This window comes from Aurantiacibacter sp. KMU-128 (assembly GCF_056933515.1).
Map to the genome: position 1 here is coordinate 272,302 of NZ_JBXORT010000001.1, position 57,291 is coordinate 329,592.

A 57,291-nucleotide genomic window follows, 5' to 3' on the forward strand; every position below is an offset into this window, starting at 1 on the left:
TTCCAGCGCCCAGTCGGTCGAATGCGCCACCCGCATATTCGGCTCGATCCGCGCGGCGGCCTGTCCCAGCAGCGTGGCGGCAAGGCGGATGCGCTCGCTCCCGCGATTGCGCCCATCGACCGCTTCGGCAGTCCATGCCGCTTTCAGCGTTGCACTGGTGATACTGGCTCCGCGCGGCGTGGCGAAATGGGTGACCGCGGTCAGTAGCGGGTCCTGTTCGCGCTCGATTGCGGTGAGCCGGTCGAACAGCAAGCCCTCGCGCAAACCCCATGCCGAAATGACTAGCGATTCCGGCGAAAGTTCGCGCAGCATCACCAGCAGCATTGCCGCCGCATCGGGCAGACCCGCCGCGCGGTTGCTGGAGACCTCGGAAATCCCGGTCAGCTCTTCGGGATCGGATTTGGCGAGGCGGTTGGCGATTTTCTCCGCCTCGGCAGGCGTCATACAATAGGCCTGCGGATCGGTCAGCGGATATTTGGCCTTGTGCATGGCATAGCTTGCCATTGCCCGCCATGTGCCGCCGACCAGATAAAGCGGGCCAGATTGCCCTTTCGCCCATCCCGCCTTGGCCAGTTCCGCGCGCACTGCCGCCCGAAAGCTCTTGGTGCCTTTCTCGCGCAAGGCGGGCAGGCGCAGAGTGCCGAGCGGCAGGCTGATCGCGTCATGGCACCCGCCATTCTCCACCGCGACGAGTTCCAGACTGCCTCCGCCCAGATCGGCGACAACGCCTTTCGCGCCGGGAAAACCGCCTAGCACGCCATTGGCGGCGGCGAGCGCCTCTTCCTCGCCCGTCAGCACGCGCGGTGAAAGGCCCAGAGCACGCACTTTCTCGATAAAGGCAGGCCCGTTGCCCGCATCGCGCGAGGCGGCGGTGGCAACGCTGGCAACGTCGCTGACGCCCAGATTGTCGAGGATAGCGGCGAAGCGGCGCAGTCCGGCAAGCGCCATATCCTCCGCCTCCTGCGGGATCATCCCCGTTGCCGCGAGATCGCGGCCCAGCCGCGCGGTGACTTTCTCGTTCAGCCAGACATTGGGCGCACGCTTGGGGCCCGAATAGACCACGAGGCGCACAGTGTTGGAGCCGATATCGATCACCGCCCGGTCGGGCGTTTCGATGGCCTGCGCTGATCGACGGGTGCGCGCTGCGCTCACGGCGCGGACTTGCGCAAGGTCAGCTTGGGCACACCGCTTTCCTTCAGCGCCTCTCCGCGCCCGCTGAGCGATGGGTTGGTCATGAAATATTCGTGGCAGTTAAACCCGCCCTGCTCAAGCCCGTCATCGGGCGCGACACGCTGGTAATCCCCCGTTTCACCGTCGAGCAGCCAGCTTTGCTGGGTGTCGATCAGATTGGCGAGCAGCACCTGGTCGAGCACCTGGTCGTGCACCGTATCGGTCTGGATCGGCACCAGCGTTTCCACCCGGCGGTGGAGATTGCGCTCCATCATGTCGGCGCTGGAAATATAGACCTTGGCGGTGTTGCTCGGCATCGGCTCGCCATTGCCGAAGGCGTAGATGCGGCTGTGTTCCAGAAAACGCCCGATCACCGATTTGACGGTGATATTGTCGGAGAGGCCGGGGACGCCCGGACGCAGGCAGCAAATGCCGCGCACCACCAGCATGATTTCGACCCCCGCCTGGCTCGCTTCGTACAGCTTGTCGATCACGCCCTGTTCGGTGATCGAGTTCATCTTGGCCCAGATCGCCGCAGGCTTGCCTTCGCGCGCCAAGGCAATCTCGTGGTCGATATCGGCAATGATCCGCTCGTAAAGCGAGAGCGGGCTGATCGCGAGGCGCTCCATCGATTGCGGTTCGACATAGCCGGTGACGAAATTGAACAGCTTCGCCGCATCGCGGCCCAGTGCGGGGTCAGCGGTGAAATAGCTGAGATCGGTGTAAACCTTGGCGGTGACGGGGTGATAATTGCCGGTGCCGAAATGGCAGTAGGTACGCGCGCGCCCTTCTTCCTGCCGCACCACCATGGAGACCTTGGCGTGGGTCTTCATATCGATGAAGCCGTAGATCACCTGCACCCCGGCGCGTTCCAGCTCACCCGCCCATTTGAGGTTCTGCTCTTCATCGAAGCGGGCCTTGAGCTCGACCACGGCGGTGACCGATTTGCCTGCCTCGGCCGCTTCGATCAGCGCGTTGATAACGGTCGGCTGGTTGCCTGCGCGGTAAAGCGCCTGCTTGATCGAGATGACTTTGGGGTCGGCCGCCGCCTGCCGCAGGAAATCGACCACCACTTCGAAGCTTTCATAAGGGTGGTGAATGATGATGTCCTTCGCGCTGATAGCGGCAAAGGCATCGCCGTCATGCTCCAGAATGCGTTCGGGATAGCGCGGGCTGTAGGACGTGAATTTGAGATCGTGCCGGTCTTCATCGACCACTTCGGACAGGCCCGAAATGCCGATCATGCCACCTGTTTTGGTAACGAAGGCCTGTTCCAGCTCCAGCTTGTCGCGCAGCAATTCCTCGGCTTCGGGATCGAAACTGTCGTCGATTTCGAGCATTATGACCTGCCCGCGCCGCCGCCGCTGGATCGCGCTGCGGAACAAGCGGACAAGGTCTTCGGCTTCTTCCTCGATCTCGATATCGCTGTCGCGCAGCACGCGGAACACGCCGTCGCCCTTGATGGTAAAGCCGGGGAAGAGCAGCTTGGCGTAGCGGCAGACGAGGCGTTCGACCGGCACATAGATCGCTTCATCGCCCAGCACCTCTTCGGGGATGCGGACAAAGCGCGGCAAGGCGCCAGGGATCAGCACCATCTCGACCAGCTGGCTGCTGTCCGAATTGCGCGTAAGGTTGAACAGCGCGCCAATCCCGCCATTGGCGACAAAGGGGAAGGGGTGCGCGGGATCGAGCGCCTGCGGGGTCAGCACCGGCATGATGTGATTAACGAAATGATCGCGCAGCCAGCGATGCGCGTCCTCCTCCAACCGGTCTTCTCCGGCAAGGTGGATGCCTTCTTCCTCCAGCTGCGGCTGCAACTGCGCGAGCGCGTCCTGTTGCTTGGCTTCCAGCTCGCGCACCTTGGCGTTGATCGCGGCGAGCTGCTGCTTGGGCGTGCGCCCGTCAATGCTGGTCTCGGTCACACCGCTGCGCACCTGGCCAGCCAGACCGGCGACGCGGATCATCATGAACTCGTCAAGATTGCTGCCCGAAATCGACAGGAAACGCAGCCTTTCGAGCAGCGGGTAACTGGTGTTGTTCGCCTCTTCCAGTACGCGATCGTTGAAGGCGAGCCACGACAGTTCGCGGTTGAAATAGCGTTCCTCGGCGGAAAGCTCGGCGGGGTCGCTGCCATCATTGGCGGCGGGAGAATTCTGGGTCGGGTTGCTGGCCATGCCTGTCCCTTACCCCCGGCCTTGCGGCGCGTGCAAGAAAGAGCACGCGGCAGTCACAATCAGCCCCAGCTCTCGGCCAGATCGCGTGTGTGGGCAATCGCGCTGATCCCGCGCTTGCCTTCGCTGCGGTCGAGCTGGACAATCACATCGATGACGCTGGCGGCATAGGCGATGGTGTCTGTACGGCTGAGGCCGATACCGGTCTGCATCACCATCAGGCTCAGCTGTTCGAGCGCACCGCGCAAGCTGTTGGCATGGATGGTCGAGAAACTGCCCGGGTGGCCGGTATTGATCGCGCGCAGGAAGCTGACGCTCTCCGCCCCGCGCAATTCACCCAGCACAATGCGGTCAGGCCGCAGGCGCAGCGCGGATTGCAGCAGTTCGTTGGCGGTTACTTTCGCTTCGCCCAACTCACCCTTCACCGCAACGAGGCCGACGCTGTTCAAACCGGGGAACTTTAGTTCCGGCGTATCCTCCACCAGCACTACCCGCTCTTCACGCGGAATCTCGCCGAGCATGGCGTTGAGGAAAGTCGTCTTGCCGGTGCTGGTGCCGCCCGAAATCAGGATCGTCTTGCGCGCCTTGATCGCTTCGCGGAGGAAGGCAATCGGATGCGCCTGCGGATCGGGCAGGACAGGCTCGGCGCGCGGGGTGAGGGGCCCCGCGTCATAGGCGTCGAGCGGCAGATCAAGCCGCCGGTGGCGGCGGATCGACATCGCCCAATGCTTGCGCGTGGCGGGCGGGCCGCAGAACTGGATACGCGCACCATCAGGCAAGGTTGCGCCGAGCAGCGGGTGCTCGCGGTTGATGCCCTGGTGGCTGATTCGGGCGACCTGCTCGGCCAATCGTTGCACCAGCTTGTCGGTGATGTCGGCGCGCTCGATACGGGTCATGCCGCCCGCAACCGCTGCATCTTCGATCCACACTTCGCCGGGGCCGTTGACGAGGATTTCGGTCACCGTGTCGCGCTCTAGCCATTCGCGAAACGGCGCGAGATAGGCGTCGAGATAGACTGAGCCGCCGCTCGCCACCTGCGGTTCTTCCGAGGCGGGGTCGTCAGGCAAAGCGGGGCTATTCGTGTCCATTAAGCAGCCCAGCCTCAGCGCACCGCCGGAGCCGTGCCGAAATCGAGATCGCGCGCAGTATACACGCGTATCGGCTCGCCCATACCTACGCGGATCGTCGGCGGACGCTGGCCGTCCTGCTGCAACGCGGTGCTCGCCGCGCTCTGCCCGCCGCCGAGCACGACGGACGCGCCGCCACCTGCAAGGTTGGTCAGCCCGCCGATCACCGACAGCAACATGGCCGAGCCGAAACGGCTGAAGAAATGCGTATCGACTTCGCCTTCCAGTCCTGCCGTCCCGTCAAACGCGGTGCCGGGGCTTTGCAGCGCGACCGAGACGCCATCGGGCCGGATTACGCGCTGCCAGATGACATAGGCGCGGCGCTGACCGGCTTGCAGGCCGCTTTGATACTGGCCGACAAGTCGACTCGAACGCGGGATCAGCACGCGGCTGCCATCATGGCTGCGCACATCCTGGCTCACCACCGCGCGGACATAGCCGGGGACATCGGTGTTGATCGCGGTTTCGAGGATTGCAGGGATCATCGTCCCCTGCGTGACCGTGGTCGACGGATTGAAATCGACCGAGGCGCTCGCCGTCCCGCCTCCAACCCCGCCGACGCGAGCGGCAAAATCATTTGCCCCGCCCGAGCCGGGGATCGTCGCGTTGGGCTGCGATGCGCCTGCCGCTTCGGCCTGCGCGGCGACCGCGGCGGCGGAGGAGGGCGCGGTGCCGCCATCGAAAACGAGTGTTGGCGAATTATAATTGGGCGGCGGCGAAACCGGCCCGGCGATCACCATTGCATCGGGTGCGCGCGCCAGTTCGACCGGCTGTGCCATCGCCCCGCCGACCGGCTGGGAAACGGCGGCTACGGTGGCATTGGCGCTGGGCAAGCCGTCGGTGGGCGTGGTGCCGGGAGCGACCGCCATATTGGGCGCAGTGTCGGGCTGGGCGACCTGCTGGTCTTGCGCCTCCTCGCTCGCCGGACCATCACTTGTCGATAGGACTCCCCATGCGCCAGCTCCGACCAGCGCTACAAAGGCTATCCCTGCCAGTAGCCCGAATGTATCGGCCCGCGCATTGCGATTGGCGACGGCCGGATAGGCGGTGCGGCTGGCGAGATCGATGCTCTCTTCGCTCGCGCTGTCACGCGGATCGCCTTCGATGGCGGCGGTTTCGCCGGGAAGCTGATTCGACTGTTTCATCGTCTGATCCCTTCCTCTCAGTCGCGTTCCGCCGGAGCAGCCGTGCCATCGGCCAGATAACCGCCACTATCGCCCTGATTGACAAGCAGCGCCTCATTCTCGCCCGAGCGCAGGATGATCTCGGCAGGCACCAGATCGAGCACGATCGTATCGCCGCGCACCGCGTAATTGACGGGGCCTTCATTGCCCTCGTGGTCGGTCAGCAGGATTGCGGGCATCGCGCGGTCGCCCGGCCAGGTGAGGAAGGTCGCTACGCCATTGTCATAGACTTCGCTCGGCATCAGGCTGGCATCACCGCGGCGCGTCCAGCTGAAATTGAGCATGGCGGGATCGAGCACGGCATATTCGTCATTCGCGGCGGCCATTTCCAGCGCATTGGGCGCGCCTGCACCCATCAGCGAATCGGGGCCATCGTCCTCTGCGGGCGGCAGCAGTTCCTCGGGATAAATAAAGGTCAGGAAATACACCGGCGTGCGCGTATCGGGCACCGCGACCAGATCGAACAGATAGGTGAAGCGGTTGGTGATGACCGTCATGTTGGTCGCGGCGCGCGGAAGCAGCGGTTTGACGAACAGCAGATTGGCGCGGCGATTGGGTGTAACCTGCCACGCGGCGCTGTCTCCGATGGCCACGTTCTCGATCGTCTCGCCTTCGCCAAAGCGGATGGTGCTCTGCACATTCACGCGGCCTTCGACGCGCACGACGCTGTAGGGATCATACAGCCGCTCGACGAGGCGCGGGTCTTGCGCCGCGGCGGGGGTTGCGAGCGTGGTCAGCGCCAGCACTGCCATAAGGATGGCGTGGCGGATCATGTCATTTTCTCCGTTGAACGGATGGGAGCGGATTTGAAGCGGCTGCCAATGCCGCGCGCCCGCGATGGCAGGCCGCTGCCGGGCGAGGAGGTTTGCGCGGTGGCGGGACCGCCGATGATGCGCGTTTCGCGCGTGGTCGTGCTGCTGCTTCCCGCAGCGCCTGGATCATTTGCAGCGGTGGGAACGGCTGCTGCCGCGACCCGCACATCGCGCGCCACGGCAGGGGCCAGCTGCCGTGCGCGCTCGCCTGCATTGGTGGTTGCCAGAGCCGGGTTCACCGCAGGAATGGCGATAGTCGAAGCGGGGGCAGGTGCGGGAGCCCAAGGGCGTTCATCCGCACCGCGAACAAGGCCGAACACGCTCCACCCGCTGACCATGGTGGTAAGCACTTTCAGCACCATGAACATCAGCGCCAGATGCACCGCGCCGATCATGAAGAACGCCATGGCAGGCCGCACGTCGATTTCGCCCGGCGTGCTGGCGAGGCTCGACAAGACCGGCACTGCCAGTTCGAGCATCAGCGAACCGCCAAGCACCGCAAAAAGCGGGGTGAAGGCCATCAGCACCACGGCTTTGAGCCAGCCGGTGAAAATGCCGCGCGTCCCGTCAAACAGCGCGCAAAGGATGAAAATCGGTCCGAGGCCCATCAGGATGGCAAGCGCGATCTTGCTCGTCGCCAGCACGCCCACCGTACCCAGCAGCAGCATCGTCCCGCCCGACCAGAGCAGGCCCGGTGGCGAGAAGACGCTGGTATTCGCATCCATCGCATCCCCGCCCGATGCCTCCATCAGCGCGAGCATCACCGCGTCGAGCTTGTCGGCGAAAATGGTGGTGGCTGATCCATCGGTGCCCATCAGCCCGCTGGCGATGGAATCGGGGCCGAGCACGAAGAGGTTGTAGAACACCCACTGGAATAACAGCCAGCTGGTCGCAAAGGTCACCACGAAAACCAGCGTCACCATGCGCGGGGTCAGCGAAGCAACGCCGATCCGCGTGCGCCCGGTAATGAGAGCGAAGCCCAGCAGCGCCACAAAGATCACCAGCACGGCGGTAAAGGTCGGCCCGAGGAAGCCGCCCTCGGCAAAGAGGTTGTTGAACGCCGCCTCGCTCATCGCATTGGCGGCACAGTCCACGCCGCGCAAGCTCGCGCCGATCCCTGCGCCGACGGCTTCCATCTGGCGTTGGCAGTCCGCCGTCATGACGCCCAATGCGCTCATTCGGCGGCCTCGCGATTGTCTTCCGGCTCGACACCGTCAGGGCCGGGCCATGCATGGCCGGTGAGCGCGGGATACCACTTGGCGGGCGCATCGCCGACGCTGGCGCGCAGATCATCGAGCCGCCTCACGCTGCTTTCGCGGCCCGAGAGGATCGTCAGCACTTCGGGCGCGCTCGACAGGTCGAGCCGCACGACAACGCTCGCATCGGGCTGGCGGACGAGGAAACAGCGGCTATGCGCGGGCAGCGATTTGATCAGCGCCAGCTCGTGCTCGGTCAGACCGAAACCGTCGCAATAATCCTCGTAGCGCGCACGGGCATTGGGCATGAAGACCATGGTGGCGGTCTGCTCGACCAGCGCGGTACTGATCTTGCTATCCAGCGCATCGCGCGCCGACTGCGTGGCAAAGCCGACCAGCGCATTGCGTTTGCGCAACGTCTTCAGCCAATCGCGGATGCGCGCGGCGAAGACTTCGTCATCCAGCGCTTTCCACCCTTCATCGATCAGGATCATCGCCGGATCGCCGTCCAGCCGCTCGTCAATGCGGTGGAAGAGATACATCATGGTCGGCGTGCGCAGCTTGGGATTTTCGAGCAGCGCGGTCATGTCGAAACCCATCACGCGGGTGGTGAGATCGAGATTGTCCGTCGCATTGTCGAACAACCAGCCATGCTCGCCGCCCTGACCTTCGTCCGAGCCGATCCATGCCGAAAGACGGTCAGCCAGATCGCCCGGCTGCGGGCGGCGGCTGCCGGAGACCAGTTCCTTGAAATGCCGCAAGCGGCGCAGCGAGGGCGCATTGGCATAGGCTGCATCCACTGCCGTCGCGATGGTGGAGGCTTCTTCCGGCCCTTCGGCTTGCAACAGGACAGAGAGCCAGTCGCGCAGGAAAGCGCGGTTGGTCGGGCTATCGGGCAGGGCAAGCGGGTTGAAACCGGTCGGCTGGCCCGAGGCTATCCGGTCGTAATTCCCGCCAATGCCGCGAATGAACAGTTCGGCACCTCTATCCTTGTCGAACAGCACGGTGCGGGGAGCGAATTTCTGCGCCTGCGCGGCGAGGAAATTCATCACCACGGTCTTGCCGGACCCGCTCGGTCCGATGACCGAGAAATTGCCCAGATCGCCATTGTGGAAATTGAAGAAGAACGGGGTGGAGCTGGTCGTCTGCAGCAGCGTTACCGCGTCACCCCAGTGATTGCCCTGCGCCTGCCCCAGCGCGAAACCGTGCAGGCTGCCAAAGCTCGCCATATTCGCCGTCGAAATCAGCGAGCGGCGCACCAGATATTGCTCGTTCCCCGGGAACTGGCCCCAGAAGGCGGGCTCCAGATTGGTGTCCTCGCGCACCGCAATCGCACCCGTATCGCCAAGCGCCGCCGCAACCGCAGCGGTCGCATCGTCGAGCCGTTCGAGCGAGCGTTCGCGCACCAGCACCGACAAATGGTGATCGCCAAAGCCGACGCTGCCAGCGCCCAGCTCGTCACGCGCGGCCATCATGTCCGCCCGTTCGGCCTGCGCTTCCTCGTCGGCGCTGCGCAGGCGGCGGATGGCGAGATCGATCCGTTCGCGCGCGCTCTGGCGTTCCTGCGGCGCGAAGGTCTCGGTAACGATCATTTCATAGGGCAGGCGCAGCATCGGATCGATTAGGCCGGGATGCGTCGCTTCGGGATAGTCCTTCAGGCTGAGGATGGAGGAAAAATCCACCCCGCCGCTGCCGCGCAATTCCATCGCGTCGAGCCCGAAACTTGCACGGCGATAGGGCAGCATATCGCCGATATCGGTCTCGTCAGAAGGGCGGCGCACCGGGCGCATCTCGCCATTGTAGAGCGCGGAGAGCAATTCCAGCGTTTCGTTGAACAGCTCCCCATTCGCGCCGCGATAATCGCCCAGCGGCTGCGCGCCATATTCGGCCAGGCTGGCCGCCAGCGCCTGCACCGCGCCGCGCAGGGAGCGCAGATCGCGCGGATCGATCTCGTCCGCCTCGCGCGCCTTGCCCTTGAACCATTTGCCCACCCGCTCGACGAGGCCCGCCTTGCCGCGCGCGGGACGGCGCACCAAAGTCACGAACTGGTCGTTTACGAAGAGCGAGCCGGAGGAAAGCTTCTCGCGCCAGCGCCGGTCGATATGCGCCGAGAGCGGATCTTCGAAAGTGGCATCCAGCTCCACGCTCACCCTACGGCGGATGACGTGGTGATACATGACAAAGCGCGCATCAAGGTTCGAGCGCAACATCACCTCGCGCGTTTGCGCATGGGCGTTGAGCGCGTCGGTCTCCTCGGTTTCGAACAGTAGACCGGGCACTTGCAGCGCCGCCATCAAAGAGCCGTCGCGCAGCAGTAGCACGCCATCGTCGATCAGCCGCGCATAGGGCAGGCGGTCACCAGCCTGCGCTTCCTTCGCGCTCCAGGCCGCGGCTCCCAGCCACTTGTTGCTCATGCTGCGTGCTCCAGATTCTTCACGGCGCGTAGGAATTGCAGCCCCAGCGCGAATAATTGCGCACGCGGGGGCATTGCGAAACCTTGGTGACCCACAGGTCGATAATCCGCGGCTCCCGCAGCGAAGCGAAATAGCCGATCACGTGCATCACCAGCGCCACAGGGACGAACCACCAGCTTTTCAGGATGAGAAAGGCAATGGTCGACACCATCATATTAATGACGAAGAAATTCATCGTCACGCCGGCAAACATTTGCGGGCGGGTCAGCGCGCGGTGTACGGGATGGCGGATCAGCGGCATGGCCAGTTGCGCCTTATCCTGCCGCGCTCTGGATGCCGCCGACAATCGACGCGGCGCCGAAAATGATGAACACGCCGATGATGACCGTCGCGCCGAAACGCCAGTTCACACGGCCCGTCAGCATCATGAAGCCGACAGCGGCCACTGCCATGACCGCGACGGTGGTCGCGATCTGGCCGAGCAGCACGCCCTGCATCCAACTGAAGGCGTTGTTGATCGGCTGCGAACCCGCAGGATCCTGCGCCATCGCGGCACTCGGCAGCAGAAGGGTGAAAAGCGCCGCCAGTCGGGCGAGAGAAGCGCGGATGGGTTGAAGCATGATTATCGTGTTTCCCGGGAATGATAAGCGAGGCGGCCCATAATGGAGGCCACATAGTTTTGTGTTTCACGGATGCGCGGAACGCCGCCTGAACGGATGACCCGCTCCGGCCCTGCATTATACGCTGCCAGCGCCAGTTCAAGATTGCCGTTGAAGCGGTCAAGCTGCTGGCGAAGATAACGCGCCCCGCCTTCGAGATTGGCGAAGGGATCATCGGGGTCGACTCCGAGGTCGCGCGCCGTGCCGGGCATAAGTTGGGCAAGCCCGCGCGCACCGGCGGGCGACACCGCATCGGCGCGCCAGCGGCTTTCCTGCCACACCAGCGCCTCGATCAAAGCGGGGCTGAGATTGTAGCGCGCCGCCAGCATGGTCACGTGGTCGACATAGGCAGGTGGGATAAGCGTAAGAACATTGCCGGCATAGACGGTAGGCGCGCTGCTATTTGTGACCGGCGAGCCGGTGGATGAAGCGCTTGCAACGAAACTGGGTGCAACAGCCGAACCCGCGAGCCCGCCAGTGACCCACGCCGCTTCGCCGTCCGCGCCAATTTCCATGACCTGTGCGATGGCCTGCGCTGGAAGCGCATAGGCACAGCACAATATCATCATGGCAATTGCGCGGCGATTGCGCGGAATCATGCAAATACCCTCCGAAGCGAGGCCTTTGCTTACACGAAATGACACGGCTGTGACAAACCCGCGCGGTTAACGCCCGCAGCGAAAAAATAGACCCGGTCGCGGAAGGAACACGCGGACCGGGTCAAGGCGACTTCACTTCCAGCAGTGAAGTAGCTTTTTAGGAGGCTTAGCGCGCTGCCAGTCGGTAATCTTCAAGTGTTCCCAACGCCATGGCGGCGACCCGGCGGGAATCGACCCAGCGGCCATCTGCCAGTTCCATATCGTAGCGCGTGCTGCTCTCCAGCGCCGCAGTGTAATATTGGCGCGCTTGCTCGGCATTGCCGAGCTGCTGGTGAACGCTGCCGAGATTGATCAGCGTGGCCGGATCTTCCGGATCGGCGGCTTGGGCTTCTTCGAGGACGGCAAGCGCGCTTTCAAGATTGCCGTTGGCGATTTGCTCGTAAGCGACGTTCAGGACTTCGGGATCGGCATCAGCGACCGGCGGCAGCATGGCCGTCTGGGCCAGCATGAGCGGCGCAAGTGCGAATGTTGCAAGCATGGCTCTCTCCTTGTTCTGGCATCTTTGTGCGCCTCACCAACCCGCAATGCAACAAAACTGTAACATTGTCATAAATTTGAAATACCGCGACGGCTTCCAGGCAGCCTTCATGGCAAGTGGATAAGTAAAATACCGCCTTTTCATTGACTTGTAGGAATTGTCCGGCGATTCCCCAAACCGTCACAGTATCGCAAATAAACCGTCACACCGCAGGCCTATTGCCCCGGTCGCGACACCCATTCCGTTGCTTTGCGATTCAAACGATCCTCATGAGGGGCTGTAAGCTGTGACCAAACTATCCCGTTCACTCATCATTGGTAGCTCGATACTGGCGCTCGCAGCGTGCGGCCCGGAAGAAATTGCTTCGCCCGGCACCGGCGGCAATGTCATCATCAACAATCCGCCGGCAACGCCGACCCCGACGCCGACCCCTACGCCGACATCGGCGCTTGTGACACCGGCTGGCGGTTGCCCGACCATCGCCGATGCGCAGGGCCTGACCGACGAAGGCACGATCACCGGCCCCGAAGGCACGTGGCGTGTGTGCACTCTGCCGAGCCGCCTCAACGTGTCTTCGACTTTGCCGCGCTTTGACGGCCTGCTGTACCGGATTGCGGGCGAAACCAATGTCGGCACTGACGGTGGCCCGGCTGCCGATGCGTCGGACGGTCTTTCGGACACCAATGTGACGCTCACCATCGAGCCTGGCGTGATCCTCTACAGCTCGGGTTCGGGCTTCCTGAACGTAACCCGCGGCAACCGCATCAACGCGGTTGGCACGCCGCAGATGCCGATCATTTTCACCAGCCGTGACAACGTGGTGGGCTTCAACGCCAACAATCCCAACGCTTCAGGCCAGTGGGGCGGCGTGGTCCTTTCGGGCCGCGCTCCGGTCACCGATTGTATCGCGCCGGGTGCAACGCCGGGTACGGTCAACTGCGAACGCCAGGTGGAAGGCGCGGTGAACCCCGCGCTGTTCGGCGGCGCATCGCCGGGCGACAGCTCGGGCTCGATGCGTTATGTGCAAATCCGTTTCTCGGGCTTCGTGCTCTCGGGCAACAGCGAACTGCAGGCGCTGACCACGGGCGGCACCGGCCGCAGCACCGTGCTGAACCACATCCAGTCGGTCAACTCGTCGGATGACGGCGTCGAATTCTTCGGCGGCATCGTCAATATCTCGAACCTGATCGTAGCGGGTGCGGAAGACGACTCGCTCGACACCGACACCGGCGTGAAGGCGAATATGCAGTTCGTCATCGCCGCGCAGCGTCCCGGCGTCGGCGACACGATCATCGAAGCGGATAGCGATAACGGCCTGTACCAGCAGACCCCGCGCCAGAACACGACGATCGCTAACGCGACCTTTATCCAGCGCAACAACCGTGACCAAGCCATCCGTATCCGTGGCGGCACCGATTACGGGCTTTACAACACGCTGATGATCGATGCTTCCTCGGCCGGAACGCCGTGTATTCGCATCGACCAGACCGAAACCATCGCTGCCACAAATCCGGGCGGTGACGAGGTGGGTGCCCCCCGCTTCAACTCGGTCGCGCTCGATTGCGCCACTGATTTCCGCGCGGGCAGCAACGGCGTCTCGCTTGCCGATACAGAGGGCGTTTTCAACGCCGGCACCGGCAACAATGCCAGCTTCACCAACACCATCGTCAACGGTTACCTGAACGGTGCGAACGAGACCGGCTTCACCCCGATCTTCGATGTGACGACGCTGAACAATAACGGCTTCAGCTTTGTGGCCACCAACTTCATCGGCGCGGTCAGCCCGACCGATGATTGGACCCAGCGTTGGACCTGCAACTCGGCTGCCGTGAGCTTTGGCACCAACAACACCGGCGACTGCACCAGCATCCCGGTCTTCTAAGTGGCTTTGGAGGGGGCTTCGGGTCTGACAACGCGTCTGCCCGAGGTCCCCTTCGCCGCATTTGCAAGCGGAACCTTGGCGTCCGCTTATGACGTTCTGGATCGTATGCGAGGGATTCCCCGATGATGACCACTGGCAAGAAGCTGGCGGCTTTGCTCCTCTTCACCACCGCGCTCACCGTGCCCGGTGCGGCATTTGCGCAGGCTACTCCCGAAGAGGAAGCGGCGGAAACTCCGGCCTCGCAAGACCCCGAAGACGAGGAAAGCGAGCAACCGGACATCTCGATCCCCGGCGGCAATACGATTATCGTGACTGGACGCATCAACCGCGATCCGGTGCAAAACTCCAGCCAGGTTGTCGACGTCGTGTCGAGCGAGCAAATCGCGCGACAGGGCGAGGGCGATATCGCCGGTGCTTTGGGCCGCGTGACCGGCCTTTCGGTGCAAGGGCAGGGCTTTGTATATGTCCGCGGTCTGGGTGACCGCTATTCGCTGGCGTTGCTCAACGGTCTGCCGCTGCCCTCGCCCGAGCCGCTGAGCCGCGTGGTGCCGCTGGATATTTTCCCGACCAACGTCATCGCCTCCTCGCTGGTGCAGAAAACCTATTCTCCCAACTTCCCCGGCGAATTTGGCGGCGGTGTGATCAATCTGACCACCCGCGCCATTCCCGATGAAAGCTTCATCACGCTGAGCGGCGGGCTTAGCGCCGACACCGAAACGACATTCCATAACGGTCTTGCTTATTACGGTTCGGACTTCGACTGGTTCGGCTTCGACGACGGCACCCGCGATGTGCCGCCGGCGCTGCAAACCTATTTCAACAGTGGTCTTCGGATGAGCGACATCCCGCTCGACCCTGCCCAGAATATCGACGGTGCGCCCGTTACCCAGCAGGACATCGCGCAACAGCTGGGAGATCCCAATCTGGTGCTGCTGCAGACGATCGGCGACATTCCGGCCAACTGGTCGACCGGCCTGACCGCAGGCACCGCGATCGATGTCGGCAGCGACGGGCAGTTCGGGATCATTTTCACCGGCTCGGTTTCGAACCGCTGGCGCACGCGCGACATCACATCGCAAACAATCCTCGCCGATTTCTCGCTGGATACCGATTTCAACGATCTCGTGACCGATAACCGTTCGTTGGTGAACGCCATGCTCGGCTTCGGGCTGGAGATTGGCGATCACCAGTTCCGCTTCACCAATCTGTTCATCCGCGACACGCAGAAGCTCGCGCGGCTTTCGCAGGGTGAGGATTTCCAGGACGATGACAGCGTCCAGCAGCAGCAGACGGCGTGGTACGAACGCCAGCTGATCGACACCCAGCTGGTGGCGGAGCTCGAGTTTGGCGATCTCGGCGTCGATCTGCGCGGCGGTTATGCCCGTACCGACCGTGAGGCGCCTTACGAATACACCTTCACCTATGTCCGTTCGAACGACCAGAGCGAGCTGGGCGACACCTTCATCAACGTTCTCGACCGCCAGACGGGCGATGCGTCGGTGGTGTTTTCCGACTTGCAAGAAGAGCTGTGGTCGGGCGGCATCGACCTGAGCTATCCGCTGTTGGACAGTCTCGCCGTGACGGTGGGCTACGCTTACAGCGACACAATCCGCTTCTCCGAACGGCGCGAGTTCCTGTTCAATGCTCCCACCAGTTTCCCCGATGCAGTCGGCGCGCTGCGCCCCGATCTGCTGCTGGGCGATGCCATCATCGACTTCTTCGATATCGGCCTGATCGAATCGACCCAATCCGATCCGGCCTTCGATGCCGGCCTTGAAGTCCATGGCGGCTACGGCAAGATCAACTGGGAACCGGTGTTCGGCCTCAGCGTGGACGCCGGTGTGCGTTACGAGCGGGCGACGCAATTCGTCCGCCCGGCCGAAGTGTTTTCCACCCCGTCGGTCTCGACCGCTTCGACCTCGCTTGAAAACGAATACTGGCTGCCCGCCGCCACAATTACTTTCGAACCGATCGAGGACTTGCAGCTGCGCGCCAACGCTTCGCGCACGATTGCCCGCCCACAGTTCCGCGAGCTGATCTTTCAGACCTTCTACGATCCGGAAACCAACCGCCAGTTCAACGGCAACCCGCTGCTGGTGGATAGCGAGCTGACCAATTACGAAGTCCGCGGCGAATATTATCTGGGCGGCGGTGACCGCATCTCGGTCGCGGCGTTCTACAAGGATATCCAGGACCCGATCGAAGCTTTCTCAAGCTTCTCCGACAACAACCAGCTGACGAGCTTCGCCAACGCCCCGTCGGCCACACTGTATGGTGTGGAAGCCGATGTCGCCTACACGATCAGCCTGATGGATTGGGGCGGGTGGTTCGAAAGCAAGGATCTCTCGATCTTTGCCAACTACACTTGGACCAATTCCGAAATCGCGGTTGATGCGGCCGATACCACGCTGCTGTTTCCCAGCGGCATCACCCCGGCGACCAACCTGTTTGTCGATGGCGTCCCGCTGACCGGCCAGTCCGATCACCTCGCCAACTTCCAAGTCAGCCTCGAAGACATCGATACGCTGCAGCAGTTCACGGTGTTGCTCAACTATGCGAGCGAGCGTGTGACCAGTCGCGGCACTTCGGGCCTCCCGGATATCGTGGAAGATCCGGGCTTGCGGGTCGATCTGGTCTTCCGTCAGGGCATCGACCTGTTCGGCGCGGAAGCGGAGTTCAAATTTGAAGCGCGCAATATCTTCGGGCGTGGGAACGAGGAGTTCCAGACCAACGGTATCGACCGTTTCGAGATCAACACGTTTGACGTTGGCACCACCATCGCCGGTTCGCTCTCGCTCACCTTCTGATAGAAGCGGCAAAACAATTTGGCCTCCGGCAGCGATGCCGGGGGCCCTTCCTTATCCGCTCGAAGGCCGGGGTGGGGAGTTCCGGCAGCCGGACATACCGGTTACGATAGGGATCCCGGACTGTTCGCAGCAGTGTCCATCGTGCTCAAGGCGCGTCGAAAACGTAGCCCTTGCCGTGGACGGTGCGCAGCATATGGTCGGCGCCCGCTTGCCGCAGGCCATGCCGCAGCCGTTTGATCCACACATCCACTGTGCGTGTATAGGCAGGGTCACCGGCCTTGCCGAGCGCGTTGATCAGTTCCTCGCGGGAGAAGATTCTGTCGGGGTTCTCCGCCAGATAGCGCAGCACCCGAAACTCGTTAGGACGCAGCGGGATCGCTTCGCCCTGCCAGCGTGCCTGCTCGCTGCCAAGATTGATGACCAGATCGCCGCATTCGATCAGCCGGTCTTCCAAGGGCGCGGACGCGCCGACCTGAAGGGCTAGCACACGATCAAGCATGGCCTGCCGGGAAAGCGGAGCAATCGCATAGTCATCCGCCCCCGCTTTCAACACACGGCGCCGGTCTTCTACGTCGTCCGCTTCCAGAATAACGGTAATATGCGCATCGCCAAGGCGCGGATCGCTGCGCAAGCGGCGCACCATTTCCAGCCCCGAGCAATCATCCAGCACCCAGTCGACAAAGATCCACGCCGGCCCTTCCACCAACTGGCGCGGCCCCGCCGAAGTCAGCAGGGAAAACGCGAACACCGTATCGCCATGCGCAAAATCCGCAAACTGAGCGGAGTCGCTGTTTGTGGTAAGAATACTGACGCGCTTCATGCTTCGGCCAATCCCCTGAGCTGACCGGAGTGCTGGAGGGATTTCTTGACCGCATTATGACAGTTCGAGCGGGTTTTTCAGTTAGGCGGCTTTTGCCGGACAATACTTCTGCAAGAAGTCGCCATGGCCCGGCATATGCTGGACGAGGAAGCGGATCGACTTTTCGATTTCGTCGAGCTCTGCCTTGGTTTCGGCCTGATCAAGCGTTGCCGCCATCGCATTGTGGCCCTGCATCTGGATGCCCTGTCCCATCATCACCGCCGCCCAGCTGGTTTCGGTGAACAGCTCGTCATCCTCGCGGAAAATCTGTCCGTTCATTTTGAACAGCTCGATCTTCTCGGTGAGGCTGTCAGGCACGCTCATCGTGCGGCAGTAATTCCAGAAATCGGAATCGTCGCGGCGGGTGGCGTTGTAATGGAGGATGAGGAAATCGCGGATTTTCTCGTATTCCTTCATCGTCAGCCGGTTGAAGCTCGCCTGCTGCGCCTCGTTCACGCCGTCGAGCGAGAGCAGCGCGATGAGCTTGTTGATGCCGGTATTAATGAGATGGATCGAGGTCGATTCGAGCGGCTCCATAAAACCTGCCGCCAAGCCAAGCGCCACGACATTCTTGTTCCAGAACTTCTTCCGCCGCCCGGTCACAAAACGCAAATGGTTGGGCTCTGCTGTTGGCTTGCCCGCAATGTTGGCGATCAGGATATCGGTCGCCTCGTCCGCACCCATATAGGCATCGCAATAGACATGGCCATTGCCGTTGCGGTGCTGCAAGGGGACTTGCCACTGCCAGCCCGCCTTATGCGCGGTCGCTTTGGTGAAAGGCGGTGGCGGCGAGCCGTCATCGCGGTTGCAGGGCAGGGCGACCGCGCGGTTGCAAGGCAGCCAGTGCGTCCACTCCTCATATCCGGTTTCGAGCGCCTGCTCGATCAGTAGACCCCGGAAACCCGTGCAATCGACGAAGAAATCGGCGGCGATGGTCGGGCCGTTCTCCAGCGCGATCGACTTAACGAAGCCTGTCTCAGCATCGAGCTGCACATCGCTGACCTTGCCTTCCTGCCGCACCACGCCGCGTGCCTCTGCATATTTGCGCAGGAAGGCTGCATAGGCAGTGGCGTTGATATGATAGGCGTAGTTGATCGGCGGCAGATCATCGCGCTGCATAGCGTCGGTTTTGGCGAACTTGCCGAAATAGGCCGCCATGGTTTCGGCATTGAAGACCTGGATCGGCCGGTTGTCGCCGCGCGATTTCGCGTGGTGCCAGATATGGTGAAAGCTCAGCCCACCCATCTGGTAGCCGTAATTGCCAAAGGGGTGGATGTAGCTTTCGCCGACATTGCCCCAATTAACGAACTGGATGCCCAGCTTGAAGCTGCCTTGCACAGCGGCGAGCATTTCCGCTTCGTCAATTTCAAGAAGCGTCTGGAAGTCGACAAAGGGCGGGATGGTGGCTTCGCCGACACCGACCGTGCCGATTTCTTCGCTTTCCACCAACGTTATCGCCAATTCGCGGTTCTTGCGCAGCCGGGACATTGCTGCTGCTGCCATCCAGCCTGCGGTTCCCCCACCCACGATCACGATATGATTGATTGCCATGTTGTGTTCTCAAGTCCTCTCGCCGCCGGACGATAACGCTGCGCCGCGCATTGCGAAAGGGCCATGCGCCCTGTGCAATGGTCTGTGTCGGGATCAATGTTGGCAAAAATGTTACACCAAGGCCGCGCAGATGTGAACGTTCATTTTTTGGACTTGTGAACGCTAACATTATTGGTATGCAAAGAGCGATCCCGAATGTCGGGACAGTTTTTGGTGCCGGTGCACGCAATCCGCAAGGCTGCATCGAAGGGGAGATTAGATGCGCAAATCCATGAATACGCCCGCAAACCGGGCTCGTACGCTCGCAACCGTGTCCAGCCTCGCGCTGTGCGCTGCGGTTTCCAATGGTGCCTTCGCGCAGGACGCCGATCCTGAAGCGCAGGTCGATCCGGAAGACGAAAACGTTATCGTCGTGTCGGGTTTCCGTGCCTCGCTGGAAAGCGCCCAGGACTTTAAAGAAAACGCAGACACGGTGGTTGATGTCATCACCGCAGAAGACATTGGCGCCTTGGCTGACCGCTCGGTCGCCGAAGCGCTGCAGCGCGTTCCCGGTGTGAATATCAGCCGCTTCGAACAGCGCGACGACCCGGACCGTTTCTCGGTCGAAGGCTCGAACGTCATCATCCGCGGCCTCCCCTATGTTCTGTCGAACCTGAACGGTCGCGACATCTTCTCCGCCAATGGCGGTCGTGTGCTTTCGTTCAACGATGTATCGCCCGAGCTGCTGGGCCGCGTCGAGATTTACAAGAACGTCTCGGCCGACATGATCGAAGGCAACATCTCCGGTTTGGTCAACCTTGTGACCCGCCGCCCGCTCGACAACCCCGGCTTCCATGTCGCGGGCACGATCGAAGCCAATTATGGCGATATGGCGCAGGAATGGTCGCCCGGTTTCTCGGGCCTGATTTCTAACACCTTCGACACCGGTATCGGTACGTTCGGCCTGCAGCTGGGCTACGCGCAGCAGGAACTGGTCACCCGCACCGATGCCTCGCAGCTGACCGACCCGTGCTACCGTGCTGATACGTTCGACAGCGGCTGTCTGCGCGTCGTGAACGTTGGGTCGGGCGGCTATTTCGGCAACCCGAATTTCGATGAAACCAACTTCCCGCCCGCGGGCACCGTCGTCGTGCCGAAGGGTGCTGGTGTGCGCACCACCACGCTGACTCGTGACCGCCGCGCCTATTCGGCAACCGGCCAGTTCGAAAGCAATGACGGCGCCTTTGTTGTCACGCTCGAATATCTGCGTGCGGAAGTCGAAGGTTCGTTGGCTGAATTTGCCGCGCTGGCTCTGGTCAATGATGACGGTCTTTTCCCGGTTCCGGCGGCAGGTTCGACCTGGACGTTTGACGGCCCCGTCTTCCAGACCGGTGTGCTGACCCAGCTGCAGCCTTTCAACGGCAACCAGGCTGGCGGCATTCCGACCGAGCTGCTGCGCTTCAACCGTGAAGACGAAGCGGTGACCGAAGACTTCAGCTTCGATGTCGATATGGAGCTGACTGATCGCCTGACCCTCAATTTCGAAGGCCAGTATATCAGCTCGAACCGCAGCGAAGATGGCTTCATCTCTGCGATGCAGACCTACTCCGATGTGCAGATCGACAATACCGGAGATACGCCGCAGGTCACCTTCCTGGAGCCTGGTACCGGCGCTTCGAACGCGTCCTACTTCAACGATCCGTCGCGCACCTTTTACTGGTTCCTGCTGGACAACCAGGTGCGCAACGAAGGCGATCTGTACAGCCTGCGCGCCGATCTGGAATATGACGTTTCGGACAACGGGTTCTTCCGTACCGCTCGCTTTGGCGCCCGTTGGTCGGAGCGCAACCGCGTCACCCGTACCGCCAACTTCTCCAACTGGGGCAACCTTGGTGCACCGTGGACGGGCCGTGGCGGCAACTGGAACTGCGGCGACTTCCAGGCCTTTGGCTGCGGTGGTGCCTATGTGCGCGACTTCCCGAATTCGGCAGAAATCCGCAATCCGTTCGGCGACAACTTCCAGCGCGGCGCTGCGCCGACGCCGCTGGGTGATGGTTCGGCCTTCTTCTTCGGTTCGGACAATGTGCTCGACGATTACCTGCGCGGCGAAGTGCGCACGCAGGCAAATGCGATCACGGCCTTCACCCTGACTCCGAACGCCTGGTTCCCGATCAGCGCGCGCGGCGGCGCAGTAGACGGGCCGTTCCTGCCGGGTGAAATCTCCGATGTCGATGAAACGACCCGGGCAGCCTATGCCCGCCTGGATTTCGGCACGGACTTCGCCAATGGTTGGGAACTGTCGGGCAATATCGGCATCCGCTACGTCGAAACGCTGATCGGTTCGGAAGGTGAAATCAACTTCCCCTTCGGCAACTTCTTCGACACCGACCAGAACGGCACCGTTACGCAAGCTGAAATCGCTGCTGCTTGCGCCAACGTGCAGCCGGGCCAGCAAGCTCCGGGTTATTGCTCGCTCAGCGCAGGACGTCAGGCCGAATTCGCTGCGGCCTTCACGGGCGAAGTGATCGACGATAGCGATGACATCGTGTTCGACAACTGGCTGCCCAGCTTCAACGTGAAGCTGGACTTCGGTGGCGGTTTCCTCGCACGCTTCGCCTATTCGACCGGCATTTCGCGGCCAGACCTGTCCGATTTCCGCACCGGCGGTGCGATCTTCGACAACAGCCGTTCGCTGGAGTTGGCCGGCCCCGATGCTTTGGCCAACGGCCCGCTGTTCGCCATCTTCACCGGCAACCGCCTGCTGCGTCCGATCGAATCGGACAATTTCGACCTCAGCTTCGAATATTACTTCGACGATGTTGGCTCGATCACGGCAGCGGTGTTCCAGAAGGACTTCCGTAACCTGTTCGGCTTTGGCCCCACGGTGCGACCCTTCACCAGCCCGTCGGGCGTCACGGTGGATGTGGAAGTCAACGGCCCGGTCAACTTCGGCACCGCGCAACTGCGCGGGGTGGAAGTTGCCTATCAGGACGTGTGGGAATTCCTCCCCGGACCGCTGCAGCATCTGGGCGGACAGTTCACCTACACCTACATCGACTCCAACGACTTCTCGTCGGACGGCGATGTGTTCGGTCAGCTTCCGCAGCCCGGCATTTCGGAGCACACGGTCAACGCGACCTTGTTCTACGAAGTCGGCGGCTTCTCGGCGCGTGCAGCGTATAACTGGCGTTCCGAGTTCCTGCAGACGCCGCGCGACGTGATCTTCCCGTTCTCGCCGATCTGGGGTGAAGCAACGGGGCAGCTCGACGGTTCCATCTTCTATGACATCACCGACAACATCACGATCGGTGTGCAGGGTGTTAACCTGCTTGACGAAGTGACGCAGACGAGCTCGGTCATCGACTTTGACGGAACGCGGATCATCCGCTCCGCCTATCGCAACGACCGCCGCTTTACCGGTCTGGTGCGTTTCAGCTTCTAACCGGAGCGAGGCGCATACCCTCCACAAGAGGGGGCAGATGGGCTCCGGTGTCTTGCACGCCGGAGCCCATTTTGGTTTCATGCAATCGCCGCGCACACATTGCGGTGAAAGGGTCCTCGGTGGCAGCGAAAATTAGACATTATGCGGCTATAGCTCTTGGAGCAGGCGCGTTGGTGCTTTCGGGATGCGGCGGCGACAGTCCTGCTGGCAGCGGTGGCGCCATCGTTTCTGCACCTTCACCCACCCCGTCTCCAACGGGCGGCGCGTGGCAATTGGTATGGTCGGACGAGTTTGACGGCCCCGCCATCGATACCACGCGCTGGAACCTCATCAATGATTGCTGGGGCGGCGGCAACGAAGAGCGCCAGTGCTACACCCCGCGTCCCGAGAACGTGTCGGTGGAGAACGGCCTGCTGGTGCTAACGGCGCGTTCGGAGCAATGGACGGGGCCCGCTTGGCCAGCCAGTTTCGGCCCGAGCGGCACCGATCCGGGCGAGCAGCGCACCAAGCCGTACACGTCGGGCAAAATCACCTCGCAGGGCCATTTCGCACGTACCTATGGCCGCTTCGAAATCCGCGCGCGTTTTCCGCAGGGGCAGGGCGTGTGGCCCGCCTTTTGGATGATGCCCGAACGCAGCGAATATGGCGGCTGGGCAGCCTCGGGCGAGATCGACATTCTGGAAATCATCAATCCCGGAGTGGTTTGCGACAGCTGCGAAGCGGGCGGCGAAAATTCGATTTACGGCACGCTGCATTTTGGCGGCAATTGGCCCAATAACGACCAGTATAGCCAAGGCCACTCATTCCCCGACCTGCTAGACGGAGAATTCCACACCTACGGGGTGATCTGGGAAGAGGGGCGCTTCAGCTGGACGGTAGACGGTGAAGTCTACGCCACCGCAGACGCAAGCGATTGGTACACCACCGCGACAACGGCACGGAACGCTCCGTTTGACAGGGATTTCCACATCATCCTGAATCTGGCTATTGGTGGGCGCTGGCCGGAAGGCAATGCACTTGGCGGCGTGTCGGACGAAGGGTTTCCCAAGCGCATGGAAGTCGATTGGGTGCGTGTTTGGGAATGTGATGCCAGTCCGTCCACCGGTCGGGGCTGCACCGGGGGTTAAGGCGCGTGGCACGAAGGAAGCAATCGGTAACGATCAAGCACGTGGCGGCCGATGCCGGCGTCTCGCTGCAAACGGTCAGCCGTGTGATCAACAACGAGGCCAATGTCCGCCCCGAAATGAAAGAGCGGGTGCAAGCGTCTATCGACAGGCTGGGCTATGTCCCTTCAATCGCCGCACAGCGGATGAGCGGGTCGCGCTCTTACATTATTCTCGCGCTCAATGACCGTGAACGGACCATCGCCGACTGGCAGGCGCGCGAGGGCAGCGACTGGGTTGACCAGATGCTGATGGGCGGGATGCTCAAATGTGCCGAATATGGCTATCGCCTGATCTTCGAACTGGTTGATACGCATGACGATAATGTGCAACGCGAATTGCAGGGGGCGATTGCCGCTTTGCAGCCTGACGGAGTGATCCTGACGCCGCCCCACTCGGACAATCCGCTGATTACCGAACTGCTAGAGCAGGAACAGATCCCCTTCGCCCGCATTGGCAGCCGCGCCAAGGGCGGGAATATCTCGCTCACCATGGGTGACAAGCGGATGGCGCGCAAGGTGACCCGCTATCTCATAGACCGGGGGCACACCCGCATCGGCTTTATCGCCGGGCCGGACGAATATGCCGTAAGCGGCAGGCGCAAGTCCGGATGGCGCGAGGAGATGGAGGCCGCCGGGCTCGACACCGAAAGACTGTGTGTCGATGGCGATTTCACGTTCCTTTCGGGCGAGCGCGCCGCGCGCAAATTGCTCAGCAGCATCCGTCGCCCCACCGCGATTATCGCCAGCAATGACCAGATGGCGATGGCGGCCAATGATGTCGCCCATGCCGTTGGCTTGCGGGTGCCGGGCGATGTCTCGATCATCAGTTTCGACAACACGCCCGTCGTGCGCTTTGTGCAGCCGCCGCTGACTGCGGTCGATCAGCCGATTGCCGCCACGGTCGGTCGCGCGGTGGAATTGCTGATTGCCGCCAATCGCGGTGAGGAGCTGCCCGCAATGCCAGTTGTCGTGGAAGGTGAATTGATCGAGCGTGCTTCGGTGCGCGCATTGCGCACGCCGGTCGCGCGTGCCTGACGAGTCGATCGAGGCAGAACCGGAAAGCAGGCACAGCCAGTCCGCGCGGTTCCTGCTGCTTTATGCACTGGCAGTGGCGGGCGGTGCGATTGCCTATGTGCCCTTCCTGACGATCCTGCTGCCGGTGCGGGTCGAGGCCATTGCGGGGGAAGCGAGCGTGGGCTGGCTTGCCTATGCCGCATTTGCCGGTGCCATTGCTGCAAGCTTTGCCAATATCGGCTTTGGCTGGGCGTCCGATGTGACCCGCTCAGCCCGCTGGGGGCGGCGGGGCTGGATCGCTGCCGGTCTGGTCGCCAGCAGCCTGCTGCTCGCCAATATGTCTGCAGCAACGCAATTGCCCGTCCTGATCGCGATGCTGGTGGCGTGGCAGTTTGCGCTCAATATGATGCTGGCTCCGCTCGCCGCTTGGGCGGGGGATACGGTGCCCGATCACCAGAAAGGCCTGCTCGGAGGACTGCTGGCATTGGCTCCGGCGATGGGTGCGCTGGTGGGCGCGCTCATCACGATCCCTGGCCTCGCCTCGGCCGATACCCGCCTGATACTGGTCGCCATCCTTGTCATCCTTTGCGTCGCCCCTGCACTTGTCTTGGGCAGACCTGTGGACTTTCCCGCGCTGGTCGACCCGGTAACGCCGAAGGCCGTGCGCAGACCCAGCCAGCAGCGCGGGGTGGTGGTGCGGATGTGGCTCGCGAGGCTGCTGGTGCAGATCGCGGAGGCGGCGCTGTTCGCCTATCTTTACCTCTGGCTCCGCACGATTGCGCCCGGCTTCAGCGACAACCAAGCGGCGCAGATCTTTTTCGGCGTGTTGCTGGTGACCGTGCCGGTGGCGCTATGGGTCGGGCGCTGGGCTGACCGGGCGGATCGGCCGATCTTCCCGCTCACCATCGCTGCCGGAGTTGCCGCGGCGGCGCTGCTGTCGATGGCGATTGCGCCCAATCTCGTTATGGCGCTGGCTGCCTATGCGGTGTTTGGGCTGTCCGCCCATGTCTTCCTCTCTTTGCACTCGGCACAGACACTGCGCGTATTGCCCAGCCCGGAACGACGCGGGCGCGATCTCGGGCTGTTCAATCTGACCAATACCGTCCCCTCCCCGATCATGTCGGTGCTGACGCTGACACTGGTGCCGGTGTTCGGCTTTGACGGACTGTTCGTCCTGCTGTCCGGCCTTGCCGCGCTTGCCTGCCTTTCGCTGCTGAGCGCAGGACGTATCCGCCACAACGGTAAATAGGCGCTTGCCAAGAGGGGCTTGCGGTGTAAAACAAGCGACTTTGAGAACGTTCTCAAATCGGAGAGGATACAATGCGAGTGAAGGCGGTGTTCCGCGCAACCGTGGCTGCGGCGGCTTTGAGTTTGAGCCTTGCGGCCTGCGATGGCATTTTTGGCGAAGCGGTGACAATCGCCGAATCCGCAGTGTCGTACGACGATGAAGACGCTTTCATCGCCGATCTTGTTTCGCGGATGTCGCTGGAACACAAGATCGGCCAGCTGATCCAGCCGCAGATCAACTCCTTTACGCCCGAAGACATGGAGCGCTGGCGTTTCGGCAGCTATCTCAATGGCGGCAATGGCGGCCCCTATGGTGAGGAATTTGCCGAGGCTTCCGAATGGCTGCGCTATGCCGACGAGATGTACGAAGCCTCGATCGAGCCGCTGCCCGAAGGCCAGCCGGTCATCCCGACCATGTGGGGTACCGACGCCGTACACGGCCACACCAATGTCGTCGGCGCAACGATCTTCCCGCACAATATCGGCCTTGGCGCGGCAGGCGATGCCGATCTTGTGCGCCGCATTGGCCATGCGACCGCGACCGAAATCGAGGTGACCGGCATCGACTGGAACTTCTCGCCGACCGTAGCGGTGGCGCAGGATGACCGCTGGGGCCGCACCTACGAAAGCTATTCGGAGAACCCCGAACTCGTCGCCGAATTGGGCGCGGCATTGGTTGAGGGGCTGCAAGGCACGCCCGGTTCCGACGATTTCCTCGGCGACACCCGCGTCATTGCCACCGCCAAGCACTTTTTCGGGGATGGCGGGACCGAGCAGGGCGTCGACCAGGGCGATGTGAACGGCGATTTGGAAGAGCTGATGTCGATCCACGCCGTTCCCTACCCGGCAACGATCGATGCCGGAGTAGAAGCCGTTATGGCGAGCTTCAACTCGATCAACGGCACCAAGATGCACGGCAACGAACAATTGCTGACCGATGTGCTGCGCGGCCAGATGGGCTTTGACGGGCTGGTGGTCGGCGACTGGAACGGCCACGGCCAGGTGGCCGGCTGCACCGTGACCGATTGCCCGGAATCGCTGCTCGCCGGGCTCGACATCTACATGGTGCCCGATGATTGGGAAGCGCTTGCTGAAACGCTGATCGCGCAGGTCGAAGATGGCACGATCCCCATGGCGCGGGTGGACGAAGCGGTGACCCGCGTGCTGCGCGTCAAATATCGCGCCGGTCTGCTGCGTCCCGAGCCGGTTTTGCCGTCGGAGCGCGGCGTTGGCGGCCAGTTTGACCTTCTCGCATCGGATGAACACCGCGCACTGGCGCGCGAAGCTGTGGCGAAGTCGCAAGTGCTGCTGAGCAATGACGGCGTGCTTCCGCTTCAGGCCAGCGCGAATGTGCTGGTGGCGGGCATGGCTGCCGATGATATCGGCCGCGCGTCGGGCGGATGGACGCTCGAATGGCAAGGTGGGCTCGAAGGCGTGATGGGCGCTGACGCGGGTGTCGCCGACGAATTGTTCCCCAACGCCATGTCGATTTGGGACGGCATCCAGGAAACCGTCGAAGCAGGCGGCGGCACCGCCACGCTGTCGCCCGATGGCAGTTTCGAATCCCGGCCCGATGTCGCCATCGTGGTGTTCGGCGAAGAACCTTACGCGGAATTCGCCGGTGACCAGACCGATCTCGTCTTCCGTGACGAAGAGGGCCTGAACCTGCTGCGCAGCTTCCGTGAACAGGGTATCCCGACCGTGGCCGTGTTCCTCTCGGGTCGCCCGATGTGGATGAACCGCGAACTCAATGCCGCGAATGCCTTCGTCGCCTCGTGGCTGCCGGGCAGTGAAGGCGGCGGCGTTGCCGACGTGCTGTTCGGTCTGGTGCAGCCGACGGGTCGCCTATCCTTCAGCTGGCCGCTGCAATGTGGCGGCACGCCGGTCAATGGATCGCAAGGCGCGCTGTTCAATCTCGGCTATGGTCGCTCGTTTGAGGAAACCGCGCCGCTGCAGACGCTGAGCGAGGATTGCGCGCAATTGCTCACCGGCCCGTCGCAGGAAATCTTCGGCTCGGGCCGTTTGGGTGATGGAGTGACCGCGACGGTTCGCGGCGGCGGCGCGCTGCCCAATCTGGTGGGCAGCGAAGGCGGCGTGCGCGCGCGCGGTTACGACCGTGATGCGCAGGAAGATTCGCGCGAAATCAGCATGAATGCAGGCGCGCAGCTGGGCATCACGCAAGGCCAAAGCAGCGGCGGCGCATGGCGCATCACCTACGAAGTCGTCACCCGTCCGACAGGCGCGGTAACGATTATGACCGGCGATGCGGGCGGCAGCATGAGCGAACTCGATGTCCGCCTCGAATTCGAGAACGCCCAAGGCAAGGGCTTCCGCGAAATGGTTATCACCGATGCCTGCGCCGCCAATCTGGGCGATACGTTGCGCTTTGTCAGCGAAGGCGAAATTACCTTCCGTATCGCAGAAATCCGCCGTGAGGACTTGCCCGACGGCGCGGAATGCTCTTTCTGACGCGTCAGGGAGATTTGGGTCCAACATAGTGTGCGGAGCCGGGATGCAGCCCGGCCCGCTTTCAGGGGAGAGTATATATGGCGCTAGCGCCCGATGTGTCCGCAAGCACCGATCCGCGTCCGGTCATCGATGACGACACGCCGCCGGCCGATGCGCCGGGCTTGCAGTATTTCGTCTTCGGACTGTTCTTCATTTTTGGCGGGATCACTTCGCTGAACGATGTGCTGATCCCGAAGCTGCGCGAGCTCTTCACCCTGAGCTGGACCGAGGCGATGCTCATCCAGTTCTGTTTCTTCGCTGCTTATCTGCTGATTGGCATCCCCGGCGCGAAGCTGGTGAAGAAGATCGGCTATATGCGGGGCGCGGTGGCCGGTCTTGCGACCATGATCGCGGGCTGCCTGCTGTTTATCCCGGCCAGCCAGAACGGCACCTATGTCATCTTCCTCGGCGCGCTGTTCATTCTGGCGAGCGGTGTGGTGATCGTGCAGGTTGTGGCCAACCCGCTGATCAGCCTGCTCGGGCCGCCCTCGACGACCCACAGCCGCCTGACCTTTGCGCAGGCGTTCAATTCGCTGGGCACGACGATTTTCCCGATTGTCGGCGCGGCGGTCATCCTTGGCAGCCTTGCCGAAATGAGCGCTGACGAGCTGGAAGGCGCAGCCTTGCAGGCATACCGCGCAGCTGAGAGTCAGGCGATCTGGCAAGGCTATCTCGGCGTCGCCGCCCTGATCGCCATTGTCGCCGCTGCCGTATGGATGTTCCGCAACCGTCTGCCGCATGATTCTAAAATCATGGGTGACGGCGAGTTTGTCTCCAACAGCCGCTATCTGACCGGGCTGGCACTCGCGGCATTGGGCGCGTTTCTGGCGGTGCAGGTCAATGCGTGGCTGGGCGTTGCCTTCATCCTCGCAGCACCCGTGCTGTGGCTGTATGACAACGCTTTGCTGAAGCGTGCGCGGTTCAGCTACGGCGCGCTGTGCATTTTCCTCTATGTCGGTGCCGAGGTGTCGATCGGTTCGGTTATCATCAACTACCTCTCGACCGAGCGCGTGCTGGGTGAGCCGGAAAGTGTGATCGGTTGGATGATCGGCCTGTACTGGGGCGGTGCAATGGTTGGCCGGTTTATCGGTTCGTACTTCCTGCGCATCTTCAGCCCGGGCAAGATCCTCGCGTTCAACGCCACCGGTGCGATCCTGCTCATCATCATTTCGACGATGACCTCGGGCGAGGTAGCTGCCTACAGCCTGCTGGCGGTCGGCTTGATGAATTCGATCATGTTCCCGACCATTTTCTCGCTGGCTTGCGAAAAGCTGGGGGCGAAGGCGGCGGACGGTTCGGGCATCATCAATGTCGCCATTTTCGGCGGCGCGGTTGTGCCGCTGCTTTACGGCGTGGTGGCCGATGCAACGGGCGGGAATCTCTCGCTCGCGATGGCGATCCCGATCGTATGCTATGCAATTATCGCAGGCTTCGGCATCTTCGCCCGGCGGCCTGCGACGACCATGGCCTAGAGAGCGTTTCTCCGGGGGGAGGGCGGCGCGTATTTCCTTCCGCGTCGCCCCAACGCCTGAGCACACAAAAAGGGGCGGGAAGCTGCGTGCTTCCCGCCCCATTTGTTCGCGTTCTGGCTGGCCCTAGTCGAGCGTGACCACAATCGTGTAGCTGCCCGTGGTGCCCGGCGCGTAGGAGGTCACGCCTACCAGATAGACCCCGTCCGAGGTCAGCATCTGCTGGATGCGCGAATTGGTGCCTTCGCCGCCATCATCATCCTCAACCAGCGGCTGCCCCCCGGAGGTGAGCAGCACCGCAAAGGTGTCGAACGTGTCCGACGTCAGCTCCACCGTCACTTGCTGGCCAGCCTGCGCGGTGAATGGGTGGAGTTCGAAATATTTGCCGTCGTCCAGCTGCTGCGATGCGGCGGTCAGTGCGCCGGTTGTCTCGACGACAATCTGCGGCGGAGCCGCCGGACGGGTGGCCGCCGTTAAGGCATAGCCGCCGGTTTCGCCTTCCCAATAGCTGCTGACTTCGATGGTGTAGGTCCCACTGGCGGGCAGACGCCGCATGATCCGCGAATCGAGCGTTGCGGCATCCGCATCATCATTCTCGACCCGGAACCCGTCGGGGCCGCGCACGGTCAGATGCGCGTCGAACGCGGTGGACGACAGCGCGGCTTCCAGCGTTTCGCCCTCGCTCGCTTCAAAAGTGTAGGTGTCGGTATAGCTGCCCGTCCAGCTCACCGTGTCGCGTGCCGAAAGCTCTCCCGTTTCCGAGATCGCGACCTGCGCGGCGGCGGGGACGCTCGCCATGGCAGCGAGCGCGACGAGCGGAAGCGCGCCGAATTTGGTCATATACATCAATTCCTCTTGCGATAGGCGTGTTCGATGCCGCTCACCATGGACGAACCATATGGCAATGCAACGGCTGTTTGTGGTGGCGCGAGCCTTAGTTGGCGCGCGCGACCTGCCGGTTGTCCGCGCTGCCGAGATTCATCAGCACCTGCTGGTGCGGCATTCCGTCGCCGCCGCGGTCGACCACGATGTTCTGCCAGCCGGGCGTCTGCATATCGCGGAAATCCTCGGCATCGGTGTCGAGCGGATCGCTGAGGACAAGCGTGTAGAATTCGCGGCGCATATATTCGGACAGCTCGCCCGCCTCGATAGCGCGGTCGCCATTCATATCGGCCTCGCCCTGCATCGCCTGATGGAACAGATGGCTGATATAGCCGCCCGCCTTTTCTCCCTCCGCGACGAGGCTCAGCACGTCTTCATCGCTGCTGAAAATACCCATGCGGTTGTCGGCGGCGCGGATGACATTGTCGAACCCGCCGGCAAAGCAGGCATCGATCACAAGAAGGGTGCGGGCATCAATGCCTTCCATCATCGCGGCAAGTTCGTAATCGAACAGAGCGGCGTCATACAGTTCAATCGTTTCCGCGCTGCCATCGCGTTCGGTGGTCATGTTTTCCACCTTTTCGCCATGGCCGGAGAAGAAAATCAGCAGCAGATCGTCATCGCCCATGGCCTGGGTGATATCGGTCAGCGCGGACTGGAAATTGGCGCGGGTTGCCTGCGCGTTGACCAGCGTCACGCTTTCGGGCGCGAGCATTCCGGTTTCGCGCAAGGCATCGGTGACGCGGGTCGCATCTTCATCGGTGCGGTTGAGCGGGCTGATCCGGCGGTAATCCGCCACGCCGACCGACAGCGCGAAGACGCGGGCATTGCCGCTGGCGGGGCGCACGGTGCGCACGCCTGCATCGGCCTCACGGATGGTCAGCGAATAGCCGCCCTGTTCGCCGGGCGAGAAGCTGCTGGCGGCGATGGTGTACGTGCCGTCTACGGGCAGGGTGATCGACAGGCGGCTGTCGGTGCCTTCGCTGGCGCGGAAATCGTCGTTCCGCTCTTCGGTGCCGTTGGGCAGGTAAACCGAAAGCATCGTATCGATCGCGTCCGAGCCGAGATCGAACGTCACCCGCTCGCCCGCGCGCCCGGTATAGGCGTAATAATCGACAAAGGCCCCGTCAAAGCTGACATCATCGCTCGCGGTCAGCATTCCTGTGGTGGTTTGACCAAATGCAACGGGCCTCGCACTGTCGCCCGCCGGATTGGCCATATCCAATGCGGCGATGCGATACGCCCCGCTGCCCGCATTGTTATAGGCCGAAACCGTCAGAGTGTAGGTGCCATCGGCAGGCAGCACGGTTTCGATCATGCTGTTCAAAGTCTGCGCGCCGGGCGCATCGTCATTCTCTGCAGAAAAATTGCCCGGCCCGGTCATCCGCAGCACGGTATCGAACCGGTCGGAAGCGAGCGAGATGCGCACACGCTGCCCTGCGCGGCCTTCCATCGTCAAAGTATCGGTGCGGCCGGCAAGACGGCCATCGACGCCTTCGCCAATGACCAGGCGGCCTGTCGCGCTGGAGCGGGCAGCGGGCTTGCGCTCCTGCTCCTGCATGGTTTGCTGCGCTGCCGCGCTCTGGCTGAACTGCGCGGCGGCGGGCGTGGCGGTCAATATCGCGGCCAATGCGGCGGCAGACAGAAGCATCGTCTTGGTCATTGGTAATCCCCCTGTAAGCAAAAAGCCGTTCACCACTAGAGCATGAAAGCTGAATAAAAGCCGTACAAAACCCGCCGGACACGCAGTCTTGTCCGGCGGGATACCTATCGGACTATGTCTCGTCCGGCGCGCTCCAAGTCAATCGCGGATTGCGCGCGGCCTGCGCCTCGTCCAATCGCGCGCGGGGAGCGTGGTGCGGAGCCGACTTCAGCGCCGCATCGCCCGCTTTGGCCCGCTCCGCCAACGAACGCATCGCCATGATGAACTGGTCAATGCCCGATTTCGCTTCGGTCTCGGTCGGCTCGACCAACATCGCGCCGTGGACGACCAGCGGGAAATACACCGTCATCGGGTGGAAGCCCTCATCGATCAGCCCCTTGGCGAGATCGAGTGTCGAGAAGCCCTCGGCAAAGCCCGCATCGCTGAACAGCGCCTCGTGCATACACGGCCCGCTGGCGGCGAAGGGCGCATCGAGATCGCCCTCCAACTGGCGCAGGATGTAATTGGCGTTGAGCACCGCATCGCCAGCAGCCTGCCGCAATCCGTCAGCGCCATGGCTGAGGATGTAGGTGAGCGCGCGGGTGAACATGCCCATCTGCCCGTGGAAAGCGGTAAGACGGCCAAAGCTCTGCATCTGCCCGCCGAAATGCTCGTCCGAAAAGGCATCGGCGGTTTCTTCCTCCACCAGATGCACCACGCCGTCTGCCGTGCGCGCGGTGTAGGGGAGGGGCGCGAAGGGGGAGAGCGCTTCGGACAGCACAACCGGGCCTGAGCCGGGGCCGCCGCCCCCATGCGGGGTGGAGAAGGTCTTGTGCAGATTGATATGCATCGCATCGACGCCAAGATCGCCGGGCTTCACCCGGCCCATGATCGCGTTGAAATTCGCTCCGTCGCAGTAAACGAAGCCGCCTGCCGCGTGCACCGCATCCGAAATCGCTTTCATGTCGCGTTCGAACAACCCGCAGGTGTTGGGGTTGGTAATCATCACCGCCGCCACATCGGGGCCGAGGCGGGCCTTCAGCGCTTCGAGGTCCACGCGGCCTTCTGCCGTCGCGGGAATGTCTTCGGTCACATAGCCAGCAAAGGCTGCGGTCGCCGGATTGGTGCCGTGGGCACTTTCGGGCACCAGCACCACTTTGCGCGCATCCCCGCGCGCTTCCAGCGCTGCGCGGATGCACAGGATGCCGCACAGCTCGCCATGCGCGCCCGCCTTGGGGGTCATGGTGACGCCGTGCATTCCGGTCAGCGCGATCAGCCAATGCGCCAGCTCGTTCATCACGCCCAGCGCGCCCTGCACCGTATCGACGGGTTGCAGCGGGTGGACATCGGCAAATCCGGGCATCCGTGCGACCTTTTCGTTGAGGCGCGGATTGTGCTTCATCGTGCAACTGCCGAGCGGGAAGAAGCCCAGGTCGATCCCGTAATTCTGGCGGCTGAGGCGTGTATAGTGGCGCACCGTCTGCGGTTCGGAAAGGCCCGGCAGACCAATCGCATCCTTACGCGCAAAACTGCCAAGGCGGCTTGGCAGATCGGTGGGCGTTTCCTGTATATCGACGCCGCAAATATCGCTGCCGCCGCTTTCGAAGATCAGCGGCTCTTCCAGCATCAGCGCCTTGTTGCCGGTGACGGTAGGATGCGCGCTGCCATCGCTGGCGACGGGGGTGCCGGGCTTCCACCCGCTCTGGTTGATCGGCTTGTTCATGACAGCACCTCCTCAAGCGCGGCGGCAAGGGTTTCGATATCCTCCAGCGTGGTCGTCTCGGTGACGGCGACCAGCAGGCCATTGGCAGCGCCGCCGGGGAAGAGGCGCGCGAGCGAGACACCGGCGAGGATGTTCTGTGCGGCGAGATCGCGCACGATCTGCCGCGCGTCCCCCTCCAAGAGCAACGTAAATTCGTTGAAGAATTGCGCATTGAGCACGGTAACGCCGGGCACCTTGGCCAGACGATCCGCCGCGATGCAGGCGAGGCGGTGGTTTTCCGCCGCGAGGCCGGTCAGCCCCTTTTCGCCAAGCAAAGTCATATGGATCGAGAAGGCGAGCGCGCACAGCCCGCTATTGGTGCAGATGTTGGAGGTCGCCTTTTCGCGCCGGATATGCTGCTCGCGGGTGGAGAGCGTCAGCACGAAGCCGCGCTTGCCATTGGCATCCACCGTCTCGCCGCACAGCCGCCCGGGCATCTGCCGCACCAGCTTGGGATCGGTGATGGCGAAGAGGCCAAGGTAAGGCCCGCCGAATTGCAGGCCGACACCAATCGACTGGCCTTCGCCCACGACAATATCCGCGCCGAGATGGCCGGGTGCTTCGAGCGCGCCGAGAGCCACCGGCTCGGTGTTCACGACAATCAGCTTCGCACCATGCGCGTGGGCGGCATCGGCGATCTTCTGCAAATCGGGGATGCGGCCCAGAATATCGGGATATTGCACCACAACGCTGGCGGTGTTCGCATCGATACGCGCGATCAGCCCGTCATCATCGGGCAGGGGGGTGAGGCTGACGCTGGCGCCGGCAATCTCGTCATCGGTGAACTTCGCCATCGTCCGCACGACTTCGGCATAATGCGGGTGCAGTGCGCCGGAGAGAACGTGGCGCTTCTTGCGCGTGACGCGGGCAGCCATCGCGACAGCCTCCCAGCACGCGGTGGAGCCGTCATACATCGAGGCATTGGCCACCGCACAGCCATAGAGTCGCGCAACCTGCGTCTGGAATTCGAACAGCATCTGCAACGTGCCCTGCGCGATTTCCGGCTGGTAGGGCGTGTAGGCGGTGAGGAACTCACCGCGCTGGATCAGGTGATCGACCGTGGCGGGAACGTGGTGCTTGTATGCCCCCGCACCCAGGAAAAACGCTGCGTCGGACGCTGCAAGGTTCTGCCCGGCGAGGCGGCGCATATGCTTCTCGACCGCCATTTCGCTGGCATGGAGCGGGAGGCCTTCGATGGGGCCTTGGAGATAGAGATCGGACGGTACATCGCTGAACAGCGCATCGACGCTGGGCGCGCCGATGACGTCGAGCATTTCCGTGCAGTCGGCTTCGGTAAGGGGGAGGTAGCGCATTCTTTTCGTCCATGTGCGCTCCCGCGAAGGCGGGAGCCTCTTGCGTTTATGACGAGCCTTTGTCACCCGGAGATCCCCGCCTTCGCGGGGACTCACATCGGGATTAAAGCCCGTCGCAGAATGCCTTATAGGCCGCTGCGTCCATCAGGCCTTCCAGCTCGCTTTTGTCGGCGACGGTCATTTTGAAGAACCAGCCTTCGTCTTCGGGTGAGGAATTGACCAGCTCCGGATCGGCTTCCAGCGCGCCGTTGCCTTCCAGCACTTCGCCCGAAATCGGCGCGTAGACATCGCTTGCAGCTTTCACGCTTTCGACCACGGCAGCTTCCGCCCCCTTTTCCAGCGCGGTGCCGGTTTGCGGCACTTCGACGAACACCACGTCGCCCAGCTGTTCCTGCGCGTAATCGGTAATGCCGATGGTCGCCGCTTCGCCGTCGACTTCGATCCACTCATGCTCTTCGGTAAAGTAACGTGCCATGCCTCAGGCTCCTTTGCGGTGATATTTGTGCGGGACGAAGGGAAGGGTGGTGACGGTCGCAGGCAGGCGTTTGCCGCGCACTTCCACTTCGAGTTTGGTGCCGGGCGCGGTGTGCGCCGTGTCGATATATGCCATCGCGACCGGATGGCCGAGCGTGGGCGAGAAGCCGCCGCTGGTCAGCGTGCCGACCTTCGTAGCTCCTGCAAACACCTCGGCCCCTTCGCGCGCGGGCAGGCGGCCTTCGAGCGAGAGGCCGACGCGCATCTGCGCGCAGCCACCCCCGGCAAGACGATCCATGCAGGTCTGGTGGCCGAAATAGCCGCCGGTTTCGCGGCGCGCTTTGGACACAGCGAAGGCGAGGCCCGCGCTGACCGGGTCGGTCTCCAGCGACAGATCATGCCCGTATAGCGGCAGCCCTGCTTCGAGCCGGAGCGAATCGCGCGCGCCAAGGCCGGCAGGCTGCACCCGCTCATCTGCCACCAGTGCATTGGCGAGCTTTTCCGCGTCGCCTTCCGGCAGCGCGATCTCGAACCCGTCTTCGCCGGTATAGCCCGCGCGGCTGATCCACAGATCGATGCCGTCCCACGTAAACGCGGCGGCGGTCATAAAGGACAGTTTGCCCACGCCGGGCACTAGGCTTTCGAGCACTTCGGCAGCCTTCGGCCCCTGCAACGCGAGTAGGGCGAAGTCCTCATAATGGGTAAGCGTAATTGGATCGGGCAGATGTTCGCGCAGATGGGCGATATCGTCCCACTTGCACGCGCCGTTCACCACCAGCGCCAGCCGCTCGCCCGCATGGGTAACGATCAGGTCGTCGATAATCCCGCCCTCTTCGGTCAGCAGCAGAGTGTAGCGCATCTTGCCTTCGCCGAGATTGGCGATGCTGCCGGGGACGAGCTCTTCCAGCTCCTGCGCGGCATTCTCTCCGCTGATGGCCAGTTGGCCCATATGGCTGACATCGAACAGGCTGGCAGACGACCGCGTCCAGTTGTGCTCGGCCACGATCCCGCCGTGTTCGCCGGAATACTGGATCGGCATTTCATAGCCCGCGAAGGGCACCATCCGCGCACCTTGCGCGCGGTGCCAGGCGTCCAGCGGCAGCTTTTCGGGAGGCTGCTCTTCGAATTCGGGTTCGCTATCGCTCATCAAGACTTCCGGCACGGATAGGCGACGCCCGGACACCGGACGCCTTCACCATGCCCCCTCTGTCTTGGATACCTGAGAGATTCCGGCGCGCCTTGCAGGGCGAACCTTACTCCTTCGGTGGCACCGCCCGTGAAAGGCGCTGCGCTTTCCAGAGTGCCTGTGCCAGCCGCGCGGTCCCTGTGACCTGAGAGTTTCCGGGGCGGTTGCTCCTTCGGTGCCTCCGGTTTGAAGGGAGGCTCTCCCGCGCAGCTGCCGAACGAAGAATCGTCCACCAGACGCAAGCGGCTCTGCGGGAAAGCGCCCGCCTGGTCAATCGGGAATGCTGCATTGCACAGCAGGTTTCCACCGGTGCGGCGAATTTGACATCAGGCAACCGGCCTCAAGCAGTGAAGCGGTAGGCCATATAACCATCCGGCCTCAAGCAGCGAAGCGGTAGGCCGATAAAAAGGCCGGTGGCGGAGACGGAGGGATTCGAACCCTCGATACCCCGATAGAGGTATGGTTCCTTAGCAGGGAACTGGTTTCAGCCACTCACCCACGTCTCCGGGCCTTCATGCGGCAGAAGCGGCGCTATAACGAGGGGTTGGGTGCGCTTCAAGGACAAGATTGCGCTGCGCACATTTAACTCCCGCACGCGTCCGGCTGCCGCATAATCGATTCAACTCACCGCAAAACCGATTCGCTTGGCCGAACATTCATTGCCGCTTCAGGCGCGAAGGACTCTGCTTGCGCGACACGAATGTGCCCATTGGCAAGGGGCATCCACCAGTCGAGGGAATTTGGCGATGCAATTCACACTCACCCGTTCGACACGCGCTTTTGCCGCGGGTTTGCTGGCGCCGCTTCTGGTTCTCGCCGCCGTGCCTGCCGCCGCGCAGATGCAGAGCATTGATCCTGACGATGTGATCGATGCCGATCTGATGGACAATCCCGGCTCCTCGGGCGGCAATTATGACAGCGGCTATTCGACCGAGGATGCAGCGCCCCGCTATGCCGAGGTCGCGCCAATCGACTCCGCGACGCCGCGCGATCCTGCCGCGCCGACTTTTGCCGAGGCGTGGGAGCAGGGCAGCACTGTCGACACCGCGCCCGCCACTCCGGTGCAAACTGCAGCAGCCGATCCGACGACCTACGGCGAGGACGACCTGATTGGTGCTGCCGAAGACCTCTTTGGCGATGGCGCTGAAGGCATTGCGCGGCTGATCCAGAACATTCTGGCCGACCAGGGCGAACCCAACGGTTATATCGTCGGGCGCGAGGCGGGCGGGGCGTTTGTCCTTGGCCTGCGCTATGGCTCGGGCACGCTGTATCACCGCGTCGAAGGCAATATGCCGGTGTACTGGACGGGCCCCTCCATCGGGTTTGACGCCGGTGCCAATGCGGGCAGCACCTTTGTGCTCGTCTACAATCTCTACGACACCGACGATCTCTACCAGCGTTTCCCCGCAGGCGAGGGGCAGGCCTATTTCGTCGGCGGGTTGAGCGCGAGCTATGTCCGCCGGGGAGACACCGTGCTGATCCCGATCCGCGTGGGCGCAGGGCTGCGGCTAGGCGTCAATGCGGGCTATATGCGCTTCTCGCGCGAGCAACGCTGGCTGCCTTTCTGACGCCGCATACGTAATTATCGGTCGGAAAAGCAGCGGGCGGAGCAATCGCTGCCTTGCAGTAAGCGTGCGTGCTGGGCATTGAGCCTCGCATCATGCTGAACCGACTCGAAGCCCAATCGCCCGACGCACTGCTGGCGTTGATCAAGCTCTTCAATGCCGACCCCCGGCCCGACAAGATCGACCTTGGCGTGGGTGTTTATCGCACCGCCGACGGCGCGACGCCGGTATTCGCCGCGATCAAGGATGCCGAGGCCAAGCTGGTCGCCGAACAGCCGAGCAAGAGCTATCTCGGCCCCGAAGGCGACATGGGCTTTGTAAACGGTCTGGTGCCGCACATTTTCGGCGATGCCACGCCCGAGGCTGGCCGGATGGACGGGATGCAGACCCCTGGCGGCACAGGCGCGGTGCGCCTGGCGCTGGCGCTGGCCAAGGCGGCAGGCGTCACCCGCGTGCTGATGGGCACGCCGAGCTGGCCCAACCACGCGCAGATCCTTGCCGATCTCGGCCTCGAACTGGTTGGGTTCTCCCATGCGGCGAGCGACGGCAGCGCCGATATGGCGGCTTTGCGCAGCGCGCTGGCCAATGCGGGCGAGGGCGATGCGGTACTGCTGCACGGCTGCTGCCACAACCCGACGGGTGTCGATTACACCCATGCCGAATGGGACGAGATCGCCGCGCTGCTGGCCGGCAGTCCGCTGCTGCCCGTGATCGACCTCGCCTATCAGGGACTCGGCGATGGCATGGAGGAAGACGCCTATGGCGTGCGCGCCGTGACCAAGGCGTGCAGCGAAGTGCTGGTGGCCTATAGCTGCGACAAGAATTTCGGCCTCTACCGGGACCGTGTCGGAGCCTTCTACGCCATCACCGGTGATGCCGAGGCGACCAAGCGCGCCATGTCCAACGCTGCCTCGCTGGCGCGTGCCAACTGGTCGATGCCGCCCGATCACGGCGGCGCGGCTGTGCGTCTGATTCTTGAGGATGCGGCAATGACAGCCAAATGGCAGGACGAGCTGGCTTCGATGCGCGCGCGCATTGCCGAAGTGCGCGCAGCTCTGGCAGCGGCCAGCAATGCGGGCGGCGTGAACCTTGAACCGCTTGGCCGTCAAAAGGGAATGTTCGGGATGCTGCCGGTGAGCAAGGAACAGGTGCAGCGCCTGCGCGACGAGCACGGCGTTTATATGGCGGGATCGGGACGCATCAATGTGGCCGGGCTCACGATGGACAATATCGAGCAGTTTATCGCCGCGCTGTCTGCTGTCACCAGAGAAAGCTGACCGGTGATCTGACTGGCGGGCAGGCTTGCCCCGCACTTGTAAAATCGCTTACTTTCGCGGTGGCAAAGGAGGCGAGGGCCATGGCGGCATCACCCGAAGATGATTACGGCGCGCTGGTCGGCTGGACGACGTTGGAGCAGGGCGACAGGCTGACGCTGCGCTTGCAAAGCGTGCGCAAACCGCCGCCGCATGGGGAAGACGATGTGCATTCGCATTACTTCATGATGGACCGCCAGCAGGCCGCGCAACTCGCCAACACCCTGTTTGAAATCGCCCGCCAATCTCCGCCCGATCCACGGTCGCGCGGGCTCATCAAGAAACTGTTCGGATAAATGGACCGCCAACCGCATCTGGTCGGCACGCTTGTCGAGCTGCGCCCGCTACGCGAAAGCGATTGGGACGCGCTGTTCGCCATAGCTTCGCAGCGCGAAATCTGGGCGATCCATCCTGCGCATAACCGCTGGCAGGAACCGGTGTTCCGCGCCTTCTTTGCCGATGCGCTGGCACAGGGCGGGGCGCTGGCGGTGATTGACCGGGAGAGCGGCGCTCTGATCGGCTCATCGCGCTTCCAGGGCTACGATCCTGCCGATGGCGGCTCGCTGGAAATCGGTTGGACGTTTCTCGATCCGGCCTATTGGGGACGCGGTTTCAACCACGAAATGAAGCGGCTGATGCTTACCCATGCGTTGGCCAGTGTCGAGCGCGTGGATTTCCACGTCGGCGAGGGCAATTGGCGCAGCCGCCGCGCGCTGGCGAATATCGGCGCGCGGCTGGATGAGACCCGCACCGAGGATGTCGATGTGCCCGGCATCGGCATTGTGCGGCACCTGTTCTACGTGGTCGACCGGGCGGACTTTGCTTGCGGGCCGCTTGCGGTCTAGCTCCGCAGCGCCTGCATCCGGTGCAGGTAACGCGCGATGGTGTCGATTTCGAGATTGACCTGAACGCCTTGGCTCAGTTCGCCCAGCGTCGTCATTTCCTCGGTATGCGGGATGATGTTGAGGTGGAAGTGCACACTGCCATCCTCCCGGTCATCCACCTTGTTCACCGTCAAGGACACGCCATCGACCGTGATCGAGCCCTTTTCGGCAATGAAAGGGGCGAGCGCAGCGGGCGCTTCGATTACCACGTGCATCGAATCGCCGACGGGTTCCCAATCGACCACCTTGCCCACGGCATCGACATGGCCGGTGACGATGTGGCCGCCCAGCTCGTCTCCGATCCGCAAGCTCGGTTCGAGATTGAGATTGCTCCCCTCGCGCCACATATTGCGCGCGGTGCGCGACACGGTTTCGGCCGAGACATCGACGGTGAAATGCGCTTCGCCCGCGACGCCGCCTTTCTCCACCACGGTCAGGCACACGCCCGAGCAGGCGATGCTGGCGCCGATGGCGATGCTGGCAGGATCGAACGGGCAGGCGATGCGAAGCCGCAGATCGCCGCGCTGTTCCGCGTGTTCGATAGTGCCGATGGCGGTGATGATTCCGGTGAACATGGCGGGTGTCCTAGCGGGTTCGGGAATAGATTTCGAGCGTATCTGCGCCAAGCTGGCGCAAATCCTCGCGCTGCCACCGGCCATGCGCGCTGGCGAGGTCGGACAGGCCGATATCTGTAATGCCCGCCTTGCCGCCACCGATAAGCAGCGGCGCGCGATAGACAAGCAGCCGGTCTACCAGATCGGCGGTGAGAAACGCGGATGCGGTCTTCGCGCCGCCTTCGATAAAGAGGTAGCGCACATCTGCCAAATCACGCACCGCTTCGGGCTCAGACAGTGCCCGCCAGCCATCGGGTGCTGCTCCGCGCGTGAGAACGAGCCGTTCCGGCGAGCGGCTTTCGAGACCCGGCAGGCGCACATCGAGGCGTGGATTGTCGGCGCGAAGAGTCCCGCCGCCGACGAGGATCGCATCGGCCCGCGCCCGCTCGCGGTGCGTATGCGCCCGCGCGGCTTCTCCGGTAATCCACCGGCTTTCCCCGCTCGCGGTGGCGATGCAACCGTCGAGCGACAGCGCGAGTTTGAGCGTGATATGCGGGCGGCCAAGCGCCAGCCATGCTTCGTGCCCGCCCAGCCCCAGTTCGGACGCGTTCAGCCCCGCTTCGGAGACGCTGACGCCCGCCTGCTGCAGACGCGCGATACCAGCGCCCGCCGTGCGCGCATCGGGATCGCGCATTGCGATGATGACGCGGGCGAGACCCGCCTCTGCCACCAGATCGGCGCAGGCCGGGCCGCGTTCGGACCGGTGGGCGCAGGGCTCCAGCGTGACATACATCGCCGCGCCCTTGGCCTGCGCGCCCGCCATCGCCAGCGCCGCCGCTTCGGCATGGGGGCGGCCGCCCGCCTGCGTCCAGCCGCGTCCGATAACTTTGTCGTCTCTAACAATAATTGCGCCAACACCGGGATTGGGCCTGGCGAGAGGCCGCGCGCGTTCCGCCAGCGCTGCCGCTGCGGCGAGCCAGCGGGTGTCGCCAGCCTCCACGTTTAGCCCGCCGCGCGCGCGCAGTATTCGGCGATGGAGAGCTGCAGCTCCTCTTCGGTCGGCTCGCTACCGCCGCTGGCAACGGCATCGGCCTGTTCGCGCCGTTCGGCTTCCTCGACCATCGAATCGACATCGACGAATGTTGCCTCGCCCAGCGCGCGGTAGATATCGCGGCGCAGCTCGGCACGCTCCTCCAGTCGCGCTTCGATGGCGTCCTGCAGTTCCTGGTTTGCGCAATTCTCGGCGATGATTTCCGCCTCGGTGCGGTTTTCATCGAGCGTGGTGATGTAAATCAGATCGGGTGCACGCGGGACGATGCGCGTTCCTTCGGGCACGAACAGCATGAATATGGCAAAGGTCGCCGCGCAGGCGACACCAAGGATCGGCCAGCGATGCGGCGTGGGCTCACCCCAGACATGGGTAAAATCCTTGACCGCGCGGAACGGCGAAATACGGCGGAAGAAGTCCTTCATGCCGCGCTAGATAGGCGGTTGCGGGCGGCTGCGCCAGTGGGCGCTAACCGAACAGCGCATAGAGCCCGCGCCCTTCCGCCTTGAGCCACGCATCGGCGACGGCGAGATCGCCTTCGTAAAGCCGCGCCAGCTCGGCATAGAAAGCGGGCGAATGGTCGAAATGGGTGAGATGCGCGACTTCATGCGCGACGACCGAGCGGCGGACATGGGTCGGGGCCATAACCAGCCGCCAGTTGATGCGGATACACGACCCGTTCTTTCTCCGCTCGCTGGAGCAGGAACCCCAGCGCCGTAGCGCACGTGACAAACGCAATTCGGGCTGGGGAAGGCTGGCTCTGGCGCAATAATCGGCGAGATCGCCTTGCAACAGGGCCAGCGCCTCGCTCTCCAGCCAGCGGCGCAGGCGCGAAGCGAGCAATTCTTCCGGTCCGCCAGCGTGCAGACTGCCGCCCTCGCGCCGCACCTTTCGTGGCCCGGCGGGATTCCAGCGCAACGTCAACTGTTCGCCGCAAAACGGGAGGGCGGCGCCGTCCTCCAGCACCACAGGCTGCGCCACTTTGGCGAGTTGCCGCGCGATCCATTCGCTGCGCGCATTGGCGAAAGTCAGCGCGTCTAGTGTGCGGCCCCATTGCGGCATGGAAATGCGCAATTCGCTGCCGTCGGGCGCCAGCCGCATCGTCAGCCGCCGCGCGCGCGGATGGCGGCGGATGGCAATCGGCAGGGTGCGACCGCTCACCTCCACGCTGGGATGCTGGTGATCGCGGCGCAACCAGTCGAGCACTTACTTATAGCTCCCAATCGACGATATGGTGCTCCAGCGGCCCTGCCACCGTCTCGCACACGCAGCGCCCGGCAATGCTCGCGCCCGCCGCGATCATCGTGTCGCGGCTGCCGGTGAGCAGGTAATGCCATTCGGGCAAAGGTTCGCCGTCGGCGCGCAGGCGATAGGCGCAGGTTTTGGGCAGCCAACGCACTTCATTGACCAGCTTGGGCGTCAGCCGCAGGCAATCGGGCACAAAGGCCTTGCGATGGGCATAGTCACGGCAGCGCGCGGTGCCGGTATCGAGCAGCTTGCAGGCGACATTGGTGTCGAGGATTTCGCCGGTATCGTCATCCTCGATCTTGTGCAGGCAGCACTTGCCGCAGCCGTCGCATAGCGCTTCCCATTCGGGACGGGTAAGTTCGCCCAGTTCCAGTTCCCAGAACCGCTCCCTCACCGCACCCACTTTTCAAGCTCGGCAGCGACCGCTTCGGCCGACTGGTCGACCGGCAAGAAAGCCATGGGTCGGCCTTCGCGGTCGACCAGATAGCTGATGCGCGTGTGCTCCATCAAATAGTCGCCGCGTTCGTTGGGCTCCTGCTGGCTGTATTGCACGAAGTAATTGGCCGCCGCCGCCGCAATCGCTTCGGGCGAGCCGGTGAGGCCGATCAGGTCGTCGGAGAATCCGCTGGTCCATTGCGCGATCACGTCAGGTGTGTCGCGGGCGGGATCGACGGTGATGAAGATCGGCTGGATTTGCCCGGCAAATTCGGGATTGGCGTCCTCGAAAGCCTCGATCCCCCGCACCATCTTGGCCATGTCGAAGGGGCAGATATCGGGGCAATAGGCGTAACCAAAATAAACCGCCTGATAGCGTCCGGCAAAATCCGCGTCGGTGACGGTTTGCCCTTCCGCATCCTGCAATTCGAAGCCTCCCACAACAGCAGAATCGTAAAGTGGCGGAGTTTCGGCAGGCGCATTGCCGCACGCAGCCACAAGGGCGAGCGGTGCAAGGCTTGCAATCCGGTATAATCGTGCAAACATGGTGGCCCTATTCATGGTCTGCTAACACGGGCTATTCAAGGTGCGCGCCAATGCCTGCGGGCAGTTTCGCGCAGATTTTTCAGGCAACAGGAGGCCGGGTGACCATGGTCGCTCTTCGTAATTTCATCGCAATCACCACCGCGGGCCTCGCGCTGGCGGTGTCGAGCCCTGCGGCAGCGCAGTTCTATTCCGAAGGGTATGAATTCCTCGAAGCCGTGCGGGAACGCAACGGCACCGAAGCAACCGAGATGCTCAACCAGCCCGGCACCACGGTTATCAATGCGCGCGATGTGACAAGCGGCGAAACCGGTTTGCATATCGTCGTCGGCCGGCAGGATCCGACCTGGACGCGCTGGCTGCTGCAGGAAGGTGCCAATCCGAATGTTGCCGACAGTCGCGGGCGGATGCCGCTGCACGTTGCCATCGAAGTGGGTTTCCTTGAAGGCGTTGAAATCCTGCTGCGCCGCGGCGCGCGAGTGGACGTGGTGAACAGCGTAGGCGAAACCCCGCTGATTTCCGCCGTTTTGACCCGCAATGTCGAGCTGATGGAGATTCTGCTGGAAGGCGGGGCCGATCCTGACTTCACCGACAATACCGGGCGCAGCGCGCGTGATTATGCCCGCCAGTCCGGCGTGCCGCCGCGCATTCTCGCCACGATCGAGGAAAACGAAACCGACAATGCCGGCGGCGATGGCCGGATTTACGGCCCGGTCTTTTGATCGGGGCAGGATCGCGGGAAGGACAAGTGCATGACTGATGTGGCCAACGATCTGACACTGGACGAAGTGCGGCTGGTGCTCGCTCCCGAAATCGCCATGGCCGCGATGTTTGACGGGTGGAGCGACGCCGCGCTCGATGCTGCTGCCGATAGTGTGGGGATCGATCCGGCAATTGCCCGATTGGCATTTCCTGCCAATGGCGCGGGTGCCCGTGCGATGGACATGATCGATGCCTGGATAGCCTCCATCGATGCACGGATGGCAGAAGAGTTTGCCGATGGCCGCCTGGGCAATATGCCCATTCGCGAGCGCATCCGCAGCCTCGTCTGGTTCCGGCTGGAAGCGATTGCCGGGCTTGAAGAGGCCCTCTCGCGCGCGGTGACGGTGCAGGCCATGCCGCAGAATATCGCCGCCGCGATGAAGCAGGGCTGGCGCAGCGCGGACACAATGTGGCGCCTCGCCGGCGATACCGCGACCGATTACAACCACTATACAAAGCGCGCGATCCTCGCCTCGATTTACGCCGCTACGCTGGCCGTATGGAAAAGCGACGAGAGCGAGGACAAGGCCGACACCGCCGCTTTCCTCGATCGCCGTATCGACGGGGTGATGAAGTTCGAGAAGGTGAAAGCGCAATTCCTCGGCAAGGATCGCGAACATTTCGACCTCGCGCGCTTCCTCGGGCGGTTGCGCTATCCGCAAGGATAGGCCCCGTGCAGTAGGAGCGGAATTTCCTATTGAGAATGAGTTGCAATTAGCCTGATGCCGTGGCACGGCGCGTGGCGTGACACAGATTGCCGATTCCTCCGTAACGCTTGATACGCTCGCTCCGCTCGACCGGGCCGAGATCACATCCGTCGATTGGGACGCGCTCGCGCCCGATGAAGGCAAGCGCCTGCGCGCGCTGGGCATCGATGCCGGGGCGAGGGTGGCAATTGCCCATCGCGGGGTCTTCTTCGGCAAGGATCCCATTGCGCTTTTGGTGGGCCGCACCACGATTGCCGTGCGCCGCGTCCATGCGCGGGCCATGCAGGTGGTGAAATTGTGAGCACTCCGCGCACCGCCGCTCTGGTCGGCAATCCCAATGCGGGCAAGTCCGCCCTGTTCAACGCCCTGACAGGCGCGCGACAGAAGATCGCCAACTATCCCGGCGTCACGGTGGAGCGCAAAGCGGGCCGCATGCTGATGCCGAGCGGCGAGCCTGTCGAACTGCTCGATCTGCCCGGCTCCTATTCGCTCGATTCCTCCAGCCCGGACGAGGAAGTGACACGGCAGGTGGTGACCGGCGAGTTTGCCGGGCAGGCGCAGCCCGAACTGCTGGTGATCGTCGTCGATGCCGCCAATCTCGAACAGCATCTGGTCTTCGCGCAGGAAGTGATCGCACTGGGCCGCCCCACGGTTGTCGCGCTCAACATGGTCGATCTGGCCGAGCGCGATGGGCTAGCGATCGATCCCGACGCCTTGGCCGATGCGCTGGGCGTGCCGGTAGTCCCGACCGTCGCGGTGCGGCGCAAGGGCCTCGACGCGCTGGCCGCTGCGATGGGCGATGCGCATTCGCAAGATCTCTCGACCCGGCACGAAGTCGCCGCGCTGACGCTGCCCGAGCGGCGGCTGGCGGCGCGCAATATCGCCAAGGGCGCGGTGCTTTCCGAAAGCGGAGAGCGCAAGCTGCACGCCAGTCTCGACAAGGTGCTGCTCCATCCGTGGCTCGGCCCCGTCATTCTCTTCGCGCTGCTGTTTGTGGTGTTCCAGGCGGTGTTTGCTTGGGCCGACCCGCTAATCGGCGCTATCGAAGGGGTGGCCGAGGCGGCGAGCGCTGCGGTCGTGTCCGTGATGCCCGAGAGCTTCCTGCGTGACCTGATTACCGAGGGCGTGATCGCCGGAGTCGGCTCGGTGGTCGTGTTTTTGCCGCAGATCATCATCCTCTTCGCCTTCATTCTCGTGATGGAGCAGTCGGGTTATATGGCCCGCGCCGCCTTTATCATGGATCGCCTGATGGCCCGTGTCGGCCTGTCGGGGCGCAGCTTCATTCCGCTGCTCTCCAGCTTTGCCTGCGCCATTCCGGGCATTATGGCGACCCGCTCCATCGCCGATCCGAAAGACCGGCTCACGACCATTCTTATCGCCCCGCTGATGACCTGCTCGGCGCGGCTGCCGGTCTACACGGTTGTCATCGCCGCGGTCATTCCGGCGACCACCGTGGGCGGCGGCGTTGGCCTGCAAGGTCTCGTTCTGTTCGGCCTCTACATCGCCGGGATCATCGGTGCGATGATCGTCGCACTTGTCCTGCGCAAGACGGCGACCAAGGGCGCAGCGAGCGGGTTCATCATGGAGATGCCGAAATACCAATGGCCGCCCATCCGCGACCTTTTGATTGGCCTGTGGCAGCGCGCCTGGGTGTTCCTCCGCCGTGCGGGCACGATCATCTTTGCCGCCACCGTGATCCTGTGGCTGCTGCTCACTTTCCCCAAGGCCGGGCCGGGCGAGAGCCAGCTCGATGCCTCTGCCGCCGGACACATCGCCAGCTTCATGCAGCCCGCATTCGAGCCCATCGGCTTCCAGCGCGAAATGACGCTGGCGCTGGTGCCCGCCATGGCGGCGCGCGAAGTGGCGGTGGCCTCGCTCGCCACGACCTACGCCGTTGATGCTGACGACGAGGAAGCGACCGAGCTCGCCCTGCGCGACCAGATCGCCCTGCGCTGGAGCCTGCCGACCGCGCTCGCCTTCCTCGCGTGGTTCGTCTTCGCCCCGCAATGCCTCTCCACCATCGCCGTCGCCCGGCGCGAGACGAACGGGTGGAAATGGCCGATGGTGATGGTCGGCTATCTGTTTGCGCTGGCCTATGTGTTTGCGGGGCTAACCTACTGGGCAGCTGTGGGGCTGGGGCTTTAAGCGCCGCAGGCAATTTTCGGTTTCGCGCAGAGAACGCAGAGGGCGCGGAGATTGCGCGAGTCCGACCTCTGCGCCCTCTGCGTTCTCTGCGCGATATTTCTTCCCGGCTTCGCCGGTGGCACACAACCTCTGTGCTCCTGCGCGTCTGCGTGAACCAAAACAAGCTCGACTGTGGACTAATCTCCCGTGCAGGGGTGGCGACTCACCTATCGCTTCGATAAGCCTTTGTCCGAACACATAAGAGGGATTCGAGAATGGCGGGCAGCCTCAACAAAGTCATGCTTATCGGCAATCTGGGCGCTGACCCGGAAGTGCGCACGTTCCAGAACGGCGGCAAGGTGTGCAATCTGCGCATCGCCACGTCCGAAAGCTGGAAGGACAAGAACTCTGGCGAGCGGCAGGAGCGCACCGAATGGCACACGGTCGCCATTTTCAACGAAGGGCTCGCGGGCGTGGCGGAGCGGTATCTGCGCAAGGGCAGCAAGGTCTATATCGAAGGCCAGCTGCAGACGCGCAAATGGCAGGACCAGCAAGGCAATGACCGCTACTCGACCGAAGTGGTGCTGCGCGGCCCGAACTCGGTAATGACGATGCTCGACGGCGCGCAAGGCGGCGGTGGCGGTGGCGGTGGCGGTGGCGGTGGCGGTGGCCAGCGCAGCGGCGGCTATGGCGGAGGCGGCGGCCAAGGCGGCGGTGGCGGCTTCGGCGGCGGTTCGGGCGGAGGCTCGAACGGCGGCAATGGCGGCGGCGCCAATTACGACGATCTGGACGACGATATCCCGTTCTGATCGGGCACTAGGCTAACGACATCTCCTGAAAGCCTCTTGTTTGAGAAGGTGACAAAGGTGACACCGTGTCACCTTTGCGCGATGCCGGATTGTCTTTTTCCGACAAGGGTTTGGCGCGCGAGAAAGCGAAGGTGACAGTTGTGCGCGAGGGCGCAAAAACTGTCATTTCGACGCGGGCAGGTTCGGACGATGGGAAAGAGCGGCGGTGGTGGTTGCAGATGCGGGGGTGTGTAGGAAAGGGGTGTGGTTTGCGCAGGGCCGCTCAATGGGCGCAATTGATTCCTAGCTAGCGGCTCCTGAGCGAAAGGCATGATCGGCCTCGGCGTATCATCGGGTTGCCTGTGGAAACATGATTAGAAAATTCGCTGATGAACCAGTAAGATGGGTGGGTGAGAATGAATCATACCGATGCTGATCTCAAGGATCGTCTTGGGCGTGAACAGGAAGTCGAGCTCATTTCTTCGCTACTCGTGGACCAAGCCAATGCTCGACCGCAGCATTCCTTCGTGCTGGCGCTAGATTCTCACTATGGCACGGGGAAATCGTTTTTTCTTGAGCTACTGGCGGAGAAGCTCTCCCAACAGCACCCAGTCGCACGGGTCGATGCTTGGGCGGATGATTCTGGCAACGAGCCTAGCGTGTCTATCATGGCGGCGATTGACGAGGCCCTTGAGCCATATCTCTCAGCGCCTGCTGCCAAGAAAGCGCGTGAAAAGCTTAGTGCGGCACGCCGGAATATTTTGCCCATTCTTGCAAAGGGTGCGGGTGGTGCCCTGACCAAGGCGATTGCGCGCTATATCGATGATGCCGCCGTTGAGGAGGTTCGTGAGCTGCTTCATGAGAGCGGCGAACATATTTCTTCCGAGGCTGCAGCGATCGGGGAGGGCGCTGGCGCTGGGATCGAGGCTATCGGCGACAGGGTAACTGAACTCGCCGACCAACATGCGCAAGATCTCATCAAGGACTACCGCAACCGCAAACGGTCGCGGCTCGAATTCAAGAAATCGATGGCGCAAATGATCGCTTCGCTCGTTCCCGGCGATGTCGAGAAGGTCGGTCCTTTAATTGTCATCGTTGATGAGCTTGATCGCTGCCGACCGGACTATGCAATCAAGGTTCTGGAGGAGATCAAGCATTTCTTCGATGTACCCGGGGTGGCGTTCGTGCTCGCAATCCATCGCCAGCAACTGAGTGCCAGCGTGCAAAGCGTGTATGGAGCCAATTTCAAAAGCGACGACTATCTTAGGCGGTTTTTCGATTGGTCGATGCCCCTTCGACAACGGAGCATGGCTGCTCTTGTAGCTGACCAAATGATCGATCTAGGGCTCGACTGGCAGCGAATGAGATCGCCGCCAAAAAATGGTTACATGAAGAACGCCGAAGGCGACCATGAAGACTATATCGCCTTTATACTCTCGGCGATGAATGTTACTCCTCGAGAAGCGAAGTCCGTAATGCGGGCCTTGGTTATTTTCTTCCAATCTTGGGACTCAGAAGTTCCGGTGGAATTGACAGCCTTGATTCCGAAGCTGATCGCAATGGTTCGCGGTGAAGCCGTGATTGAGACAAACTTAGATAGCGCCCAGCTATCGAATTATTCTTCGATCTATAGAATGGGCGCCGATCGTACGATTGGATTGGGAAGGCTTTATAACGAGTTAATTACCATGGCCACAGACTCGCTACTGCATGCGAGGCTAGGGCCCAAACGAGACATGGTCGGGGCTGATTATCTGCGATCAGTGTTCGCCGAGGAATTCAACATTATCGAAAAGCGGCATGAAGGGGGGCAATGGGCCGTGCCGCCCTCACTAATCGCGTCTTATGATGAGCGGGTTCGCTTGGTAGATCGTCTGACTGATTAGCTCGCTAGCAGCGGGCTCCAGCCTTAGACCTGGGGCTGCGAGGAAATTGAAAGACAGGTTTCCACTCCCCCCTCACAGCAAATTCGCCGCCGTCTCGTCGCGGTGCTTCTTCAGATAGCGCATAAAGGGCGTCCCGCCGGTGCCGACATCGGTGTCGTTGCCCGCGCTGCGTTTGCCCTGTTTGTTGATGTAGCTCGCCGCGTATTCCAGATGGCGCGTGCGGAAGTCCGCCACCGCCTGAATGTTCGCGTTATAGGCATCGTTCAGTCCCTTTGAGCCGACCTCTTTGGCAAACCCGCGCAGGGTGCTTGCCGCGCGTACATCGTCGACGAAGCGGCGGTGCGGGCCGGGGCGGTAATCGTGCAGCTGGTCGAGATATTCGCGCAAGGGATCGGCCGCGTGGCCCACGCCCATCAGAGCGTCCATGCTCGGCACGATGCTCGATTGCGATCCGGTCTGCCCGCGAAACGCTTGCGCGGCAGTGCCGTAACGCTCGACGCCTTCGTAGATCACGCCGTCGGGCAGCGCCGGATTGTCCTTCCAGCCGTGGATATAGGGGCGCACGCGCTCGAAATAGATATAGGGGTCGCAGCGTTCGGGCATCCGGTCGAACAGCGCGTTGATCTGCGCCCAGCGCGCGGCATTGGCCTCCAGATGCGTGCGCGCGAGCTCGGCATCGCCGGCCTTCACCGCCGCATCGATATCGGCAAAGCGCGCGAGCACTTCGCCAGCGCAGGCCTCGATCGCCACGTGGACGAGCACGAACCATGCCTCGTCCATGCCGCCAAGGAAGTTCTGGATCATGCGGATATTGTCGAGGCCCAAGGGCTTCGCTGCATCGATCAGCGACCAGTTGTCGAGCACGTAGGAGCTGTATGTGAGCAGCGGCTGCTGGCCCAGCCGGTCGGCCAGCGCGACCATCGGCACGGCGAGCTTGGCGGGGAGGCGGTTGGAGACGGTCGCCTCGCCCCACACCCACGATTGCACCATAAAGGTGTAATGCACCGTCGCCATGCGCGCCTGCGCGTCGGAGAGGTTCGCCGCGTCGGACAGTTCTTCGGGGGCGGGCAGGTGCTTTTCGAGGAACGCGCGGACTTCGCCTGCGGGGAGGACTTGCGGCAATTGCAGCGCCACTTTCGCCGCATCGGCCCACGCATCGGGCAGCGTCACGCCCGCCGCATCATGGCGACACAGGAAACCCGTTTCGGCCGACATATCGTAGTCGGCGAGCGGCAGAATAGCGGACTTCTCGATTGTGGCGGCGGTCATGTCTGGTATCCTCTCCCTGATTTGCGCGCAACTATACACCGCCTTGGGGTGAATTTCCTTGCGAATTGCGTTGACGGGAGGGGTTGTTTCGCAGATTATTCGGCAATGGACGCGATAGACCGCAAAATCTTGCGCACGCTCGAAGGTGACGGGCGGATCAGCAATACCGATCTGGCGAGCCGTGTCGGCCTCTCCGCCTCGGCCTGTTTGCGGCGGGTGCAGGAATTGGAGCGGACGGGCCTTATCAAAGGCTACCGCGCCGTGCTCGACCGCGCGCGGCTGGGCGGGGAGATCACCGCCTTCGTGATGGTCGGCCTGTCAGCGCATCTGGCGAAAGACGCGCGCGCTTTCGAAGCCGCGATGGACGCAGCGGACGAAGTGCGCGAATGCCACAATGTGACCGGCGCGGTCGAATATCTGCTGCGGGTGGAGGTCGAAAGCCTCGCGCAATACAAGGCGTTCCACGCCGATACGCTGGGCACACTGCCGCAAGTGGCGAGCATCACCTCGCATATATGTTTGGGCTCGTCGAAGGATATGCGGGCTTAAGGGCGCGGCTCGGTCGCCAAAAAAGCCCTTTCCCTTGGGGGAGTCGCAGACGGCGCGAAGCGCCTACGGTTGGGATGGGGGTAAGACATAAATTGGCGTGGAACCCCCACCCCCGGCCCCTCCCCACGGGGAGGGGAGAACGCGTTAGTTGCCCTTCAACCCCCGCAAGGCATCGGCTAGGGGGCCATCGGCTTCGCCTTCCTCGATCAGGCCCTTCTCGCGCCGCACTTCGTCGGCGTTCGGCCCCGTGGCAAAGGGATCAATCGCGAGCGCGAGGCTTTGCGCCACTGCCTCGCCCAGATCGAAGCTGCTGCCGGAATAGCCGATCACGTCGAGATCTTCGGCGGTGAGTTCGACTTCCTCGTCCTCTTCGCTCGCTTCCAGCGTGGCGCTGGGCACGAAGCGGATGGCGATGTCTTCGGCGATTTCGGCGGGCAGATCGTCGCCCGAAACCGCGCAGCTTTGCACGATACTGGCGCGCATCGGGCCGGTGGCGGATACCTCCTGCCCCTTGGCCTCCAGTGCGAGGTTGGCGGTAAGCGAATGCACCGCGACCAGTCCGAACCTTTCGGCCAAGGCGGCGCATTCGGCTGCGTTTGCGGTCAGCTCGACCGGCTTGTCGGTAATGCCCCGCAGGTCGAACGGGCGGGGGAATTCAGGCGTATCGTTCATCGCACCAATCTTGGCCGCAATTGCCCGTCGAGCAAGAGCGAATCCTTCTGCCCCGCCAGATCATTCGCCAAGGCCCGCGCCCGCACTGCTAGGTGGAAAGGTTTCGCTTCCGGTTCGATCAGCGTCATATTGCGCGCCAGCACTTCGGCGAGCTTCGCATCGCTTTCGCCCAAAGTCTCGCGCAGCGCGCCCATGCGGCCACCCAAAGCGGCGACGAGCTTGCCCATATTCTTGCCCACCATCAGATCGCCAACGCCGGTATCGCGCAGCTGGCGGTCCATATCCTCGACGAACAATTCGGTGAGCAAAGCGGTTTTGGGCGCGAGCGTTTCGCTCTTTTCCATCCGCAGGGTGACGAGGCTCAGCACGAGCGAAATCATGTCGAACCGGCCCTGCACCGAATCCTCGACGCCACAGTCGGCATACCATTCGGGCTCCCGGCTGATGCCGACGGTGGCGTGCCACACGGGGCGCAACTCGTCGCGGCCGCTTTTGCCCATCAGGCGCTGGAAGAAGGACATCGCAGTTTCTCTTTCGTCATTCCGCCGCCAGTTAAGCGGGGGTTCAATCGGGGGGCGCATAGCGAGAGCGCATTGCACCTGCGCGATGGCTCCCCTAAGGCTGGCGCAGATATAGGGCGCGGCGCGGGTCTGGCAATGCGGGCCAAAGCCGCTGCGAAGCGATGGATTGAAGGGTTTGACGATGAAGCGTGCGATGATGCGGATGGCTCTGCTGGCCGGAATGGGCCTGGCGGTGACGGGGTGCAACTCGATCTCCATGCACCGTGGCTATATCGCCGATGAGACGCTGTTCCAGTCGGTGCAGCCGGGCCTCGACAACCGTCAATCGGTAGAAGATGCGCTGGGCCGCCCGACGCTGACCAGCCAGTTCGGCCAGCCGATCTGGTATTATGTTTCCAGTCGCACAGAGCAGGCCGCTTTCCGCCAGCCGCGCATTGCCACGCACAACGTGTTTGCCGTGCATTTCGATGCGGAAGGGAATGTCGTTTCGACCGAACGCACCGGCATGGAGCAGGTGGCGCGCATCAGCTATGAACGCGATGAAACGCCGACGCTGGGGCGTGAGCGTGGCTTCTTCGAAGACCTGTTCGGCAATATCGGCACCGTGGGCGGTGTCGGTGGCGGGGCAGGCGGCGGCCAGTAAGCCATCCCGCTTGAACGGCGCGGCGGGTTTGCCCATATCCGCCGCATGAACGCAGAAAAGGCAAGCCACGGCCTCACCCAGTGGCACGGCACCACCATTGTCGGCGTGAAGCGCGAAGGCCGCACCGTGATTGCGGGTGACGGGCAGGTTTCCATGGGCAACACCGTGATGAAGCCCAACGCCCGCAAAGTCCGCCGCATCGGCGAGGACGGTAAAGTCATCGCCGGTTTCGCCGGCGCGACCGCCGATGCCTTCACCCTGTTCGAACGGCTGGAACGCAAGCTGGAGCAGTATAGCGGCCAGTTGCTGCGCGCCGCGGTCGAGCTCGCCAAGGACTGGCGCACGGACAAATATCTGCGCAATCTCGAAGCCCTGATGATCGTCGCGGACAAGGATGTGCTGCTGGTGCTGACCGGCAATGGCGACGTGCTCGAACCCGAAGGCGGGATTGCGGCCATCGGTTCGGGCGGCAATTACGCGCTGGCCGCAGCCCGCGCGCTCGCCGATTACGAAGAGGATGCGGAAGTCATCGCGCGCAAGGCGATGCAGGTCGCGGCGGATATCTGCGTCTTCACCAATGGCAATGTGACCGTGGAAACGGTCTAGTTCCCCTCCCGCTTGCGGGAGGGGTTAGGGGAGGGAATGTAACCCCTCCCGGCCTCTTTTACACGCCCTCCCCCGGCCCCTCCCGCAGGCGGGAGGGGAGAAAGAAGTAGATATGCAAAACCTCACCCCCAAAGCCATCGTCGCCGCATTGGACGAACATATTGTCGGCCAGAAAGACGCCAAGCGCGCGGTCGCGGTCGCCTTGCGCAACCGCTGGCGGCGGCAGCGCCTCAACGCCGATCTGCGCGACGAGGTGACGCCCAAGAACATTCTGATGATCGGCCCCACCGGCTGCGGCAAGACCGAGATCAGCCGCCGTCTGGCGAAGCTCGCCGATGCGCCGTTCGTGAAGGTGGAAGCGACCAAGTTCACCGAGGTCGGCTATGTCGGGCGCGATGTCGAACAGATTGCCCGTGATCTGGTGGAAGAAGCGATCCGGCTGGAGAAGGAACGCCGCCGCGAGGCCGTGCGCGAAGCCGCCAGCGAGGCGGCGATGAACCGTCTGCTCGATGCGCTGGTCGGCACCGGCGCAAGCGAGGCGACCCGCGCCAGCTTTCGCCAGCGCATCGTCGAAAACGCGATGAACGAGACCGAAGTCGAAATCGAAGTCTCCGACGCGCCCAATATGCAGATGGACATTCCCGGCATGGGCGGCGGCGCGACGATGATCAATTTGTCCGAGATGATGGGTAAGGCCTTCGGCGGCGCGCCCAAGAAAAAGCGCAAGCTGAAAGTCCCCGACGCGTGGGACAAGCTCGTCGACGAAGAGGCCGAAAAGCGCATGGACCAGGACGATGTCGCTCGCGTGGCGCTCGCCAATGCGGAGACCAACGGGATCGTTTTCTTGGACGAGGTGGACAAGATCGCGGTGAGCGATGTGCGCGGCGGCTCCGTCTCCCGCGAAGGCGTGCAGCGTGACCTGCTGCCGCTGATCGAAGGCACCACGGTTGCCACGAAGTATGGCCCGATGAAGACCGACCACGTGCTGTTTATCGCCAGCGGCGCGTTCCATGTGGCAAAGCCCAGCGATATGCTCCCCGAACTGCAGGGCCGCCTGCCGATCCGCGTCGAGCTGCGTTCACTGACCGAAGCGGACTTCATCCGCATTCTGAGCGAGACCAAGGCCAATCTGGTGAGCCAGTACAAGGCGCTGCTGGGCACCGAGAATCTGACGGTCGAAATGACCGAGGACGCCGTCGCCGAAGTCGCCCGCATCGCCGCGCAGGTGAACGAAAGCGTCGAAAACATCGGCGCACGCCGCCTGCAAACGGTGATGGAAAAGCTGTTCGAGGAACTGAGCTTCGAAGCCGAGGACATGGACGGCCAAAGCGTAACCGTGGACGCGGCCTATGTGCGCGAACGGCTGACCGAACTGGCGAGCGATACGGATTTGTCGAAGTATGTGTTGTAGCCCACAACTCCGTCTGTCCTGAGGCTGTCGGACTCGCAGAAGGCGCTCAGCGCCAGCGGCTGCTTTTCTCCCTAGCCGTTCAGATATTCCAGCACGGCACGGCCAAGCGCTTCACCGGCCCGATGCGACCAGATTTGCATCTCGCCGGGCTCCGGATTGGGTGGCGACTGTTTCTGGATGAAATACATTTCTGCAAGCACCGCCACCGGCACCCCTACGTCGCGAGCGCCGGACAACACCGATAAGGCTGCGGGCTTCGCGCCGCGATTATGGATGCCCAATTCGTCGGCCATCGCCTTCGCCGCGATTTTGGCGAGAGCCTTGTCCGCCGGATTGGCTTTGGCGCTGTGGTAAAGAACCTCGCTGCCCTGCGCATTCGCGCCTGCCGAATTGTGGTGGATCGATATGCAGATATCGCTCCTCTTGGCGGCCTTACCGGCCGAGTAATTGTGCCGTTTGCTGTCGTCGATCTTTGCATCGGCGCCTGCACTTTGCAGCACGGCTGCACACGCCTTGGCCGCGACCAGATTGAGCTGGTGTTCGGTGATCCCCGAACCGGCATTCACTGCACCGGGGTCGAATCCGTCAGGCTTTTGGCCGTGGCCGACATCTAGGAAAATCTTCTTTCCAGAGGCGGAGCGGGTTTCGGGAATCGGCCCGATTGTCTCCAC

The 57,291-nt window shown here is 62.8% G+C and carries 51 protein-coding genes, 1 tRNA gene and 1 riboswitch (2 of these 53 cut by a window edge); of the genes, 22 read left to right on the forward strand and 30 right to left on the reverse strand.

What is annotated here, in order from left to right:
* The 11 genes from ACS0VV_RS01435 to ACS0VV_RS01485 all read right to left on the reverse strand — a co-directional run.
* Nucleotides 1-1,152 carry the 5' portion of a Ppx/GppA phosphatase family protein gene (locus ACS0VV_RS01435; RefSeq protein ID WP_483530963.1) on the reverse strand. 345 nt of this gene lie to the left of the window's left edge, so 1,152 of the gene's 1,497 nt are visible here — the first part of the coding sequence; it begins with the start codon at nt 1,150-1,152; the stop codon falls past the left edge of the window.
* Entirely contained in the window at nt 1,149-3,344 is a 2,196-nt protein-coding gene (locus tag ACS0VV_RS01440) for an RNA degradosome polyphosphate kinase (protein ID WP_483530964.1), read from the reverse strand. Before ACS0VV_RS01440 ends, ACS0VV_RS01435 begins: the two co-directional genes overlap by 4 nt.
* Before the next feature lie 59 nt (nt 3,345-3,403).
* Complete coding sequence (gene virB11 / locus ACS0VV_RS01445) at nt 3,404-4,429, reverse strand: P-type DNA transfer ATPase VirB11 (RefSeq protein ID WP_483530965.1); 1,026 nt, start codon at nt 4,427-4,429, stop codon at nt 3,404-3,406.
* 14 nt (nt 4,430-4,443) lie between these two features.
* Nucleotides 4,444-5,613, reverse strand: coding sequence for a TrbI/VirB10 family protein (locus tag ACS0VV_RS01450; RefSeq protein ID WP_483530966.1), 1,170 nt, complete (start codon nt 5,611-5,613; stop codon nt 4,444-4,446).
* Nucleotides 5,614-5,630: 17 nt separating this feature from the next.
* Complete coding sequence (locus ACS0VV_RS01455) at nt 5,631-6,425, reverse strand: TrbG/VirB9 family P-type conjugative transfer protein (protein WP_483530967.1); 795 nt, start codon at nt 6,423-6,425, stop codon at nt 5,631-5,633.
* Nucleotides 6,422-7,642 carry a TrbL/VirB6 family protein gene (locus tag ACS0VV_RS01460; RefSeq protein ID WP_483530968.1) on the reverse strand — a complete coding sequence of 407 codons (1,221 nt, stop codon included), beginning with the start codon at nt 7,640-7,642 and terminating at the stop codon, nt 6,422-6,424. The genes ACS0VV_RS01455 and ACS0VV_RS01460 overlap by 4 nt, the downstream gene beginning before the upstream one ends.
* A complete protein-coding gene (locus ACS0VV_RS01465) occupies nt 7,639-10,074 on the reverse strand; it encodes a VirB4 family type IV secretion/conjugal transfer ATPase (RefSeq protein WP_483530969.1) in 2,436 nt (811 codons plus the stop codon). The genes ACS0VV_RS01460 and ACS0VV_RS01465 overlap by 4 nt, the downstream gene beginning before the upstream one ends.
* 19 nt (nt 10,075-10,093) lie before the next feature.
* Nucleotides 10,094-10,375, reverse strand: coding sequence for a VirB3 family type IV secretion system protein (locus ACS0VV_RS01470; RefSeq protein WP_483530970.1), 282 nt, complete (start codon nt 10,373-10,375; stop codon nt 10,094-10,096).
* Nucleotides 10,376-10,388: 13 nt separating this feature from the next.
* Complete coding sequence (locus tag ACS0VV_RS01475; RefSeq protein WP_483530971.1) at nt 10,389-10,694, reverse strand: TrbC/VirB2 family type IV secretion system protein; 306 nt, start codon at nt 10,692-10,694, stop codon at nt 10,389-10,391.
* A 2-nt stretch (nt 10,695-10,696) separates the two neighbouring features.
* The gene (locus tag ACS0VV_RS01480; RefSeq protein WP_483530972.1) at nt 10,697-11,332 is read right to left on the reverse strand and encodes a lytic transglycosylase domain-containing protein; all 636 of its coding nucleotides are present in this window, start codon (nt 11,330-11,332) and stop codon (nt 10,697-10,699) included.
* Between the two features lie 166 nt (nt 11,333-11,498).
* Nucleotides 11,499-11,870: a tetratricopeptide repeat protein gene (locus ACS0VV_RS01485; protein ID WP_483530973.1), complete on the reverse strand. Its 372-nt coding sequence runs from the start codon at nt 11,868-11,870 to the stop codon at nt 11,499-11,501.
* A gap of 286 nt (nt 11,871-12,156) precedes the next feature.
* On the opposite strand from ACS0VV_RS01485, the gene ACS0VV_RS01490 reads away from it, so the two are divergent.
* Nucleotides 12,157-13,752, forward strand: a complete 1,596-nt coding sequence (locus tag ACS0VV_RS01490; RefSeq protein ID WP_483530974.1) for a hypothetical protein — start codon at nt 12,157-12,159, stop codon at nt 13,750-13,752.
* 122 nt (nt 13,753-13,874) lie between these two features.
* Entirely contained in the window at nt 13,875-16,559 is a 2,685-nt protein-coding gene (locus tag ACS0VV_RS01495; protein WP_483530975.1) for a TonB-dependent receptor domain-containing protein, read from the forward strand.
* A gap of 145 nt (nt 16,560-16,704) precedes the next feature.
* Here ACS0VV_RS01495 and ACS0VV_RS01500 read toward each other — a convergent pair whose 3' ends face one another.
* Nucleotides 16,705-17,379 (reverse strand): response regulator transcription factor, encoded by a 675-nt coding sequence (locus ACS0VV_RS01500; protein WP_483530976.1) that lies wholly within the window; start codon nt 17,377-17,379, stop codon nt 16,705-16,707.
* 81 nt (nt 17,380-17,460) lie between these two features.
* Nucleotides 17,461-18,969, reverse strand: coding sequence for a tryptophan halogenase family protein (locus ACS0VV_RS01505; RefSeq protein ID WP_483530977.1), 1,509 nt, complete (start codon nt 18,967-18,969; stop codon nt 17,461-17,463).
* A gap of 271 nt (nt 18,970-19,240) precedes the next feature.
* Between ACS0VV_RS01505 and ACS0VV_RS01510 the strand changes: the two genes are divergently transcribed.
* The 6 genes from ACS0VV_RS01510 to ACS0VV_RS01535 all read left to right on the forward strand — a co-directional run bounded on the left by ACS0VV_RS01510 (nt 19,241) and on the right by ACS0VV_RS01535 (nt 29,836).
* Nucleotides 19,241-22,390, forward strand: a complete 3,150-nt coding sequence (locus ACS0VV_RS01510) for a TonB-dependent receptor (RefSeq protein WP_483530978.1) — start codon at nt 19,241-19,243, stop codon at nt 22,388-22,390.
* Nucleotides 22,391-22,563: 173 nt separating this feature from the next.
* Nucleotides 22,564-23,517 carry a glycoside hydrolase family 16 protein gene (locus ACS0VV_RS01515; protein ID WP_483530979.1) on the forward strand — a complete coding sequence of 318 codons (954 nt, stop codon included), beginning with the start codon at nt 22,564-22,566 and terminating at the stop codon, nt 23,515-23,517.
* Between the two features lie 5 nt (nt 23,518-23,522).
* Nucleotides 23,523-24,590: a LacI family DNA-binding transcriptional regulator gene (locus ACS0VV_RS01520; RefSeq protein ID WP_483530980.1), complete on the forward strand. Its 1,068-nt coding sequence runs from the start codon at nt 23,523-23,525 to the stop codon at nt 24,588-24,590.
* Nucleotides 24,583-25,818: an MFS transporter gene (locus ACS0VV_RS01525; RefSeq protein WP_483530981.1), complete on the forward strand. Its 1,236-nt coding sequence runs from the start codon at nt 24,583-24,585 to the stop codon at nt 25,816-25,818. The genes ACS0VV_RS01520 and ACS0VV_RS01525 overlap by 8 nt, the downstream gene beginning before the upstream one ends.
* A gap of 71 nt (nt 25,819-25,889) precedes the next feature.
* Entirely contained in the window at nt 25,890-28,325 is a 2,436-nt protein-coding gene (locus tag ACS0VV_RS01530) for a glycoside hydrolase family 3 protein (RefSeq protein ID WP_483530982.1), read from the forward strand.
* Between the two features lie 77 nt (nt 28,326-28,402).
* Nucleotides 28,403-29,836 carry a sugar MFS transporter gene (locus ACS0VV_RS01535; protein ID WP_483530983.1) on the forward strand — a complete coding sequence of 478 codons (1,434 nt, stop codon included), beginning with the start codon at nt 28,403-28,405 and terminating at the stop codon, nt 29,834-29,836.
* A gap of 123 nt (nt 29,837-29,959) precedes the next feature.
* On the opposite strand, the gene ACS0VV_RS01540 is transcribed toward ACS0VV_RS01535, so the two are convergent.
* From ACS0VV_RS01540 to ACS0VV_RS01570, 7 genes are all read right to left on the reverse strand, one after another.
* The gene (locus tag ACS0VV_RS01540) at nt 29,960-30,673 is read right to left on the reverse strand and encodes a PPC domain-containing protein (protein ID WP_483530984.1); all 714 of its coding nucleotides are present in this window, start codon (nt 30,671-30,673) and stop codon (nt 29,960-29,962) included.
* A 94-nt stretch (nt 30,674-30,767) separates the two neighbouring features.
* Nucleotides 30,768-32,378, reverse strand: coding sequence for a pre-peptidase C-terminal domain-containing protein (locus tag ACS0VV_RS01545; RefSeq protein WP_483530985.1), 1,611 nt, complete (start codon nt 32,376-32,378; stop codon nt 30,768-30,770).
* Between the two features lie 112 nt (nt 32,379-32,490).
* Nucleotides 32,491-34,080 (reverse strand): aminomethyl-transferring glycine dehydrogenase subunit GcvPB, encoded by a 1,590-nt coding sequence (gene gcvPB, locus ACS0VV_RS01550; protein WP_483530986.1) that lies wholly within the window; start codon nt 34,078-34,080, stop codon nt 32,491-32,493.
* Nucleotides 34,077-35,432 carry an aminomethyl-transferring glycine dehydrogenase subunit GcvPA gene (gcvPA, locus tag ACS0VV_RS01555; RefSeq protein ID WP_483530987.1) on the reverse strand — a complete coding sequence of 452 codons (1,356 nt, stop codon included), beginning with the start codon at nt 35,430-35,432 and terminating at the stop codon, nt 34,077-34,079. Before gcvPA ends, gcvPB begins: the two co-directional genes overlap by 4 nt.
* Before the next feature lie 103 nt (nt 35,433-35,535).
* Entirely contained in the window at nt 35,536-35,907 is a 372-nt protein-coding gene (gcvH, locus tag ACS0VV_RS01560; RefSeq protein ID WP_151973451.1) for a glycine cleavage system protein GcvH, read from the reverse strand.
* A gap of 3 nt (nt 35,908-35,910) precedes the next feature.
* Nucleotides 35,911-37,053, reverse strand: a complete 1,143-nt coding sequence (gene gcvT, locus ACS0VV_RS01565; protein WP_483530988.1) for a glycine cleavage system aminomethyltransferase GcvT — start codon at nt 37,051-37,053, stop codon at nt 35,911-35,913.
* 161 nt (nt 37,054-37,214) lie between these two features.
* A riboswitch (glycine riboswitch) is annotated at nt 37,215-37,307 on the reverse strand.
* Between the two features lie 199 nt (nt 37,308-37,506).
* Nucleotides 37,507-37,598 (reverse strand) — tRNA-Ser (locus tag ACS0VV_RS01570).
* A gap of 240 nt (nt 37,599-37,838) precedes the next feature.
* Here ACS0VV_RS01570 and ACS0VV_RS01575 point away from each other — a divergent pair.
* From ACS0VV_RS01575 to ACS0VV_RS01590, 4 genes are all read left to right on the forward strand, one after another.
* Nucleotides 37,839-38,660: a DUF1134 domain-containing protein gene (locus ACS0VV_RS01575; protein WP_483530989.1), complete on the forward strand. Its 822-nt coding sequence runs from the start codon at nt 37,839-37,841 to the stop codon at nt 38,658-38,660.
* A 92-nt stretch (nt 38,661-38,752) separates the two neighbouring features.
* Complete coding sequence (locus ACS0VV_RS01580; protein WP_483530990.1) at nt 38,753-39,934, forward strand: amino acid aminotransferase; 1,182 nt, start codon at nt 38,753-38,755, stop codon at nt 39,932-39,934.
* An 80-nt stretch (nt 39,935-40,014) separates the two neighbouring features.
* Nucleotides 40,015-40,266 carry a hypothetical protein gene (locus tag ACS0VV_RS01585; RefSeq protein ID WP_483530991.1) on the forward strand — a complete coding sequence of 84 codons (252 nt, stop codon included), beginning with the start codon at nt 40,015-40,017 and terminating at the stop codon, nt 40,264-40,266.
* Nucleotides 40,267-40,815, forward strand: a complete 549-nt coding sequence (locus tag ACS0VV_RS01590) for a GNAT family N-acetyltransferase (RefSeq protein ID WP_483530992.1) — start codon at nt 40,267-40,269, stop codon at nt 40,813-40,815.
* Here the strand turns inward: ACS0VV_RS01590 and ACS0VV_RS01595 are convergent.
* From ACS0VV_RS01595 to ACS0VV_RS01620, 6 genes are read right to left on the reverse strand one after another with little or no spacing between them, the layout of a single operon-like run.
* Complete coding sequence (locus ACS0VV_RS01595) at nt 40,812-41,429, reverse strand: riboflavin synthase (RefSeq protein ID WP_483530993.1); 618 nt, start codon at nt 41,427-41,429, stop codon at nt 40,812-40,814. The genes ACS0VV_RS01590 and ACS0VV_RS01595 overlap by 4 nt on opposite strands.
* 10 nt (nt 41,430-41,439) lie before the next feature.
* Nucleotides 41,440-42,408, reverse strand: coding sequence for a bifunctional diaminohydroxyphosphoribosylaminopyrimidine deaminase/5-amino-6-(5-phosphoribosylamino)uracil reductase RibD (ribD, locus tag ACS0VV_RS01600; protein WP_483530994.1), 969 nt, complete (start codon nt 42,406-42,408; stop codon nt 41,440-41,442).
* A gap of 2 nt (nt 42,409-42,410) precedes the next feature.
* Nucleotides 42,411-42,881, reverse strand: coding sequence for a hypothetical protein (locus ACS0VV_RS01605; protein ID WP_483530995.1), 471 nt, complete (start codon nt 42,879-42,881; stop codon nt 42,411-42,413).
* A gap of 43 nt (nt 42,882-42,924) precedes the next feature.
* On the reverse strand, nt 42,925-43,662 hold the full coding sequence (locus tag ACS0VV_RS01610; RefSeq protein ID WP_483530996.1) for a M48 family metallopeptidase: 738 nt from the start codon (nt 43,660-43,662) through the stop codon (nt 42,925-42,927).
* A 4-nt stretch (nt 43,663-43,666) separates the two neighbouring features.
* Entirely contained in the window at nt 43,667-44,107 is a 441-nt protein-coding gene (locus tag ACS0VV_RS01615; RefSeq protein ID WP_483530997.1) for a YcgN family cysteine cluster protein, read from the reverse strand.
* A complete protein-coding gene (locus ACS0VV_RS01620) occupies nt 44,095-44,700 on the reverse strand; it encodes an SCO family protein (RefSeq protein ID WP_483530998.1) in 606 nt (201 codons plus the stop codon). Before ACS0VV_RS01620 ends, ACS0VV_RS01615 begins: the two co-directional genes overlap by 13 nt.
* A gap of 89 nt (nt 44,701-44,789) precedes the next feature.
* Between ACS0VV_RS01620 and ACS0VV_RS01625 the strand changes: the two genes are divergently transcribed.
* The 6 genes from ACS0VV_RS01625 (at nt 44,790) to ACS0VV_RS01650 (ending at nt 50,949) form a co-directional block, all read left to right on the forward strand.
* Nucleotides 44,790-45,404 carry an ankyrin repeat domain-containing protein gene (locus tag ACS0VV_RS01625; protein WP_483530999.1) on the forward strand — a complete coding sequence of 205 codons (615 nt, stop codon included), beginning with the start codon at nt 44,790-44,792 and terminating at the stop codon, nt 45,402-45,404.
* A gap of 30 nt (nt 45,405-45,434) precedes the next feature.
* Nucleotides 45,435-46,112 (forward strand): COQ9 family protein, encoded by a 678-nt coding sequence (locus tag ACS0VV_RS01630; RefSeq protein WP_483531000.1) that lies wholly within the window; start codon nt 45,435-45,437, stop codon nt 46,110-46,112.
* 76 nt (nt 46,113-46,188) lie between these two features.
* Entirely contained in the window at nt 46,189-46,452 is a 264-nt protein-coding gene (locus tag ACS0VV_RS01635) for a FeoA family protein (protein ID WP_483531001.1), read from the forward strand.
* The gene (gene feoB / locus ACS0VV_RS01640) at nt 46,449-48,296 is read left to right on the forward strand and encodes a ferrous iron transporter B (protein ID WP_483531002.1); all 1,848 of its coding nucleotides are present in this window, start codon (nt 46,449-46,451) and stop codon (nt 48,294-48,296) included. The genes ACS0VV_RS01635 and feoB overlap by 4 nt, the downstream gene beginning before the upstream one ends.
* Nucleotides 48,297-48,550: 254 nt before the next feature.
* Nucleotides 48,551-49,084 (forward strand): single-stranded DNA-binding protein, encoded by a 534-nt coding sequence (ssb, locus tag ACS0VV_RS01645; protein WP_483531003.1) that lies wholly within the window; start codon nt 48,551-48,553, stop codon nt 49,082-49,084.
* 395 nt (nt 49,085-49,479) lie between these two features.
* Nucleotides 49,480-50,949, forward strand: a complete 1,470-nt coding sequence (locus ACS0VV_RS01650) for a KAP family P-loop NTPase fold protein (protein ID WP_483531004.1) — start codon at nt 49,480-49,482, stop codon at nt 50,947-50,949.
* 72 nt (nt 50,950-51,021) lie between these two features.
* Here ACS0VV_RS01650 and ACS0VV_RS01655 read toward each other — a convergent pair whose 3' ends face one another.
* Entirely contained in the window at nt 51,022-52,218 is a 1,197-nt protein-coding gene (locus ACS0VV_RS01655) for a PrnB family protein (RefSeq protein WP_483531005.1), read from the reverse strand.
* A gap of 105 nt (nt 52,219-52,323) precedes the next feature.
* Here ACS0VV_RS01655 and ACS0VV_RS01660 point away from each other — a divergent pair, with 105 nt between their 5' ends.
* Entirely contained in the window at nt 52,324-52,767 is a 444-nt protein-coding gene (locus ACS0VV_RS01660) for an Lrp/AsnC family transcriptional regulator (RefSeq protein WP_483531006.1), read from the forward strand.
* A gap of 144 nt (nt 52,768-52,911) precedes the next feature.
* On the opposite strand, the gene ACS0VV_RS01665 is transcribed toward ACS0VV_RS01660, so the two are convergent.
* Entirely contained in the window at nt 52,912-53,439 is a 528-nt protein-coding gene (locus tag ACS0VV_RS01665) for a YceD family protein (protein WP_483531007.1), read from the reverse strand.
* Nucleotides 53,436-53,960, reverse strand: a complete 525-nt coding sequence (locus ACS0VV_RS01670; RefSeq protein WP_483531008.1) for a ubiquinol-cytochrome C chaperone family protein — start codon at nt 53,958-53,960, stop codon at nt 53,436-53,438. The genes ACS0VV_RS01665 and ACS0VV_RS01670 overlap by 4 nt, the downstream gene beginning before the upstream one ends.
* Nucleotides 53,961-54,141: 181 nt before the next feature.
* Between ACS0VV_RS01670 and ACS0VV_RS01675 the strand changes: the two genes are divergently transcribed.
* The 3 genes from ACS0VV_RS01675 to hslU all read left to right on the forward strand — a co-directional run bounded on the left by ACS0VV_RS01675 (nt 54,142) and on the right by hslU (nt 56,620).
* The gene (locus ACS0VV_RS01675; protein ID WP_483531009.1) at nt 54,142-54,603 is read left to right on the forward strand and encodes an outer membrane protein assembly factor BamE; all 462 of its coding nucleotides are present in this window, start codon (nt 54,142-54,144) and stop codon (nt 54,601-54,603) included.
* A 45-nt stretch (nt 54,604-54,648) separates the two neighbouring features.
* Nucleotides 54,649-55,209 carry an ATP-dependent protease subunit HslV gene (gene hslV, locus ACS0VV_RS01680; RefSeq protein WP_483531010.1) on the forward strand — a complete coding sequence of 187 codons (561 nt, stop codon included), beginning with the start codon at nt 54,649-54,651 and terminating at the stop codon, nt 55,207-55,209.
* 112 nt (nt 55,210-55,321) lie between these two features.
* Nucleotides 55,322-56,620 (forward strand): ATP-dependent protease ATPase subunit HslU, encoded by a 1,299-nt coding sequence (gene hslU / locus ACS0VV_RS01685; protein ID WP_483531011.1) that lies wholly within the window; start codon nt 55,322-55,324, stop codon nt 56,618-56,620.
* Nucleotides 56,621-56,691: 71 nt separating this feature from the next.
* Here hslU and ACS0VV_RS01690 read toward each other — a convergent pair whose 3' ends face one another.
* Nucleotides 56,692-57,291, reverse strand: the 3' portion of a protein-coding gene (locus tag ACS0VV_RS01690) for an N-acetylmuramoyl-L-alanine amidase (protein WP_483531012.1). Its footprint extends 162 nt past the window's final position; the window shows 600 of its 762 coding nt (coding positions 163-762); its start codon lies off the right edge, out of view; it ends in the stop codon at nt 56,692-56,694.

Bases quoted from the DNA above. Each gene is read 5' to 3' on its own strand.
- ACS0VV_RS01545 (WP_483530985.1), bottom strand. From the start codon at position 32,378: ATGACCAAGACGATGCTTCTGTCTGCCGCCGCATTGGCCGCGATATTG.
- ACS0VV_RS01665 (WP_483531007.1), bottom strand. From the start codon at position 53,439: ATGAACGATACGCCTGAATTCCCCCGCCCGTTCGACCTGCGGGGCATT.
- ACS0VV_RS01605 (WP_483530995.1), bottom strand. From the start codon at position 42,881: ATGAAGGACTTCTTCCGCCGTATTTCGCCGTTCCGCGCGGTCAAGGAT.
- ACS0VV_RS01455 (WP_483530967.1), bottom strand. From the start codon at position 6,425: ATGATCCGCCACGCCATCCTTATGGCAGTGCTGGCGCTGACCACGCTC.
- ACS0VV_RS01655 (WP_483531005.1), bottom strand. From the start codon at position 52,218: ATGACCGCCGCCACAATCGAGAAGTCCGCTATTCTGCCGCTCGCCGAC.
- hslV (WP_483531010.1), top strand. From the start codon at position 54,649: ATGAACGCAGAAAAGGCAAGCCACGGCCTCACCCAGTGGCACGGCACC.
- ACS0VV_RS01440 (WP_483530964.1), bottom strand. From the start codon at position 3,344: ATGGCCAGCAACCCGACCCAGAATTCTCCCGCCGCCAATGATGGCAGC.
- gcvT (WP_483530988.1), bottom strand. From the start codon at position 37,053: ATGAGCGATAGCGAACCCGAATTCGAAGAGCAGCCTCCCGAAAAGCTG.
- ACS0VV_RS01585 (WP_483530991.1), top strand. From the start codon at position 40,015: ATGGCGGCATCACCCGAAGATGATTACGGCGCGCTGGTCGGCTGGACG.
- ACS0VV_RS01535 (WP_483530983.1), top strand. From the start codon at position 28,403: ATGGCGCTAGCGCCCGATGTGTCCGCAAGCACCGATCCGCGTCCGGTC.
- ACS0VV_RS01475 (WP_483530971.1), bottom strand. From the start codon at position 10,694: ATGCTTCAACCCATCCGCGCTTCTCTCGCCCGACTGGCGGCGCTTTTC.
- hslU (WP_483531011.1), top strand. From the start codon at position 55,322: ATGCAAAACCTCACCCCCAAAGCCATCGTCGCCGCATTGGACGAACAT.
- ACS0VV_RS01480 (WP_483530972.1), bottom strand. From the start codon at position 11,332: ATGATTCCGCGCAATCGCCGCGCAATTGCCATGATGATATTGTGCTGT.
- ACS0VV_RS01620 (WP_483530998.1), bottom strand. From the start codon at position 44,700: ATGAATAGGGCCACCATGTTTGCACGATTATACCGGATTGCAAGCCTT.
- ACS0VV_RS01625 (WP_483530999.1), top strand. From the start codon at position 44,790: ATGGTCGCTCTTCGTAATTTCATCGCAATCACCACCGCGGGCCTCGCG.
- ACS0VV_RS01670 (WP_483531008.1), bottom strand. From the start codon at position 53,960: ATGTCCTTCTTCCAGCGCCTGATGGGCAAAAGCGGCCGCGACGAGTTG.
- ACS0VV_RS01650 (WP_483531004.1), top strand. From the start codon at position 49,480: ATGAATCATACCGATGCTGATCTCAAGGATCGTCTTGGGCGTGAACAG.
- ACS0VV_RS01595 (WP_483530993.1), bottom strand. From the start codon at position 41,429: ATGTTCACCGGAATCATCACCGCCATCGGCACTATCGAACACGCGGAA.
- ACS0VV_RS01495 (WP_483530975.1), top strand. From the start codon at position 13,875: ATGATGACCACTGGCAAGAAGCTGGCGGCTTTGCTCCTCTTCACCACC.
- ACS0VV_RS01505 (WP_483530977.1), bottom strand. From the start codon at position 18,969: ATGGCAATCAATCATATCGTGATCGTGGGTGGGGGAACCGCAGGCTGG.
- ACS0VV_RS01470 (WP_483530970.1), bottom strand. From the start codon at position 10,375: ATGCCGCTGATCCGCCATCCCGTACACCGCGCGCTGACCCGCCCGCAA.
- ACS0VV_RS01580 (WP_483530990.1), top strand. From the start codon at position 38,753: ATGCTGAACCGACTCGAAGCCCAATCGCCCGACGCACTGCTGGCGTTG.
- ACS0VV_RS01450 (WP_483530966.1), bottom strand. From the start codon at position 5,613: ATGAAACAGTCGAATCAGCTTCCCGGCGAAACCGCCGCCATCGAAGGC.
- ssb (WP_483531003.1), top strand. From the start codon at position 48,551: ATGGCGGGCAGCCTCAACAAAGTCATGCTTATCGGCAATCTGGGCGCT.
- ACS0VV_RS01500 (WP_483530976.1), bottom strand. From the start codon at position 17,379: ATGAAGCGCGTCAGTATTCTTACCACAAACAGCGACTCCGCTCAGTTT.
- ACS0VV_RS01485 (WP_483530973.1), bottom strand. From the start codon at position 11,870: ATGCTTGCAACATTCGCACTTGCGCCGCTCATGCTGGCCCAGACGGCC.
- gcvPB (WP_483530986.1), bottom strand. From the start codon at position 34,080: ATGAACAAGCCGATCAACCAGAGCGGGTGGAAGCCCGGCACCCCCGTC.
- ACS0VV_RS01460 (WP_483530968.1), bottom strand. From the start codon at position 7,642: ATGAGCGCATTGGGCGTCATGACGGCGGACTGCCAACGCCAGATGGAA.
- ACS0VV_RS01630 (WP_483531000.1), top strand. From the start codon at position 45,435: ATGACTGATGTGGCCAACGATCTGACACTGGACGAAGTGCGGCTGGTG.
- gcvPA (WP_483530987.1), bottom strand. From the start codon at position 35,432: ATGCGCTACCTCCCCCTTACCGAAGCCGACTGCACGGAAATGCTCGAC.
- ACS0VV_RS01660 (WP_483531006.1), top strand. From the start codon at position 52,324: ATGGACGCGATAGACCGCAAAATCTTGCGCACGCTCGAAGGTGACGGG.
- ACS0VV_RS01575 (WP_483530989.1), top strand. From the start codon at position 37,839: ATGCAATTCACACTCACCCGTTCGACACGCGCTTTTGCCGCGGGTTTG.
- ACS0VV_RS01530 (WP_483530982.1), top strand. From the start codon at position 25,890: ATGCGAGTGAAGGCGGTGTTCCGCGCAACCGTGGCTGCGGCGGCTTTG.
- gcvH (WP_151973451.1), bottom strand. From the start codon at position 35,907: ATGGCACGTTACTTTACCGAAGAGCATGAGTGGATCGAAGTCGACGGC.
- ACS0VV_RS01510 (WP_483530978.1), top strand. From the start codon at position 19,241: ATGAATACGCCCGCAAACCGGGCTCGTACGCTCGCAACCGTGTCCAGC.
- ACS0VV_RS01465 (WP_483530969.1), bottom strand. From the start codon at position 10,074: ATGAGCAACAAGTGGCTGGGAGCCGCGGCCTGGAGCGCGAAGGAAGCG.
- ACS0VV_RS01590 (WP_483530992.1), top strand. From the start codon at position 40,267: ATGGACCGCCAACCGCATCTGGTCGGCACGCTTGTCGAGCTGCGCCCG.
- virB11 (WP_483530965.1), bottom strand. From the start codon at position 4,429: ATGGACACGAATAGCCCCGCTTTGCCTGACGACCCCGCCTCGGAAGAA.
- ACS0VV_RS01540 (WP_483530984.1), bottom strand. From the start codon at position 30,673: ATGACCAAATTCGGCGCGCTTCCGCTCGTCGCGCTCGCTGCCATGGCG.
- ACS0VV_RS01675 (WP_483531009.1), top strand. From the start codon at position 54,142: ATGAAGCGTGCGATGATGCGGATGGCTCTGCTGGCCGGAATGGGCCTG.